At 70.7% G+C, this 52267-nt stretch carries 36 protein-coding genes and 17 pseudogenes (1 of these 53 running past the window's edge); 37 read left to right on the top strand and 16 right to left on the bottom strand.

Features of this window, described 5'->3' with window-relative positions; all coding sequences use genetic code 11:
* The 10 genes and pseudogenes from UK82_RS36420 to UK82_RS07560 form a co-directional block, all read left to right on the top strand.
* On the top strand, positions 1 to 26 hold part of the coding region annotated (locus UK82_RS36420) for an SDR family NAD(P)-dependent oxidoreductase (protein ID WP_236705618.1) (this coding region is incomplete at its 3' end). 460 nt of the annotated region lie to the left of the window's left edge; 26 of 486 annotated nt are visible.
* Between the two features lies 1 nt (position 27).
* Positions 28 to 347, top strand: a pseudogene (locus tag UK82_RS36425) (SDR family oxidoreductase); the annotation flags it as partial.
* 27 nt (positions 348 to 374) lie between these two features.
* Positions 375 to 1268, top strand: coding sequence for a helix-turn-helix transcriptional regulator (locus UK82_RS07530; protein ID WP_055406766.1), 894 nt, complete (start codon positions 375 to 377; stop codon positions 1266 to 1268).
* A gap of 116 nt (positions 1269 to 1384) precedes the next feature.
* A pseudogene (locus tag UK82_RS42420) lies at positions 1385 to 1613 on the top strand (hypothetical protein); the annotation flags it as partial.
* A gap of 1 nt (position 1614) precedes the next feature.
* A pseudogene (locus UK82_RS42425) lies at positions 1615 to 1675 on the top strand (nucleotidyltransferase); the annotation flags it as partial.
* The coding region (locus UK82_RS07540) for a DUF86 domain-containing protein (protein WP_236705619.1) at positions 1665 to 2000 on the top strand (336 nt) is incomplete at its 3' end. The pseudogene UK82_RS42425 and the gene UK82_RS07540, both read left to right, overlap by 11 nt.
* 615 nt (positions 2001 to 2615) lie before the next feature.
* Entirely contained in the window at positions 2616 to 2903 is a 288-nt protein-coding gene (locus tag UK82_RS07545) for a hypothetical protein (protein ID WP_044887715.1), read from the top strand.
* Positions 2904 to 3872: 969 nt separating this feature from the next.
* Positions 3873 to 5078 carry a hypothetical protein gene (locus UK82_RS07550; RefSeq protein WP_055406712.1) on the top strand — a complete coding sequence of 402 codons (1206 nt, stop codon included), beginning with the start codon at positions 3873 to 3875 and terminating at the stop codon, positions 5076 to 5078.
* Positions 5079 to 5662: 584 nt separating this feature from the next.
* Complete coding sequence (locus UK82_RS07555; protein WP_044887718.1) at positions 5663 to 5950, top strand: DUF1330 domain-containing protein; 288 nt, start codon at positions 5663 to 5665, stop codon at positions 5948 to 5950.
* A 187-nt stretch (positions 5951 to 6137) separates the two neighbouring features.
* Positions 6138 to 6605, top strand: coding sequence for a nuclear transport factor 2 family protein (locus UK82_RS07560; RefSeq protein WP_044887735.1), 468 nt, complete (start codon positions 6138 to 6140; stop codon positions 6603 to 6605).
* Between the two features lie 28 nt (positions 6606 to 6633).
* On the opposite strand, the gene UK82_RS33555 is transcribed toward UK82_RS07560, so the two are convergent.
* Both UK82_RS33555 and UK82_RS07565 read right to left on the bottom strand, forming a co-directional pair.
* The gene (locus tag UK82_RS33555; RefSeq protein ID WP_157866983.1) at positions 6634 to 6789 is read right to left on the bottom strand and encodes a hypothetical protein; all 156 of its coding nucleotides are present in this window, start codon (positions 6787 to 6789) and stop codon (positions 6634 to 6636) included.
* Between the two features lie 333 nt (positions 6790 to 7122).
* A complete protein-coding gene (locus UK82_RS07565) occupies positions 7123 to 8262 on the bottom strand; it encodes a hypothetical protein (RefSeq protein ID WP_055406713.1) in 1140 nt (379 codons plus the stop codon).
* Positions 8263 to 8495: 233 nt separating this feature from the next.
* On the opposite strand from UK82_RS07565, the gene UK82_RS32505 reads away from it, so the two are divergent.
* From UK82_RS32505 to UK82_RS07685, 27 genes and pseudogenes are all read left to right on the top strand, one after another.
* The gene (locus UK82_RS32505) at positions 8496 to 8717 is read left to right on the top strand and encodes a hypothetical protein (RefSeq protein ID WP_152989826.1); all 222 of its coding nucleotides are present in this window, start codon (positions 8496 to 8498) and stop codon (positions 8715 to 8717) included.
* Entirely contained in the window at positions 8704 to 10380 is a 1677-nt protein-coding gene (locus tag UK82_RS07575) for a dynamin family protein (RefSeq protein WP_044887721.1), read from the top strand. The genes UK82_RS32505 and UK82_RS07575 overlap by 14 nt, the downstream gene beginning before the upstream one ends.
* Positions 10377 to 10946: a nucleotide exchange factor GrpE gene (gene grpE / locus UK82_RS07580; RefSeq protein WP_082122221.1), complete on the top strand. Its 570-nt coding sequence runs from the start codon at positions 10377 to 10379 to the stop codon at positions 10944 to 10946. Before UK82_RS07575 ends, grpE begins: the two co-directional genes overlap by 4 nt.
* A 98-nt stretch (positions 10947 to 11044) precedes the next feature.
* A partial coding sequence (locus UK82_RS42430; RefSeq protein WP_396230481.1) for a dynamin family protein occupies positions 11045 to 12120 on the top strand: 1076 nt, incomplete at its 3' end.
* Between the two features lie 763 nt (positions 12121 to 12883).
* Positions 12884 to 14353 (top strand): Hsp70 family protein, encoded by a 1470-nt coding sequence (locus UK82_RS07590; RefSeq protein ID WP_055406716.1) that lies wholly within the window; start codon positions 12884 to 12886, stop codon positions 14351 to 14353.
* Between the two features lie 482 nt (positions 14354 to 14835).
* Positions 14836 to 15204: pseudogene (locus UK82_RS41380) on the top strand (DUF4157 domain-containing protein); the annotation flags it as partial.
* Positions 15205 to 15414: 210 nt separating this feature from the next.
* Entirely contained in the window at positions 15415 to 16686 is a 1272-nt protein-coding gene (locus tag UK82_RS33970; RefSeq protein ID WP_173667247.1) for a hypothetical protein, read from the top strand.
* Positions 16687 to 17001: 315 nt separating this feature from the next.
* The gene (locus tag UK82_RS07600) at positions 17002 to 19947 is read left to right on the top strand and encodes a LuxR family transcriptional regulator (RefSeq protein WP_055406718.1); all 2946 of its coding nucleotides are present in this window, start codon (positions 17002 to 17004) and stop codon (positions 19945 to 19947) included.
* A gap of 1619 nt (positions 19948 to 21566) precedes the next feature.
* A partial coding sequence (locus UK82_RS42435; RefSeq protein ID WP_396230482.1) for a phage tail sheath family protein occupies positions 21567 to 22323 on the top strand: 757 nt, incomplete at its 3' end.
* A gap of 1 nt (position 22324) precedes the next feature.
* Positions 22325 to 22544: pseudogene (locus UK82_RS42440) on the top strand (phage tail sheath family protein); the annotation flags it as partial.
* A gap of 140 nt (positions 22545 to 22684) precedes the next feature.
* Positions 22685 to 23197 (top strand): phage tail protein, encoded by a 513-nt coding sequence (locus UK82_RS07610; RefSeq protein WP_055406720.1) that lies wholly within the window; start codon positions 22685 to 22687, stop codon positions 23195 to 23197.
* A gap of 91 nt (positions 23198 to 23288) precedes the next feature.
* Positions 23289 to 24041 (top strand): hypothetical protein, encoded by a 753-nt coding sequence (locus tag UK82_RS07615; RefSeq protein WP_063897447.1) that lies wholly within the window; start codon positions 23289 to 23291, stop codon positions 24039 to 24041.
* Positions 24042 to 25035: 994 nt separating this feature from the next.
* Complete coding sequence (locus UK82_RS07625) at positions 25036 to 26259, top strand: DUF4255 domain-containing protein (protein WP_055406723.1); 1224 nt, start codon at positions 25036 to 25038, stop codon at positions 26257 to 26259.
* Positions 26256 to 26832: pseudogene (locus tag UK82_RS42445) on the top strand (ATP-binding protein); the annotation flags it as partial. The gene UK82_RS07625 and the pseudogene UK82_RS42445, both read left to right, overlap by 4 nt.
* A 1-nt stretch (position 26833) precedes the next feature.
* A pseudogene (locus UK82_RS42450) lies at positions 26834 to 28553 on the top strand (ATP-binding protein); the annotation flags it as partial.
* Positions 28550 to 28903 carry a hypothetical protein gene (locus UK82_RS32515; protein WP_152989827.1) on the top strand — a complete coding sequence of 118 codons (354 nt, stop codon included), beginning with the start codon at positions 28550 to 28552 and terminating at the stop codon, positions 28901 to 28903. The pseudogene UK82_RS42450 and the gene UK82_RS32515, both read left to right, overlap by 4 nt.
* Positions 28904 to 29343: 440 nt before the next feature.
* Positions 29344 to 29583 (top strand): annotated as a pseudogene (locus UK82_RS42455) (hypothetical protein); the annotation flags it as partial.
* Entirely contained in the window at positions 29583 to 30032 is a 450-nt protein-coding gene (locus UK82_RS07640) for a LysM peptidoglycan-binding domain-containing protein (RefSeq protein ID WP_201784162.1), read from the top strand. The pseudogene UK82_RS42455 and the gene UK82_RS07640, both read left to right, overlap by 1 nt.
* A complete protein-coding gene (locus tag UK82_RS07645) occupies positions 30025 to 31167 on the top strand; it encodes a hypothetical protein (protein WP_055406726.1) in 1143 nt (380 codons plus the stop codon). Before UK82_RS07640 ends, UK82_RS07645 begins: the two co-directional genes overlap by 8 nt.
* A gap of 19 nt (positions 31168 to 31186) precedes the next feature.
* Positions 31187 to 31747 carry a phage baseplate assembly protein V gene (locus UK82_RS07650; protein ID WP_055406727.1) on the top strand — a complete coding sequence of 187 codons (561 nt, stop codon included), beginning with the start codon at positions 31187 to 31189 and terminating at the stop codon, positions 31745 to 31747.
* A 4-nt stretch (positions 31748 to 31751) separates the two neighbouring features.
* Positions 31752 to 32069, top strand: a complete 318-nt coding sequence (locus UK82_RS07655; RefSeq protein ID WP_055406728.1) for a hypothetical protein — start codon at positions 31752 to 31754, stop codon at positions 32067 to 32069.
* 71 nt (positions 32070 to 32140) lie between these two features.
* Complete coding sequence (locus tag UK82_RS07660) at positions 32141 to 32539, top strand: GPW/gp25 family protein (RefSeq protein ID WP_055406729.1); 399 nt, start codon at positions 32141 to 32143, stop codon at positions 32537 to 32539.
* Between the two features lie 1535 nt (positions 32540 to 34074).
* Positions 34075 to 34744, top strand: a pseudogene (locus UK82_RS42460) (putative baseplate assembly protein); the annotation flags it as partial.
* Between the two features lies 1 nt (position 34745).
* Positions 34746 to 35169: pseudogene (locus tag UK82_RS42465) on the top strand (putative baseplate assembly protein); the annotation flags it as partial.
* Complete coding sequence (locus UK82_RS07670; protein ID WP_055406731.1) at positions 35166 to 38225, top strand: putative baseplate assembly protein; 3060 nt, start codon at positions 35166 to 35168, stop codon at positions 38223 to 38225. The pseudogene UK82_RS42465 and the gene UK82_RS07670, both read left to right, overlap by 4 nt.
* 2315 nt (positions 38226 to 40540) lie before the next feature.
* Entirely contained in the window at positions 40541 to 41983 is a 1443-nt protein-coding gene (locus UK82_RS07680) for a DUF6519 domain-containing protein (RefSeq protein ID WP_055406733.1), read from the top strand.
* 82 nt (positions 41984 to 42065) lie between these two features.
* Positions 42066 to 42305 (top strand): hypothetical protein, encoded by a 240-nt coding sequence (locus tag UK82_RS07685; protein ID WP_055406734.1) that lies wholly within the window; start codon positions 42066 to 42068, stop codon positions 42303 to 42305.
* 115 nt (positions 42306 to 42420) lie between these two features.
* Here UK82_RS07685 and UK82_RS07690 read toward each other — a convergent pair.
* The 14 genes and pseudogenes from UK82_RS07690 to UK82_RS07740 form a co-directional block, all read right to left on the bottom strand.
* A pseudogene (locus UK82_RS07690) lies at positions 42421 to 43061 on the bottom strand (TetR/AcrR family transcriptional regulator); the annotation flags it as partial.
* Between the two features lie 77 nt (positions 43062 to 43138).
* A partial coding sequence (locus UK82_RS07695; RefSeq protein ID WP_255354256.1) for a nuclear transport factor 2 family protein occupies positions 43139 to 43626 on the bottom strand: 488 nt, incomplete at its 5' end.
* 121 nt (positions 43627 to 43747) lie between these two features.
* Positions 43748 to 43928, bottom strand: a pseudogene (locus UK82_RS36435) (hypothetical protein); the annotation flags it as partial.
* A gap of 1 nt (position 43929) precedes the next feature.
* A pseudogene (locus UK82_RS07700) lies at positions 43930 to 44446 on the bottom strand (nuclear transport factor 2 family protein); the annotation flags it as partial.
* A complete protein-coding gene (locus UK82_RS07705) occupies positions 44331 to 46022 on the bottom strand; it encodes an ABC transporter ATP-binding protein (RefSeq protein WP_055406737.1) in 1692 nt (563 codons plus the stop codon). The gene UK82_RS07705 and the pseudogene UK82_RS07700, both read right to left, overlap by 116 nt.
* Positions 46019 to 46260, bottom strand: a pseudogene (locus UK82_RS36440) (ABC transporter permease); the annotation flags it as partial. The gene UK82_RS07705 and the pseudogene UK82_RS36440, both read right to left, overlap by 4 nt.
* 1 nt (position 46261) lies before the next feature.
* A pseudogene (locus tag UK82_RS41385) lies at positions 46262 to 46810 on the bottom strand (ABC transporter permease); the annotation flags it as partial.
* Positions 46811 to 46812: 2 nt separating this feature from the next.
* Entirely contained in the window at positions 46813 to 47745 is a 933-nt protein-coding gene (locus UK82_RS07715; RefSeq protein ID WP_055406770.1) for an ABC transporter permease, read from the bottom strand.
* A 110-nt stretch (positions 47746 to 47855) separates the two neighbouring features.
* A partial coding sequence (locus UK82_RS07720; protein ID WP_236705620.1) for an ABC transporter substrate-binding protein occupies positions 47856 to 49045 on the bottom strand: 1190 nt, incomplete at its 5' end.
* A gap of 1 nt (position 49046) precedes the next feature.
* Positions 49047 to 49484: pseudogene (locus tag UK82_RS36450) on the bottom strand (ABC transporter substrate-binding protein); the annotation flags it as partial.
* A gap of 123 nt (positions 49485 to 49607) precedes the next feature.
* Positions 49608 to 50429, bottom strand: coding sequence for a mycofactocin-coupled SDR family oxidoreductase (locus tag UK82_RS07725; protein ID WP_055406739.1), 822 nt, complete (start codon positions 50427 to 50429; stop codon positions 49608 to 49610).
* Positions 50430 to 50491: 62 nt separating this feature from the next.
* The gene (locus UK82_RS07730; RefSeq protein ID WP_055406740.1) at positions 50492 to 50833 is read right to left on the bottom strand and encodes an aldehyde dehydrogenase family protein; all 342 of its coding nucleotides are present in this window, start codon (positions 50831 to 50833) and stop codon (positions 50492 to 50494) included.
* 141 nt (positions 50834 to 50974) lie between these two features.
* Positions 50975 to 51673, bottom strand: a complete 699-nt coding sequence (locus tag UK82_RS07735) for a response regulator (protein WP_055406741.1) — start codon at positions 51671 to 51673, stop codon at positions 50975 to 50977.
* Between the two features lie 397 nt (positions 51674 to 52070).
* A pseudogene (locus UK82_RS07740) lies at positions 52071 to 52267 on the bottom strand (IS4 family transposase); the annotation flags it as partial.

The following is a 52267-nucleotide window of genomic DNA, read 5'->3' on the forward strand; positions in this document are numbered from 1 at the left end:
TCGGCAGTATCGCCGCCATCCACGTCNCCCAGTCGCCCAACTACTCGTACGCCAGCAGCAAAGCGGCACTCCATCAACTCACCAGAGTGCTTGCCAGAGAGCTGGGCCCACAGCACGTCACGGTGAACGCGGTAGCACCGGGAGTGTTCCCGTCGCAGATGATGGCGTCCACGCTCGATGCCATCGGCGACACGATCGCGGCGGCGGCCCCTTTGCGCCGGCTCGGCCGCGACGACGACATGGCGGGTATCGCCGTGTTTCTCGCTAGCCGGGCTGGGTCCTACCTCACGGGCACCATCATCCCGGTAGACGGCGGCATCGCGACGACCGCATCGGGTACCCCTTAAACTGTGGGACGGGCTTACGGCGAGGGGATGGCCACGATGGATCTGCGCACCGAGATCCGGGAGTTTCTCAGCTCGCGTCGCGCCCACATCGCACCCGAGCAGGCGGGCCTGCCCGCATACGGCAGTAACCGTCGGGTCAAAGGTCTGCGCCGCGAGGAGGTAGCGCTACTGGCGGGGGTATCGGTCGACTACTACGTGCGCATGGAACGCGGCAGCCTCGCCGGTGCCTCCGATGGCGTGCTCGACGCGTTGGCCTCTGCCTTGCAACTCGACGAGGCCGAGCGCGACCACCTGTTCCACCTCGCGCGCCAATCCAGGGCGCCCAGCGGCCCACGCCGGCGTAGGCATGCCGTGACGGTGCGCTCGACGCTGCAGCAGGTGCTCGACGCGATCTCCGATGCGCCGGCCTGGATCGGTAACGGCCGTTATGACGTGCTCGCCATGAATCAACTCGCTCGCGCGCTGTATTCACCGGTGCTGGCCGACCCGCGACGGCCCGCGAACACAGCGCGGTTCGTCTATCTAAACCCCGAGGCGGCCAGAGATTTCTTTGTCGACTACGACCAAATTGCCGGTGACGTGGCCGCGAAGCTACGCATGGAAGCCGGTCGCAATCCGCACGACGAGGAGCTGATCGCCCTGGTCGGCGAACTGTCAACGTGCAGTGAGCTATTTCGGCAGCGGTGGGCATCTCAGGACGTGCGGCTGCACCGGTCCGGCCGCAAGCGTGTGCGCCATCCGATCGTGGGCCAGCTCGACTTGGACGTCGAGTCCCTGGAACTGCCCGCCGAACCCGGCCTGCACCTCAACGTCTACACCGCACCCGCGGGCACACCGACCGCTGACAATTTAGCGCTCCTGGCGTCGTGGGCGGCCACCCAACAGACGCTGGCGACCGAGCTTGAAGCACACAACGGATAGTCCAACCCCTTCAGCCGTACTGGTCAGCGGACCATGACGTGGGGCAACAATCTGCCGGAAGGTAAACACGGGAGTGAGACAAAAATCNGTGTGGACACGCGCATGAACCGTTGAAGATGGCGCTGTGGCGGCGCGATGACGCCCGACGCCGTGTCGATGACGGGCTGATCCATCACAGCGATGCCGGGCCAAGACAACTCGAACGCGATTGCGGAACCGAATCCTCGGACGTCGACCTGCTGTACGTGCTGGCGCCTGACTCGACGCTTGGCTTCGAGATCGTTGATCTCCGAGACGAGCTCGAAATGATCGTCAGTCGCCGCGTCGACCTGGTGCCCAAGTCCCNGCTGAAGTGGGTTATCCGCGATCGGGTGCTCGCGGAGGCTCGGGTCCTCTATGCGGCGTGATGAGCTGTACCTCGTCGACATGATCGAAGCCGCGGCCGCCGCGACGACGTTCGTCCGGGACGTCGACGAGACCGCGTTCGCAGCGAGCGACCTGATCCAGAGCGCCGTTCTACAGAAGCTCCTGGTGATCGGTGAGGCGGCGGGGCGAGTCTCGCCCGAGATCCGCGCGCGCTGGCCGGGCGTGCCGGGGCGGTCCGTCACGGACTTTCGTAACATCGCCGTGCATACATACTTCGAGGTCGACTGGTCCATTGTGTGGCGCATCGCCACGACCGCGCTGCGCGAACTTCAGGAGCAACTGACCATGCTCCTCAAGGCGGAGTTCNCGCTCGTCGCCAGCCAACTCGACCAGCCGCACTGACCACGATCACGGTCACCTGGCGGCCCGGAAGTGCCCGGACCGCCAGGCGTTCGGAACGCTTGCTCTCCTCCGTGGACAATGTTCTGATCGGCACGATCACCGAGCATCGTCCCCGTTCGGGGCCCGCGTAGGCCTTGCTGGGCGACGACGCACGCATAGTCCGCCGGTGTCTACCGCGGTGCTCCCCTCGCCCGTGGCGCCGCTGAAGGCACTGATTGCCCGCCAGCGTCCCCCATCCCCATCGCGACCCAGCGAAGACGGCGTGTTTGACCTCCGCTGGGCGCGCGACGGCCGAGCACTTCGGAAGTACGGCATGGGAGTCCCCAACCGCGCTGACCCACACATCATCTGGCTGCGGATCGGCACCTATGGCATCTACCGCTGAACGTATCCGCAACTGCGGCGAGACCCGGATTTGGCCACCATCGGTTTGGAGTTGGCCTCGCGAGATGACCGCGAGAGGCCGTATGCCCCCGAGGCCTAACACCTCGGGGGGCGCGTGGCACGGGTCTACGTCGCTGCGCAAGGCTGACTCCTGCACGAACCGAACCGATCTCTGCCACCCCCAAGGAGGCACCCTTGACCGACACGAACACCTACGTGCATGTCGACGCTGACACCCGCGAGGTCCGCATCGTCCGCGGTGAGGCCGACAAGGTAGGCGCCATCATCGGCCACCTCGACGCGATCTACCTCACGCCGGGCAGCTACGCCGCCGATCAGGCGGCTGGCTTCCCCGCTCTCGGCGAGGCCACCGACAACCTACTCTCGACCCTTGAAGTCCGCCACGTCAGCGACTGGAGCCCTGTCGGCCAGGGCCTGTACGCCGTGGTCGTTGAGACCGTGCCGGTGCCGACGGCCGGCTGACCCGCCCGAGACCACGAGCGCCCCGGCCTGGATACCAGGTCGGGGACGTCCGCTCGCCCGGAACCCGCGGCCAGTCTGGCCCGATTGGCGCTCGGATGGTCCTATGGCCGATGTCCGGCCTTGCCGGTGCGCCCAGGACGGGGAACGATGCATCCCGAAAAGCCAGACCGACCGGATGGCCCGCTGCCATGCTGCACTCACACCCTCCAGGCGCGAAATCATTGCAGCGCCGACGGCCTGCGATCCAGCGAATCGAGGCAGCGCATCCGCGAATGTCGAATCGCGTGCCGATCAGAAGCGCCACGACCGAGAGGTCGACCGCCGGGGTTACGAGGGACGCGACGTAGGTTGGCATCCCGAGACGGATACCGAGCGTCGCCGCGTTCCCGAACGCGAACAGGAACGTCAGCCCGACCAGATATTCTCGGCCGCGGCCCTCGCGGCGGCCCGATCAGCATCAGCAAAGACCGAGGTGCAGACGTCACCGGTGAAGTGGACGGAGGCGTGGCCAAGGAGCTCGGAGACAATCTTGAGGTCGCAGGTGACGCGGTAGGGGATCGACGGCGGGACGGTCGGAGCCCGGAGGCTTCGGCCTGACTGTGCCCACGCATGGTCCGCCGCACAGAGCGGATGGCCTCTGATCTGGGTAAACAGTGCCGATACCGAGCATCTCGGCCTCTGGGACGTCAGCCCCGACGAGTCCCAGGCGGCGCTGGAAGCCGCCCGCCAGAAGGCTGATGGCTGATGGCTGAACAAGATGTCTCCCCGCTGCTCGATACGTGCCTACTCGTGCCCAGCAGGGCCTGCGACGTGCCGCTCGGTTCGTGCGCGTTGAGGAATAGCGGGCGCTGATTCCATACCAGACCGGAGCATCCCATCACCTAGATGGACATAAGGTCTCGAACGCCCATCGCCGAGCCGCTTGCTCTCCTACTCTTTGGCCGACGGGTCCTGACAGGAGGAGTCACCTTGCTGCTTCCCCCTCAACCGGCTGGCGGAACGCTCACGCACCGCTCGCACACCGGGGCGACCAACATCGGCAAGGCCGACATCAGCGGAGACGTCTACTGCGAAGTGAGTGGCCTCTATTATGCCATTCATCTGAGCAAGCAGGCGGTTGTCTGGATCGGCGGCATGGACAAGCTCTTCGATCAGTTCCTGAAAGCGGCCATGGAGGGGCTCGAGGAGCTCGCGCCGCTCTTCGAGGCGGTTAAGGCGTATATTGATGTCGAGGTGGAGTCGATCAAGGCGGTTTCGGACCAGGTGTCGGACGGAAGGGTCAAACTGGAGGGGTGGATTCCCGATCCTGCCGTGATGCCGGTGCCGGACGAGGGCTACGTCCCGCCGGGAGGATGGAACCCTCCGGACCCCGTGAACGGCCTGCGGTGGTGGACCGTGAACTCCATCAACCTCTACAAGAACCGTTGGACTTTCACTGCCACCAATTCGAATCCGGACGAGTCCGTGTCGTCGGTCTACTTCTCCACGGGGTATGACGGGAACTCCATGCACACCAACCCGGAGGATTTCAGGGGCACCTATGGATGGTCCTGCCTCAAGGACTACAAGCAGTTTGACAGTGGGCTGGATACCTGCACCTTCGTCCCCCGCACCGGGATGTGGTGGCTGTTCAACGACACCTACTGTGTGCGAACGGACGGTAACGAAACCTCGGTCACCTGGTCGCCGTCGAAATTGACGGATACCTGGAGGGGGCTCAGCCGGATCGACAGCGGAGAGTTCGGCGAGGAAGAGAAAGAGCAGTGGGCCAACGGCATCTCCTGTGCCACGGCCTTCGGCGACTCCTACCTGTTCATCGCGGGAAACCGGGTCGTCCTGCTCGATGCGAGCAGCGGAGATATGCTGCCCATGGGGCCCTGGGCCAGTCCTCTGGGTGTGACTGACATATGGCCGGCTCTCGCGGACCTGCCAGATGCCGGCATCATGGACGGCCAAGGGCCGAAAGCCGTGTACTGGGACGTCAGCGGCGACGTGACGATGGTGTTCTTGGTCTTCCATAGCACACTCTTCACCAATCGCTCCGACTACAGTGACCCGAGTGGTTTCATGTACAGCTACATAGCGTGCCCATCCGACACGGCGAGCTCGTACTACAGCTGGAACGCCATGTTTGACTACCTGAACGGCCCATGGCCGTACCCCAGGTGCGATTGACCGGCGTCGCCCCGGGGTGACGCCACCTCCGGCCGGCGCGGCGCGCAGGACGCCGGCTGTCGATCCATACTCGCCGACTGGCTCTCCGGAGTCACGCTGACGTCGGCGTCAAGCGGCTTCAGCCCGACGACGATCTCACGATCGTGGTCACTCGGCGGACCGGATCCTCCGGACCCGCCAGGCGTGCGGAACGTGTGTTCGACTCTCTGGATGATGTTGCCGGCTGAGCGATCACCGGGCATCGCCCCTGGTCGGAAGTCGCGTGGAGACCGGGCGGATGATGATCTCGGGACCCTGAACTAAGATCAAACGGTTCTTATTGTGGTGCGTTAGGTCCACCACGACAGCCTTACTCGAACCTTGGCCCGCCAGGGCAGTGCTCGGTGAGGCAGCCGAATTAGCAAGATCAGCAGAAGCGGCGTCGCCCTTCAGGGCGGTGCCGCTTTCTCCTGCCGGGGCATCGGGCGTTCCCCGGTGCGTCAGCGCATCATCGACGGCCTCACCCAGGCTCCAGGGCCTGTCCTTGGCCCGATCGTCCTGGGGCTGAGACCCGTCTGTGCGCCGTCCTCGGGCACGATGGTGTCATGACTGCCTATTGGATCAGTATCTACAAGGAGATCGTCGATGAGAGCAAGGTCGCGGCGTACGCCGAGCTGGCCGGCCCGGCGCTGCGTGCGGCCGGCGGCACCTTCGTAGCCCGGGGTCTTCCCGAGCAGACGTACGAGGCCGGGGAGAAGACCCGCACCGTGCTTATCGAGTTCGATTCGGTCGAGGCTGCCCGGACCGCACACGACAGCCCCGCCTACCAGAAGGCCCTGGCCGTCCTCGACGGCGGCGCCGTTCGTGACATGCGCATCGTGCCGGGCGTGTGACGAGTCGGGACGCTCTGGTCCGAGGGCCGGCGCAGCCGGGAGACGAAGACCGGCACCGTGGCCGCCGCCCGGGCCGGGGGCTGCTCCGGACACAGGTCGTCGATGAGCTGCTCGACCGAAACCACCCGGCGGTGCGACGCTGATGATGGTCAGCGCTGCTCAGACGTTTCGACAGTGCGAGGTGACCATGGAAAGTCTTGAGGACCGTCTTCAACGGCTCGAGGACCGCGATGCGATCCATCAATTATTCGTCGATTACGGCCGGCATCTTGATCAGGGCAACTGGGAGCGGTTGGCGGCCCTGTTCGCCGAGGACGGTGAGGTCCTCCTGGGACCGATGGGGCGGGCCAAGGGACCCGAGGCCATCCAGGAACTCATGGCCCGGACCCTCACGGCCGGGCTCGGCACCTCGTTCCACATCATTTCCAGCCCCGACGTGATCCTCGCCGGTGATACCGCGACGGCGGAGGTCATGTGGACGGTGGTGGAACGGCGCCCCGACGGCGGACTGGGGATATCTCTACTCGGGCGGCACCTGGACCGACTGTCCCGGACGCCCGAGGGCTGGCGCATCCAGCGTCGGAAGGGCGATCTCCACCTGGTCGCGAAGCCACCGGCAGCGGGGGCCGCCCCATCCTCGTCGAGCGGGCCATGAGCGGGCCGAAATCCCGCCCGCGGTAAGATCAGATCGCCGCGCCGGCGTCGCGGAGCAGCTCCAGCGCGGCGTCGAGCGCGCCAGCGATCGCCGGGTCGGCAACCTCGCCCGAGATCCGGGTGAGCCGGTCGACGTCGATGCGCACCCCGGCCAGTCCGCTGGAGAGGCCCTGCGTGTGTGTCACCGCTTGCCGAGACGGCTGGGTCCGCAGACGGGTAGGAAGAGTAACCATCCAGTCCGGGGTGGACCTTGCGGGCAGCCGCACGCAGAGTAACCTCCGTCCGCCCCCAGTGATCAAGCGGGAAGGCCCTCCGGGTACCCGGTCGGTACCCGGAGCGGTTCCACTTCTGGGCGATTTCGACCGATTTCCGGCGATCATTTCTCGCTTGAGAACCATTGTGAGACAGCGGTTTCAGCTATTTTCGATCTTCGTCCGCGGGGCAGGGTGCCACTTACCAGCAGGAGGCGGCAGTCAGGGGCCGGGCCAGCGTGGCTCGGTGTGGGCCCGGCCGGCGGATCAGCTGTCCGGCGGCGTCATCGGCGCCGACGGGACGTCGAAGTAGCCGATGATGTCGGCCCCGCGGATAGCCAGGTCGCGGTCGGTGAATCCGTCGAGCCGTTCGGCGTCGCGGGCCAGCACCGTCGCCCCGCCCTTGTCGACCAGCATCACGGAGATCCGGGTCGTGATCCCGGGATAGCCGGGGTAGCCCACGACGCCGCGCGGCCCGCGAAAGCAGAGCTGGTCGGAGACCGTGAGCACGTCCCCGGGGTAGTAGCGGCCGTTGCCCGGGTTGTGCCGGGGCGTCGAGTCGGTCGTGCCGGGATCGGCCCAGCCGGCGCCGACGAGTTCCTTGCCGGCCGGCACCGGTGCCGACAGCCGGCCGCCTACCTCCAACGACGGGTTCCAGGAGGCGTAGTAGGTGTAGGAGGCATCGGAGACCCGCACGCCGTACTGGTCGGAGCCCCGCTGGTCGACAACGGTCGCTGTCGTCTTGAGTGGCAGGTTGTAGCAGCCGTGTGGGCCAGCCGCGGTGGGCGGGGCCGGCGTGGCGGTCGGGGCGGTGCCGCCGCCGAACAGCAGCGCGCCCAGGCCGATGCCGGCGCCGAGACCCACCCCGAGCAGGCCGATCGCCGCGCCGATCAGCGTCCGGGTCGGTCGCGCCGGCCGCCCCTCTCCGGGCCGCCTCTCGCCGGGCTGCCTCTCGCCAGGTCGCCTCTCTCCGGGCTGCCTCTCGCCAGGCCACGCCGGGTCGGGCTCGGCCGGATCGGCGGGTGACGGGTCCGCGACGACCGTCGCCGGCGTCTCGTCCGGGCTCCGGCCGGTCTCGCGTTCGGGTGCGGTTCCCGTTTCGGCTCCGGCCGGCCCGGCTGCGGGCTCCGGTCCCAGCCCGGCCGTGCGCTGTAGCCGGTGCCAGGCGGCCAACCAGGCCGTGCGTCGGGCCGGGTCGAAGGCCTCGACGATGCGGGTCACCGAGTGTTCGGTGAGCCGACGGCGCCGGTTGCGCAGGTCGTTGATGGTGGTCTTGGACAGGCCGGTCCGTGACTCGACCGACCGGTCGTTGGACCGCCCCCACAGGCCGGTGATCGCTTCGTGCAGATCCTGGTAGCTGGAGACCCCGTCCGGGTCCTCCGGCGATGTTTCCCCCGTGTGCGACATCGCTTCCGTTCCTCGGTGGGCTGCGGACTTCCCCCAGCGTCGTCCGTCCGCTCAGTGACGTCGGCGATTCCTCCCGTTCCGGCTGTCCTGGAAGGACAGGACGGGACAACCGGTACTCATCATGCCGATGAACTGCGGCTCCGGGAACCGCTGTCCTGGTTACGGTCTTGCCCGGCCCGGCTGACCGGGGGGTGGTCGGGCCACACGACATCAAGGGCGCGGAGGGCGGCCACATGAGCGATCTGGACGACGTCGAGTTCGACGACGGGGTGACGGTCACCGACCCCGACCAGGACGCGCTGGGCTATGTGTACGAGACACACGACGACTACCTGCACGGCGAGGACCCGGCCGAGCTCGAGCCGGACCACGACGACGACGCCCACAACGACGACGCCCACAACGACGACGCGTACGACGACCACTTTGACGGCCTGGGCGATGAAGACTTCTGACGGTGACGCCAGCAGCCCGGGCGGCGGCCGATTCTTCGCAGACAACGCGGACCGGCTGGCCGGGCTGGACGACGCTGAGCCGGTGGCCCGCTGCCTGCGCCAGGCTCAGGAGCGGCTGGACCAGCCGATGCGGGTCGCTGTCGCAGGCCAGCTCAAACGCGGGAAGTCGACCCTGGTCAACGCGCTGCTCGGAGAGACGGTCGCGGCGACCGGCCAGCTCGAGCTGACCTTCAACGTGAATGAGCTGGTCTACTCGGACGAGCCGGCGGCCGTCGTTCGGTACCAGGACGGCCGCTCGGTCGAGGTCGACCCGGCCGACCTGCACCGGTGGACGGTGCGTGACCCGGAGCGGCTGGCCGATCTGAGGGCGATCCGGTCGGTCGAACTCGGGCTCCCGCACCGGCTGCTGCGGACCTTCCGCCTGGTCGACACGCCCGGCCTGGGCAGTGTCGACGGGGTCGACGCTGCGAACACCCACGACGCGCTGGGCACGTACGGAGACCCCGAGGCGCAGCGGCGGGCCGAGACGCTGGCCACGATCGGCCGGACCGAGGCCGGCATGCACGCCGACAGCGCGGCCGAGGTGAACCGGGCGGACGCCGTGCTTTTCCTGTTCGCGCGCAGCCCGCACGAACGGGACCTGCGGGTCGTCACCGAGTTCGTCGGGTCCGGTTCGGCGGCGACGGTCACTGCGCTCAAGGCGTTCGGCGTGCTGTCGCGGTGCGACGAGTACTGGCCACCGCAGCCGGACCTGCCGGGTGACCACAACCCGATGACCTACGACCCGATGGCGGCGGCCAGCCAGATCGCCGCCCGGCTGGGCCAGCGCTCGGCGCTGGCCCGGTTGTTCTTCGCGATCGTGCCGGTGGCCGGGCTGGTGGCCGAGGGGGCGCAGACCCTGCCGGCCGCATCGTTCGACGTGCTGGCCGACCTGGCCGCCGCTGACCCGAAAAGGCTGGCCCTGCGGCTCGGCGACACCGCGTTCTTCGCCACCCGCGAATCCCTGCCCGGCATCCGGGTGCCGGTGGAGCAGCGGCGGGACCTGATCCTGCGGCTCGGTGCCTGGGGGATCCACCGGGCCTGCGGCTACCTGCGGGACGGGCTGGGCGAGGCCGAGGTGCGGCAACGGCTGTTGGCCGACAGCGGCGTCGAGCGGCTGCGTTCCCTGATCGTCGACCATTTCGGTAACCGGGCAACCTTGATCAAGATGGACGGCGGCCTGCGGGACCTGGAGAACGCGATCGTGCGGCTGCGCCGCGAGGCGCGCCAGGCTGGGCGCCCGGTGCCGGCTGCGGTCGATGCCCTGGCCGGGCGAGTGGAGAACCTGCGATCCAACGACCACAGTTTCGCCGAGCTCTCGGTCCTGTCCGCGCTCTACGCCCAGGAACTGGATCTTTCGTCGGTCGAGCGCGACGAGCTGCTGCGGGTCACCGGCGAGTACGGGCAGGAGCCGACCGCCCGGCTGGGTCTGGACCCGGCCGCGTCTGCGGCCGACCAACTCGCTGCGGCCACGGCCCGGATCCGGTGGTGGGCGGGCCGCAGCGCCGATCCGTTGCTGGACCGGGAGACGGTCCGGGCGGCGCGGACCGTCCTGCGCAGCTACGAACGGCTGGCCCACGGCGCAGCCCGGCCGAGGTCCGATGGTGAGGTGGTGGTCGGGTGAGTACCCGTCGAGTGCTGTCACCGTGGCACGAGCTGCGGGACCTGCGGAGCCGGGCCGACGGGTTGGTGGCCGACCTGACTGCGGCCCGGGCCGAGTCGAAAGCCGGTGCCGCCGCCTACGCGGAGCTGGCCGCCGACCGCGACCGTCTGGCCGCCGACCGCGACCGCTTGGCCGCCGACCGCGACCGCCTGGCAGACCTGCTGGCCGCGATCGACGACGCCGGGCCGCCGGTCGTCGTCCACGACCTGATTGCCGTGGCCGACAACCTGGTCGACCTGACCGATGACGAGGCGATCGCCGACCCCGCGGCCGCGGCCGCGTTCGCCCGCTGGATCACCCAGCGGGTCGGCACCATGATCAGCCACTGCGAGGTGACCTGGGTCGCCGACGAGGGACCGTTTGATCCGGCCCGGCACGAGGCCGTCGCGTCCCGGCCGGCGCCGGATGCCGGACACCAGGGCCGCATCGCCGAGACCGTTCGACCCGGCTACCTGTGGCGCGACCAGATCGTCCGCCCCCAGCAGGTGGTCGTCTACGCCGCGCCTGAGGGGAACGAGCCCGCGTGACCGACAGCGATTTCGACCAGCTCCGGGACCGGGTGCTGGCCTTCTTCCCGGAACTGCTGGACGTGGTCGGCGGTGACCTGTCCGCGGCGGCCAGGGAGATGCTCACCGCTGGGCGGGACCGGCTGGCCGCCGGGCGTTACCGGGTCGTCGTCTGCGGCGAGTTCCGGCGGGGGAAGTCCAGCCTGCTCAATGCTCTGCTGGAGCGACCGCGACTGTTCCCGGTCGACGTCGACGTGACGACCTGTGCCGTGATGACCCTGGCCTGGGGGGAGCGGGAGTCCGCCGTCGCCTGGCTACGGGACGCGACCAAGCCGGACCGGCCTTCGCGGCGGGTTGACCTGACCTTGGCCGAGGTGCGGGAGTTCGTCACCGAGCAGGCGAACCCGGGCAACCAGCGGCAGGTCGAGCTGGTCGAGATCACGGCTCCGATCCCGTCCCTGGAGACCGGGCTGGTGCTGGTCGACACGCCCGGCATAGGCAGCATGAACGCCGAGCACACCGCCGCCACCTACGCGTTCCTCCCCAACGCCGACGCCATCCTGTTCGTGACCTCGGCCATGGCGCCGCTGTCCAGCCGGGAGCTCGACTTTCTGTCTGACGCACTGGAGCGGTCGCCGGTGGTCGTCGTTGCCGTGACCATGATCGACAAAGTGGTGTCGGCCACGGCGATCGTCGACGAGGCGCGTAGGCGGGTCGCGGGCCGGACCGGGCTCGACGCGGACGAGCTGCTGGTGGTCGCGCTGTCGTCGGCCCGCCGGCAGCAGGCCACCGCCGAGCCGGACGAGGAGCTGACGGCCGAGCTGGTCGCCGAGTCCGGCTTCCCCGAGCTGGAAGCCGAGCTCTGGGGCGGTCTGGCGGCGGGCTGTGGGGCGGCCCAGCTCGGCTGGGCCCTGGACGCCCTCGACAGCGCGCTGGCGCTGGGTGCGGCTCCGGTCGCCAACGAGCTGGCCGCGCTGGCTGCCGGTGGTGAGCCCAAGAAGATCGAGGCAGAGCTGGTCGCGGCGACCGAGCAGGCCCGGCGACTCCAGTCGGACACCGCCGGCTGGCGGGAGGAGCTCGCCCACGCGTTGCGCACCGAGTCCCGGCCGGTGCGCCGCCGGCTCGACGAGGACTTCGAGGCGATCCGGACCCAGATCCACGATGCGGTCAAGGCCGACGCCGACCCGGACGCGCTNGTCGGCAGCGTCAGCGCGACGATGGTCGACGCGGTGAACGCGGCCAACGGCGACCTGATGCGGCTGGCTGAGTATGTCTGCGCCGATTTCGCCACGCGGACGGCGCTGACCCTGACCGCGCCGGCGGCGTCCGGCAGCGGGTTCACGGCCCGGGTGTCGGCCCCGCACCTGACCGTGTCGGCCGGTTCGACCGGGCTGCGGAAGGCGTCGCGGGCCGTCCAGGCCGGGCGGATGTTCTACACCGGCGGCGCGGTGGGCGGAGCGCTTGTCGGCACGGCCGTGATGCCGGGCATCGGCACCGTCATCGGAGGAGCCCTCGGCGCGCTGTTCGGCCTGATCTCCGGCTCGGTCGCCGGCTACCGGGAGACCGTGCAGGCCGACGATGAGCGGGCGGCGCAGGAGCGGCGTTCCCAGCTCCGGTCTCACCTCGACCAGACCGTCCGGACCAACCGCGAGCGGGCCCTGCGCACGTTCGACGAGGCCCTGACCGACATCACCCATGTGGTCCGCCAGGAGCTCAACCAGCAGGTCACGCTCGCCCGGGAGTCGCTGAACCAGTCGGTCGGGCGGCTACGCGAGAACAAGAAGCGGTCCGAACGCGACCTGGTCCGGCGACAGGCCGAACTCGAGCAACGCCAAGCCGGCTACGAGACGCTCCGGGCCCGGCTGGACGGCCTGCGCGCGGCGGCCGGACACCTGCGCCGACCGTCGCGGCCGGCGCCAACGGACGACAAGAACACGGCGCACGACGGGGGATGAGCTGTGGCACTGGTGTACGGGATCGACTTCGGGATGTCGACTTCGGCGATCATGGTTGGTCGGCCGGGCGGCGATGTGGTGACCATCCAGGACCCGGCCGACCGCAGCCGCGTCTCCATGCCGACGGCGGTCTTCCTTGGCCCGGACGGCACGATAGCGGTCGGCGAGCGGGCCCGGCGGATGCGCCACACCCGTATCGAGGCCTACCGGGACGGGTTCAAGGGCGACATCGCGGACCGCACGCCGAAGCGGCTCGGCGACCAGGAGCTGACCAACGTCGAGCTGGTCAGCGAGGTGCTGCGGCATCTGCGTCACCTGGCCGCGGAGAAGGTACCGGGCAAGGTGAAGCGGGTCTGCATCACCGTGCCGGTGTCGTGGGAGCACCAGCGGCGGCGGCTGATGTTGGACGCGGCGGGCGCGGCCGGCTTCGACCCCGCCGTCCTGCGACTGGTTCCCGAGCCGGTGGCCGGGGCCGAGCACGCCTTCGGTACCGACGACTTCAGCGGGCCGGGAAGGATCCTCGTCTACGACTTCGGCGGTGGGACGTTCGACTGCGCGGTCGTCGAGCAGCAGGCGGACGGCACCCGGGAGGCGCTGGGGACCAGGGGCCTCGACGTCGGCGGGAGCGACATCGACCGTGACCTGCTCGCCCACCTCGCCGTCACCTACCCGCCGATCAAGGAGCTCCTCGCGTCGGACGCGTTGGATGTCCTACGGCAACGGCTCGACCTGCGGGACCGGGCCGAACGGCTGAAGCGGGAGCTGTCCACCCGGAAGTCGGTCACGGAACTGGTCGGGCAGACAAAGCCGCCGACCATGGTTGAGCTGACGCGCTACCGCGTGGACGAAATCGCCGGCCGGTACGTCCGGGAGACGATCGACACCTGCGAGGGCCTGCTGGCCGACCTGGGTCTGGGCTGGCGCGACGTCGACGCGGTAGCGCCGGTCGGCGGCAGTTCGATGAGCCCGCTGGTCGGGCGGGAACTGGCCCGACGGTCCGGGCGCCGGGTGCTCAAGGTCGACGAGCCCGACCTGGCGGTGGTGCGGGGCGCGACGTTGACCGCCCGTCGGATGATCGCTCCCAAGCCTGTGATCACGTCCAAGCCGGGCGCGGCCAGCGCCGACGCGGCCCCGTCGGCGACCACTGGTCCGGCGGTCAAGCCGACGCCGCCGGAGCCGTTCCGGGCCGGAACCCACGAGCGGCCGAAGATCTCCACCCCGCCGGTGTCCCGGCCGAAACCCCCCTCCCCGTCGGTACCCAGTTCCCCGTCGGTACCCGGTTCCCCGTCAGGTTCGTCGTCCTTCGACCGCCTCAAGACCGTCCTCGGCTTTGTCGTGGGTGCTGTGCTCGCCGTGGTGGCGCTGACCATCCTCGGCGGTCTGATCGGCGTCACGCCGCCCGGCGCGCTGTACGTCATCGCGGCAATCGGAGTCGGGACCTTCTTCGGCGAGAACTTCGGCCGACGCGGCTGACGGTGAGCTTCATGCCCGCTACGTGAAGACGAGAGCGGGCCGATCGCCCGTATCGCGTCGCCTGCTTCCACCGGCGTCCCCCCACCCTGCCNGCGCGTCTCGAACCGGGGCAAAAACGACTTCGCCAGCTCCCACAGATCACTCGGGACCAGCCGGCCGGCGAGGCTGCTCGCCAACACATCCATGATCGAATCTATATCCGGAGGTCCACGCAAGACACGCTCTTACCCCAGGATTGGTGTGTCGACCCGTGGCGCGGCGGCGCTGTTCGCGATGCAGAACGCCCTGCTCTGAATGGGAACCACCCGAGAGTCGACCCGGCTATGTCGTCGACCCGACTGCGGCGTCGGTGAGAAATGGCCGGCGCTGGATTTGCGGCGGGAGTACGGTTGCCGCATTCCGCCGCGTGGACTGTGGTCTGTCACCCGGGTTTGACCGGTGGCCGGGCACCGCGATGACGCCATCGGTAGGGGAGGCCCCTGATGACTCGTGAGCGGGCACCATCGGTGCCGCGGACCGCGACCGCTGGGCGGCCTCGTCCAGCCCTGGCGCGTGTCCACGCGCGGCGCTCCTTCACCCTCGACCAGGCCGCGGCCACCGACCTGGCCGTGGCGACACCGTCGTCCGGCAACGCGTTGGACGAGGCAACCCGACGTCGAATGGAAGCGGGCTTCGCTACGGATCTCAGCGGCGTGCGGGTGCACACTGACGCCGCGGCCGCGCGAACGGCGAGCGCGCTCGGCGCGGCCGCCTTCACCCACGGCGAGCAGATTTCCTTCGCCGCCGGTCGCTACGTTCCGGGAACCGTGGCGGGCGACCACCTGATCGCGCACGAGCTCGCCCACGTCGTTCAGCAACGGCTCGGCGGGCCGGCGCCGGCGCTGGACGCCGCCGCGTCTCACGAGACGGCGGCGGATCTCCAGGCCGACCGGGTCAGCAAGGGCCAGGCGGCCAGCCATCCGGCCGACCGGGCCCAGGGAACAGCCCGTGGGGTCGCGCTCGCGCCCGGCGGCCCGAGCGGTCCGACTGGTGGCCTTCCGCCCCTCACTCCTGACGAGCTGATGGACACCATGCTCGCGCAGCGCGGATTCGGCACCAGCACGACGGGGCCGGTGTCGATCGATCCGAACCTGGTCGGCAAGCCGACGGGCTATGGCTATCGGACCTATGCGGCGATCCAGATTGTCGACGCCAGGGGAAACCAGGTCGCCGTCGGCCTTGGTGCCTACACGAGCAGGTCGACGCCGCACGGCGAGCAGGGCGCGATCGGGGCGCTCAGGGGCAGCGTCAAGCCCGGCGCCCAGACAGCGGGCGGGACCATGATGGTCGCCGTCGACCAGGTTCCCTGTCCTGAGTGCGACACAGCGCTGACGAAGGCGGCCCACGAGTTCGGGGTCGAACGCCTGGAAATCTACGTTCCCGCACGCGAGTCGATGACGGTGCCGGGCACCACGGCCAGCCCGAAGACATCCTCCACCAGCGCGTTCCAGGGCAATCGGCCGGCGACCTCCGCGCGGCTCGTGCGCGGTGTGACCCTGGGCCCGACCCCCGCGGCGGGCTCTCCCGCCGTCGGCGAACCGTCGGCCGCCCCCTCGGCGGCCGAGTCCGGCCCCGCGCCCGAGCCCAGTCCGGCAACGAAATCCGGTCCCGCGGCCAGGCCCGCGGCCAAGCCCGTGGCCGAGCCGGCGCCCGCCGCCGCTCCGAAGTCGGCGGCCCTCGAACCCACACCCACACCCACACCCACACCCACGCCGAAACCGGCGGTGGCCCCGGAGCCCGCGCTCGCCCCCGAAGCCTCGCCCACGCCGACGCCCAAGAGAGGCGGCGGCGGCATCGGCGGCCTTGTCGGCGGCGTGCTGAGTATTGCGCTTCCCATCGTCGGGTGGGCACACGGCCGCGCCGTCGAAAAGCGGATCAAGGACCAGGCGGCCAAGGAGGGCTACGTGCCGTTCGACAGCCCGAGCGGACACGGAATCCTCTACGACCTCGGAGCGTGGTTCCTCGACCCGGGCAATTCGGCCGACAAGGCGGTCGGCCTTGATGGCCGGTTCAACTTCGGTGTCTGGCGCAAGAAGATCCGCGACGTCGCCGCCGCAAAGAAGCCGGGCGAGACGCTGACGATGCGGTGGGACGTCGGCCGTTGTGAACGCGACATACTCGGCAACCAGAAGATTGATCAACGAGATGTCGTCTACCGCAAGCAGGCGGACGGCCGGTGGGAGGTCGAGTCGGGCAGTGCGGCCGGAACACCCGACCTCAACGACCTCGTCTCGACCGACGTCCCTGACAGCGTGATTCGGTCAATCATCATGGCGGACCCCTGTCTGGCCTGACCAGTCGGGCCGCCGTCCGGTCAACGGCCCGGCTCAGTGACCGGTATCGGCGCGGGGGGTGCTTCGGCCGAGGTGGGATGTGCCTGAAAATCGGTGGCCGGCGGCGCGTGGACGGATACGATCGATTCGTTGGCGGCCATGTCCACGGTCGAATTCCACGGGTGGACCGCGCGTGGCGCGGAATGCCCCGAGTATCTTTGTTTCCGGCGTCACCGCGCGCATTCTGAAGGGGGTGTTCGTTGAGTACTTCACCAATTTTTGGAACTATTTACCGAAGTGACCCTCGTCGTGCCGGAAAACAGGGGTTGTGACGGGATGAATCACCTCGTCGGCAGGGACCGTGAACTGGCGGTTCTGGCCGCCCTGCTTGCCGAGACACGAACAGGTCGGCTGGGTCTGGTCGTTATCGACGGCGATGCCGGCATCGGTAAGACCGCCCTGGCACGCCGGTTCGTCGCGGGCCTGAGCGAGGAGGTCACGCTGCTGGCGGGCGCTGACGAGGCCGAGAGATCGGTCCCCTTCGGCGTCATCGAGCAGTTCGTCGCCGGGATACCGCCCGAGCGCGTGCCGCCGTCTCTCGCGGGGCTCGCTGGCCTGTCCCGCGGCGCGGAGTCGTTCCAGGCTTCGGCCAGGGTCGGTGCCGCGCTTGCCGCCGCGCTCGCGGACGGTGGGGCCGCGCTCGCGAACGGTGGCGCTGCCGATCGGGTGTTGGTCCTTGTCGTTGATGACGTCGCGTGGGCCGACGTCGCGTCGCAGCGGGCGCTGGCTTTCGCGTTACGCCGCCTGCGGCGCGAGAAGGTCCTGTGTCTGTTGACAATGCGGAGTGGTCAGAGCGCCGCGCTCGCCGACGGACTGCGTCGGGTGCTGGTGGACAGCGCTGTCTGGTTGCGTCTGTCCGGACTGCCCGCGGTGGATCTTGGTCACCTCTGTCGGGCTGTTCGGGCGGTTCCGCTGTCGGCGCGCGCGGCCGAGCGGCTGCAGGAGGCCACGGTCGGCAACCCGCTGCACGCCCGGGCGTTGCTCGAGGAGTTGCCAGAGGACGTGCTGCGCGCCGACGACGACGGACCGCTACCGGCGCCCCGATCATTCGGGCTGGTGGTGCTCGCGCGCCTTACCTCCTGCCCCGAGCCGACGCGGCGGCTCGTCGTCGCCGCTTCCGTGTTGGGACAGGTCTGCTCGTTGGCCGCGGCGCTCAGGCTCGCCGAGATCGACGACGTCAGCGGGGACGGCGCCGATGGCCTGGCCGCGCTCGAACCGGCGGTCGCCTCCGGGCTGCTCGCCGAACGCCACGGCCCGCTCGGCCGACGTATCGCCTTCGCGCACCCACTGATCCGAGCGGCTGTCTACCATGACCTCGGTCCCATCCGTCGCTGTGCCCTGCACCGCGGCGCCGCCGACATTGTTGACGATCCGCGTGACACGCTTCGGCACCGGGTGGCCGCGTCGCCGCTGACCGACGACGCTCTCGCTGGTGACCTGGTGGAGGCCGCTGGGCAGGAAGCCTCCCGAGGGCGGTGGGCGGCCGTCGGCGATCTGCTCCTTGATGCCGCTCGCCTCACGTCTCATCGCCCAACCCGAGAGAGACGCTTCGTCGACGCGCTTGACGCCACGCTCCACGCTGGAGACGCCGCGCGCGCGGTGGCCCAGCTCGAGGACACGGAACCGCTCGCCGACGGCGCCCGATACCACTATCTCCACGGGCGGCTCGCGCTGGTTCGCGGCGACTACGTCGCCGGTGAGGCGAGGCTCCTGCGGGCCTGGGCGGAACTGACCGCGCCTCGAGCCGGGTCCCGGCCCCAGGTCCGATCCCGCTCCTTACCCCAGGCCGAGTCCTCGGACGCCACCGACGTCCGGACCGCGACCGCACGCGACCCCGCCATGGCGAGCGCGGTCTGCGAGGCGTTACTGATCGTCGGTCTGAGCTACGGATCATTCCGGTCGGGCGCGTCGTGGGCCCGCCGGGCCTTGCTCGCTCGACAGTTGGCCGGCGGGTCCAGCGGCGGCCAGCCCAGCAGCCTTCCCTATCTGGCGTTGACCGCCTACCTGTGGTCGGGACGCCTCGCGGACGCGCGGGCCGTTGCCGAGTCCGTCGAACGCGACGCTGCGGCTGGCGAACATCAACGGGAGTTGGCGCTGCTGGTCCGGGGGGTGTACAAGGCGTCCACCGACGAGATGGCCCAGGCCCGGACGATTCTGCGGGCCGCGGCGGAGGCGCACAACGGTGATGACCCGGCGGCGCCGGTCGGACTGGTGGCACTGGCGCATCTGGCCCTGGTCGAGTTCTGCCTGGGTGACTGGGATGACGCGCTTGCGCACGCCGAGACCGCCGCGGCGGCGGCCGTCGAGACCGGCCAGGCGTGGCTGGCGTTGTGGTGCCTGCTCGCCATGATCCAACCGCTCGCGGCGCGCGACCCCGAGGCGGCCGGCGTGCATGTGGCTCGAGTCGAGCACCTGCGTGTCGCGCTGACCGGCGGCCGTGCCGAGGAGTTTGTGCGCATCGCGCGAGCCCGCGTCGCGCATGCCCTCGGCGCGCACACTCGTGTTGTCGACGAGCTGGAATGGTTCGTCGCGCATCCGGCGGACGACCCGGTCCAACCCGTCAGTCTTCCCTGGAGGGTGTTCTACGCCGAGTCGCTGGCCTGTGTCGGTCGCATCGACGAGGCCGAGAAGATACTCGCCCCCCTCGAGCGGTCGGTCTCCCAACGGGGCATGAGCCTGACCGGGTTCGCCGCGGCGCGGGCGCGGGTCGCGATCGAATGGGCGAGTGGGCGGGCCGGAGCCGCCATGGGGGCATACGAACGCGCGGTGGCGACGACTCTCAGCGTGCGCCTGCCGTTCGACCGGGCACTACTCGATCTCACCCATGGTCGTTTTCTGAGCCGGGCGCGTCGGCTCGGCGAGGCGGCACAGGTCCTCGCCTCCGCCCGGGACATTTTCGCCTCGCTGCGCGCCACGCCGTACCTGACCTCCTGCGAGACCGCGCTGGCCGCGTGCATGGACGCCATGCTTCGGGTCAGGTCACCAACCCCAACCCCAACCTCCACACCAACGCCGGTCCTCATGCTGCCGGGCCGGGTGCGTGGTCTGACCCGGCGGGAGTCGGACGTGGCGCGCCTGGCCGGCGACGGGTTGTCGAACCAGAAGATCGCGGACGAACTGGTACTGAGCGTTCGCACGGTCGAATACCACCTGGGAAATGTCTACGCCAAGCTGGGCCTGCGTTCGCGCGCGCAACTGGCGGCTGTCCTGAATTCCCGGTAGCCAGCCGGTGTCTGTACCCGTGGTCCATAACCGCGTGAGCCGGTGGTATCACCGTGGCGACTGGTTCCCTGACGTACTAGCCTCCGTCCGACCGCGGTCTGCCTCCGGCGGAAGGAAGCCGTCATGCGGGTCGTTATCAACCTCTACCGCGACTCCGATGGAGGGGTTCGGGGCGACGTGCGCTCGGACGACGACCCTGCCTCGAGCACGTTCGTGGGTTGGCTTCATCTTTTTGGCCTTCTTGAACGCGTGGCTCCGGATCCACCGCCATCCTCCGCGACAGCGGACACCGGAGGGTATCCAGGTGTTTCGCCCTTGCCTGGCACCAGGTGCCCGTATCCGGTATCGCCGGTTCCTGTGGTACCTGGCTCCCGGTGGTACCGGGTTCCCCGTGGTCGGTACCCAGGTAGTTTCCCCGGGGCGTTCGCGTCAGGCTGGTCCTATTATTCAGGACAACGCTTGTGGAGTCCGGCGCCTGGAAGGATCGTCACGTGCCGATCACACCTACGTATCCCGGCGTCTACGTCCAGGAGATACCGGGCGGCGTCCACACCATCACCGGTGTCGCCACCTCGATCACCGCGTTTGTCGGTCCGGTTGGAAAAGGGCCGACCGACCAGGCGGTCGCCGTTACGAGCTATGCGGACTTCGTGCGCCAGTACGGCGATCTTGACGTTCGATACCCCCTGGGGTACGCCGTCAGAGATTTCTACGCCAACGGTGGCTCCCGAGCCGTCATCGTCCGGGTCTTCAAGACCGAGGAAACCACCGCTCGACTTCGCTTCGGCGCGCTCGTACTTGCCGCCAAAAGCGCCGGATCGTGGGCCAACGCCCTGCTTGCGCGGGTCGAGACCGATCCGGCCGCGACCAACGGCGACGCCCAGGCAATCGATCCGGGCCTGCGGGCGGAGGACCTTTTCACCCTCCGTATCAAGCTTGGCCCCGACGGAGCCGTCGAAACCTATCCTCGGGTCACGACCAAGCCGGTGGCGGACGAGGAGCGGCGGAAGGCCCACCAGCTCGACGAGGTTCTCAAGGGCTCGGACTATGTCCGTGTGGCGAGCGCGCTCGATGGTGCCCGCCCGCCCGACTCGGCATCGCCCGCTGGTCAGGACCCCTGGGCAACCCCGCCAGCGACCAGCGTCGCCGCCGCGGACACCGGGCGCGACGGCACCGGCGTGGCCCACCTTCCCCTGGCCGCTCCGGCTCCGGCTGGCGGCGGTGCTCCATCTGGCGGCGGTGCTCCGGCCGGCGGCGGTGCTCCGGCCGGCGGTGCTCCGGCCGGCGGTGCGCCAGCCCAGGCAAAGCCACCCGTGGTGCTGTGGGCGGCCTCGCCCGGCGCCTGGGGCAACGACCTGCATGTCCGGTTCGACCAGGACGGTGTGCCCGCCGCCCGCGCGGCCGCGGCCGAGAGGCTGCGGGTCGGCAACGCGGACAAGCTGTTCAACCTCGGCGTCTGGGTCGGTGATCCGACGGACCGCCCGGCCGACGAGACGTTTCTCAACATCACGTTCGCCGACAGCCCACGCCGCGTCGACCGGGTGCTGAAATCCGAGTCGAGCCTGGTGCGGGTGGCTCCGACGCCGAGCACGACCGAGGCGGCGTCGCCGCCGCTCGGCGTGACGCTGGAGGTTCCGGCCGGCTCGGGCGACGGCCGCGGCTCCGACGGCGCGCTGTTGGATCTCGCGGCCTACACGGGCAGCCCGCCCGCGAGGACCGGGTTTCACCTGCTGGACGATGTCGATCTTTTCAACATCGTCTGCGTCTACGGCGACAGCCGCGAGGAATCGGTACGCGCCGAGGTGTACGTAGCGGTCCTCACCTACCTCAGGGAGCAGCGCCGGCGCGCATTCGTGATTGTCGACCCCCCGCATGCGTGGGCGCGTAACACCCTGCTGGCCAACCCCGGCACGAGCTTCAGTGATCTTGGAATAACGGGTGTGGACGCCAGGAACGCCGCCGTGTTCTACCCGCGCATCCTCGCGCCCGACCCGTTGCGCGACGGCCAGGTCGACGCCTTTCCCCCCAGCGGCGCCATCGCGGGCCTGTTCGCCAGGACCGACGCCGAGCGCGGTGTCTGGAAGGCCCCCGCGGGGGTGAACGCGTCGATCGCCGGTGTCAGCGGCCTGACGGACCTGCTCACCGACGAGGAGAACGGCGCGCTCAACCAACTCGGCATCAACTGCCTGCGTTCCTTCCCCGTCTACGGTCCGGTGTCCTGGGGCGCGCGCACGCTGCGCGGCGCGGACCTCGTGGGCGACGAGTACAAGTACATTCCCGTGCGGCGGCTGGCGCTCTTCGTGGAAGAAAGCCTCTACCGCGGGCTGAAGTGGGTGGTGTTCGAGCCGAACGACGCCCCGCTGTGGGCGCAGATCCNGCTCAACGTCGGCGTTTTCCTGCAGGACCTTTTCCAGAAGGGTGCCTTTGCGGGATCGACCCCCAAGGATGCCTACTTCGTCCGGTGCGACGCGACGACGACCACAGCGAACGACCAGAACCTCGGCATCGTGAACGTGATCGTCGGTATCGCGCCGGTGAAGCCGGCCGAGTTCGTGATTGTTCAGCTTCAGCAGATGGCCGGTCAGCTCGCGACCTGACAGCACCGATGACGACCGACTGACGGCCGTGCCGGCACCGCCGACCACGATGCCCCTGTCGGCGGTGCCGGCCACAGCGGCATCGCCGGCGACGAGGGGCGGCGGCACGGCACACGGCCTACGACGATGCGGCGGAGGACATGGCCCAGTTCACAGTGAACGCCCAACGCTACGACCCGTACAAGAACTTCAAGTTCCGCGTGAAGTGGGACGGCCGGTACGTCGCCGGGGTGAGCAAGGTCGGTGCCCTCAAGCGCACGACCGAGGTCGTCAAACACCGCGAGGGCGGCGACCCCTCGACCAGCAGGAAGTCACCGGGCCGCACGGAATTCGAGGCCATCACGCTCGAACGCGGGGTCACCCATGATCTTGAGTTCGAGAACTGGGCGAACAAGGTGTGGAACTTCGGCGGCGGGGCGGGCGCCGAGACGTCACTGGCGGATTTTCGCAAGGACATCCTGCTGGACATCTTCAACGAGGCCGGCCAGCTCGTGCTGTCCTACCGGATCTTTCGATGCTGGGTGTCGGAGTACCAGCCCCTTCCCGACTTCGACGCGAACACCAACGCGGTGGCGATCGCCCACCTCAAGCTTGAGAACGAGGGTTTCGAACGTGACATTTCGGTGGTCGAGCCGGCCGAGGTGACGCTGTAGCGCGGTTCGGGTGGACCTGGGTGCCACGCGGGCACTGGTCCGGGCGGCCGGGTGGTCCCGGCCACGGCGGCAGGGGAGGTGGAACGAACAGATGCGCACTCCGTCAGCGCGGGTGCTGCTCGACGTGTGGGAGCACGGCATTGTCCTGCGGCCGGCCGAACGGGCGCTGCTTCTGCTCGCCGTCGCCGTCCCCGACGCCTCGGTAGCCGACCTCAGCGGCTTGTCGTTGGGCGACCGCAACCGGGTCCTGTTCACCGCGCGTCGCCACCTGTTCGGCGCCACCCTCGACGCCGTGGCGACCTGCCCCGACTGCGGCGAGGACCTCGACGTCCAGTGGGCGATTCCCGACGCGATCACGACCGCCGCCGCCGCCAGCCGCGCCGCTGGCGCCGACCGGCTCAGCGCCGAGATCGACGGATTCGTCGTCGAGTTCCGGCTCCCGACAGTGGCTGACCTGTCCGCGACGCCTCCCGGCGAGGCGAGCGGGCCCGCGTCGTCGCAGCGAGCACTGCTGCACCGATGCATCCTCGCGGCCAGTCAGCACACAACGGCGGTCGAGGCCGAGGCTCTCCCGCCGTCCGTCCTCGACGCGGTGGTCAGAACCATGGAGGCGGCCGACCCGGACGGGCTGGTGGAGATTTCGATCGAGTGCCCGGCGTGCCACGCGGTCGCGGACCTTCCCCTCGACCCAGCGGCGTTCCTGTGGGCCGACCTCGACGAATGGGCTCGGCGTGCCTTGCGTGAGGTCGCGGACCTGGCCTTCGCGTACGGCTGGTCGCAGGACGAGGTACTCGCCATGTCGGCGCGGCGGCGCGCGACCTACCTGGAACTGGTGCCCCGATGACGGGCGGGCCGGGCCCGGCCGCCAGCGGCGCGGGCGACGGGAGCAGGGCGGCGCGCCCGCGCTCGGCGGGTGGCTATCTTGCCGCCGCGGCGAACGCGGCGCGGGGCACTGGCGGGTTGCGTCCCCGCCCGCGGGCTCGCTTCGAGCCGCCTCCGGGGTCTGCCGCGCCGGCAGGCTCGGCAGGCTGGGAGGCAGCCGGGCCGGCTGATGCGGCCTGGGGCGCTGGCGAGCCGCCCGCGGGGCGGTGGACGCTCGAGACCGACGCGCCGCGCGGTCTGGGCGTCCGCGTTGACGCGGTCTTCGCGGATTTCCTCGACACGGCCAGCCAAGGGACGCCCCGGCGTGGCACACCAAGCGGAACCGGGCGAGACCTGGCGGCGATGATCGACGACGGTATCCATGCGGACGGCGGGGCCGAAGCCGACGGTTCGCGCGCGCCCCTGTCACCGGTGCCACCATTCGCGAGTCCGGCGGCCGAGCGGTTGGTGGCGGACCGGCGCGACAGTCCCTCGCCGGTCGGTGCCCCGGAGGGGACCTCGGCCGGTGAGGCGGACCGGCCGCGCGGGCGAGCGACCGCCCGCCCGGCGCGTCGCGGGGCGTCCGGCGTGCTCGGTGTCTCCGGCGTGCTCGGTGTCTCCGGCGAGATAGGCGCGGGATCGTCGACCAGGCCAGACGGCCGGTGGCCTGGCCACGAGGCATCCGCCGCCGATCCCCGGCCCGGCACGCGACCCGTGCCATCCACGCTGTCGGCCCTGCCTGGCCCTGCCCTGCCTGGCCCTGCTCTGCCCGGCCCTGCTCTGCCCGGCACGGCTCTGCCGAGCGGCTCGTCCGGTTCGTCTGGCCCGGTCGTGCGGGTCGAGATCGGCCGGATCGAGGTGCGGGCGGTCGCCCCGACGAGAGCGGGACCAGCCGGTGCCGCGGCGGCTCCCCCGGCGGCTCCCCGCGGTGTGATGAGCCTGGACGAGTACCTCGCGGCCCGACGGCGGCGAGGCCGATGAGCAACCCGCTGGCGGTCGCCGCGGTCACGCAGACACTGAAGGTCCTGCTCAGCCGCGCCACCCCGAACGTGACCACCCTGCCGCTGGACAAGGCCCGGCCCAGCGGTGACGGCGACCAACTCAACATCTTCCTGTACCAGACGGTTCTGTCCGCCGCCTGGCGCAACGCCGACCCGGTCGGAGCGCGGCCGGGCGAGCGGTCGTCTCCGCCCCTGGCTCTGTGCCTGCACTACCTCGTCACGGCCTACGGCGGGAACGAGGCCGACGCCCACGTGGTCCTCGGCCGGGCGATGAGCATCCTGCACGATCACACGACCCTCAGTGCCGCCCAGATCCGTGACGCCACGACGACGGACCTGCCCGACAGCGACCTTCACCGCCAGGCGGAGGGGGTTCGGATCACGCCCCTGGTGCTGTCGACGGACGACCTGTTCAAGCTGTGGAGCGGATTCCAGACCGCCTATCGGGTGTCCGCCGCGTACGAGGTGTCCGTCGTTCTCATCGACAGTTCCCGGCCACCATCATCGCCACCGCCGGTGCTCACCCGCGGCGAGGCTGATCGCGGACCGGTCGCGGTGGCCGGCGCCGCGCCGGTCCTGGCGTCGGCGACCCCGGACGGGCTGACGCCGGTGGTGAGCGCCGGCAGCACGGTCCGGCTTCGCGGCACCGGCCTGGCCACGGACGCGGCCACGGCGGCGCGCTTCACCAGCGCCCGCCTTCCCACCCCGATCGATCTTCCGCTCGACGCCGTCATCGGCGGGTCGGGCGAGCGCACGGTGGGCATCCCGGCCGACCCGGCGGCGCTGACGGGCTGGGTACCGGGCCAGTACACCGTCGCTGTCGTCAGCACCGTCGCGGGCGTCGGCACCTGGCTGAGCAACGAGGTGCCGATCGCGATCGGATCAACGATCACGATGGCTCCGCTCCACGCCGTCCCGGGGACGGTCAACCTGACGATCACCTGCCTGCCACGGCCCCGGCCGGAGCAACGCCTGTTGGTGATTTTCGGGAATCGCCAGATACCGATCGCGGCCGACGCGGTCGTCCAGCCCGCGGACCCCGCCCTGCCGAGCACGATCACGGTGGCTGTCGCCGGGGTGACGGCCGGGACCTACGTCGTGCGCCTGCGGGTCGACGGGGCCGACAGCGACCCGACAACGCTCGCCGGCAGGCCACCGGTAGCCGTCTTCGCGGACGCGGCCACGGTCGTGGTCGCATGATCACTATCCCGGGAGTTGGTTCCTCGGATGGTGGCTCGGTCGCCGTCGAGGACTGGCAGGAGACCAATGACCGGTTGGTCGCCGAGGCCGTAGCGACCCTGCGCGCGTGCCTGTCGAGGGCGGCGCGGCGGGTCGAGGCCGCCAGGGTCGAGGTCGCCAGGGACGAGGTCGCCAGGGACCAGACCGGTACCGCCCAGGCCGTCCCCCAGCCGCCGCCACGGTCACGACGACGTTGGTGGTGGCCCCTCGCGTTCGGGCGGTCGCGGTCCGGCGATACCGCTGTGGCCGGCCCCGCCGACAGGGGCAGCGTGGCCGCCGCTTGCGCCGTCACGACCTCGCCGACCGGTGTCCCGGTCGCGTCTGCGCTGCTTCCGACGCCACCGGCGCTGGCGGCAATCGCCCGGGCCTTCGGGTTGTCCGTGTTCGAGCGGGACGTTCTTCTGCTCTGCGCCGCGGTCGAGATCGACACTCGTCTGCCCGCCCTGTGCGCCGCCGCGTCCGGCCAGCCCGCCGTCACCTTCGCGCTCGCGATGAGCCTGCTGGACGCGCCGAGCTGGGACGTCCTGTCGCCGGNCAGGCCGCTGCTCTACTGGGGGCTGGTCGAACCGGACCGTTCGGCCGGATGCGGGCTTGTGGTCAGCCCGCTGCGGGCCGACCAGCGGATCGTCAACGCGATACGCGGGCTGGACCATCTCGACGAGCGGCTGTTGCCCGTCGTCGAGGTGGTCACGCCGGTCGCGGTGCCGCTACCGGCCTCGCAGGACGCGGTCGCCGCCGCCGCGGTCGAGTCCCTGTCGCGAGCCGGCAGCCCGGCGGCCGATGTCTCACGGCCCCTCCCCGTCGTCGCGGACGGCCGTCCTGGTCACGAATCTTCCGCGCCGATCCAGCTCGTCGGGCGAGACGCCGACACCCGCGAGCTGGTGGCCTCGCGCATCGCCGATGGTCTTGGCCGGGTGCTGTACCGGATGAAGGGCGACGCCGTGCCCACATCGGCCACCGAGCGTGACGCGATCGCCCGGGTGTGGCGGCGCGAGACCGTTCTGTCCCCGGTCGCGCTGTACATCGACGTCTCCGACGAGGAACGGCCTGACGCCGCCGGCGCCACGGCCCCGGCGGGCGACGCCGTGGCGGCGCTCGCGCGACGAGCCGGCGGAGTCGTTGTCATCGGCTCGCGCGACGCCGTGCCCGGGCTTCCCGCCGCAGCGGCGACCCTGGAGATCCCGCGCCCGACCCGCCGCGAACAGCGGGAGGCGTGGACGCGGGCGCTCGGCCTCGACGCGCGCGTGGACCCGCCCACGGTCGACGTCGGCACCCTGGTCGAGCAGTTCGACCTGGAGACGTCGGCGATCGGTGACATCGTCGTGACGACCACGGTATCGACCACGGTATCGACCGCGAGCGGCCCGGCCGATACCGCCGCCGGTGGGGACCTCACGGCACGGCTGTGGGACGCCTGCCGCGCCCGAACACGTCCCCGCATGGAGAACCTGGCCCAGCGGGTCGCGGCGGTGGCCACCTGGGATCGCCTCGTCCTGCCCGAGGCGCAGACCGCGCTGCTGCGCCAGGTCGCCGCGCAGGTCGGCAGGCGTTCGGTGGTGTACGGCGACTGGGGTTTCGGCGACCGGATGAACCGCGGCCTGGGCATCAGCGCGCTGTTCTCCGGCGAGAGCGGCACGGGAAAGAGCATGGCCGCCGAGGTACTGGCCAACGAACTGCGGCTCGACCTGTACCGCATCGATCTGTCGAGCGTGGTCAGTAAGTACATCGGGGAGACGGAGAAGAACCTGCGCCGCCTGTTCGACGCGGCCGAGACCGGCGGCGCGCTGCTGTTCTTTGACGAGGCCGACGCCCTGTTCGGCAAGCGAAGCGAGGTCAGGGACGCCCACGATCGTTACGCCAACATAGAGGTCAACTACCTGTTGCAGCGGATGGAGGCGTACGCGGGTCTGGCGGTTCTGGCGACGAACATGAAAAGCGCCATCGACCAGGCTTTCATGCGCCGGCTGCGGTTCGTCGTCACCTTTCCCTTTCCGGGCCGGCTCGAGCGCACGCGCATGTGGGAACGCGCGTTTCCGGACTCCACTCCGGTGGGGCCACTTGACGTCGATCGACTCGCCGGGCTGAGCCTCACCGGCGCCGGAATCGCCAATGTCGCCATCAACGCGGCGTTCCTGGCCGCGGCGGCTGGCCGGCCGGTGGGCATGCGCGACGTGCTCGACGCAACCCGTGACGAGCTGCGCAAGCTGGATCTGCCCTTTGCGGAGGCCGACTTGAGGTTGGAGGTGCCGGCGTGACCATGGAGATAGTGATCGATCGCGTCGTCCTGGATGGAATCGCGCTCGGTCCTGCCGGCCGCGAGCGGTTGCGCCTGGCGCTCACCGCCGAGCTGACCAGGTCGTTGGAGACGTTGCTGGCATCGGCGGATGGCGCCATGGGCGGCGCCCTTGATGGCGCGTCGGCCGCCGCGCTGGTCACCGCCGCGGTACCCCCTGTCGTTCAGGAGGTCGTCGGGCGTCCCGGGGCGGTCACAGCCAGAGCCGCGACCACGGCCACAGCCGCGCTGCCCGCGCCGTCGAGCCCTGCCCGCGGGCGCCGCTCGTCTGGACCACCCCGTGCGTCCGGTCAGCCGGGAGGCCGGCCATGACCATCTCACCTCGTCTGCTCAAGGGTGGACTGATCACCATGGACCCGGGGTCTGGGGCCATCCAGCGCGTGATCTCGCTGCAGTACAACCCAGATACGCTCACCCGCACGCTCACGGCCAAGGCGACAGGCGGGGGGAGCGGGACAGGCGGCGCGTCGGGCGAACGTTCGCAGGCACTGCGCCTGACGGGCCCAGCCGTGGAGACGTACACGGTGGAGGCGGAGCTCGACCTCGCCGACCAGTTGGAGCATTCCGGCAGCAACCGCGACGCGACGACGCTCGGCCTGCATCCCCAGCTCGCCGCGTTGGAACTGCTGGTGCAGCCGAGCGCCGCGTCGTTGGTCGCGTCCGACGCCCTGTCCCGCGCGGGACGCCTGGAGATCATCCCGGTGATGGCGCCGCTGACGTTGTTCGTGTGGAGCCCGAGCCGGACGGTCCCNGTGCGGCTGACCGAGTTCAGGATCACGGAGGAGGCGTTCGACCCGGCGCTGAACCCGATCAGGGCCAAGGTCAACCTCGGCATGCGGGTGCTGACCGTCGATGACCTCGGGTTCGACGATCGAGGGGGGACCCTGTTCCTGTCCTATCTGCGGTCGCGGGAGAGCCTGGCCGCGCGCGCCCGGGGGGCGCTGGACCAGGTGGGCGGTCTCGGAGGTCGCGGGTTCGGGGGAGGCGGCTGATGGCCGGCCTCGGTGCCGGACCGCTCCCCGGCGGGCTGGGGCAGGTCCCCGGCGGGTGGGGGCAGGTCCCCGGCGGGCCCGGATCGGCTCTCGGCGGGGTGGGAGCGATCCCCGGGGCGATCGTCCCCAGCTCCCGGTTTCCCGTCACCAGCCGATACGCCACGACCCCGATCGCAGGGTTCGTCGACGCCGCCGGCGTCACCCACCCCTACCTGCGACGGCGTCTCGTCCCCCCGCCCGAGCAGTTCGCCGCGATCGGCGAGCACACGGTGACGCAGTCCGACCGGCTCGACCGCCTCGCCGCGACCTACCTCGGCGATCCCGAGCAGTACTGGCTGTTGTGCGACGCCAACCGGGCGACCACGCCGGACACCCTGACGGCCGCTCCGGGGCGGCGACTGCGGATCACCCTGCCCGCCGGAGTGCCTGGACCGGCGCCGTATGCGTGACGGCATCCAGCTCTCGTTGATGATCGGGCCGATCGTCCCGCTGCCGGCGCCCAAGGCCGTGATGGACGCGCTGACCAGCGTCGAGGTGACAACGGACGACGACAACCCGACCGGGTTCCAGCTGACGTTCGGGCTGCCCAACCGCTCGCCGTTGCACACACTGTTCCTGCTGACCGGGGGCGCTCCGGCGCTTTTCATGCGAGTGATCGTCGTGGTGACGGTCGGCGGGGTGCCCACGGTCCTGGTCGACGGTGTGATCACGAATCATCAGGTGGCGCCGGGCAGCGACGCTTCCCACTCCAGTTTGGTGATCATGGGGGAGGACCTCACGGTCCTGATGAACCAGCAGGACTTCAGCGGGTTTCCGTTTCCCGCCGCTCCGGCCGAGGGCCGGGTCGCGCTGCTGCTGGCCAAGTACTCGGTTCTCGGGCTGGTGCCCCTGATCGTCCCGAGTGTCCTGGTCGACGTGCCGATCCCCACTGGCGGGATTCCCCATCAGCAGGGCACGGACCTGGCCTATATCCGGGACCTGGCGGACAAGGTCGGCTACGTCTTCTACCTGGAGCCCGGCCCGAAGCCCGGGGTCAACATCGCCTACTGGGGCCCACGGGTGAAGGTCGGCGTGCCGCAGCCCGCGCTCAACGTCGACTTCGACGCTCACACCAACGTCGAGAGCCTGACGTTCGCCTTCGACGCGCAGCGCAACAGGATTCCCACGGTCTTCCTCTACAACGAGCAGACCAAGGCGGTGATCATGATTCCGATTCCGCCGATCACGCCATTGAACCCGCCGCTGGGACTGATTCCGCCGCCGCCGACGAGTCTCGGAGATTTCACCCCGGTGTCGTCGGAGCTGTCGAAGTACTCGCCGGCGCGCGCCATCATGATCGGCCTGGCGAAGGCGTCGGGCTGGGTGGACGCGGTGACCGGTCAGGGCACCCTGGACGTCGTCCGCTACGGACGGGTGCTGCGGCCGCGTCAGCTCGTGGGCGTGCGCGGTGTCGGGCCGGCCTACGACGGGCTGCACTACGTCACGAAGGTCACCCACAAGATCACGTTGGATTCGTACACGCAGACGTTCGGCCTGAGCCGCAACGGCCTGCTGTCCACCGTCCCTGCGGTGATGCCGTCATGACCTCCGACAGGAGAGCCCCATGAACCACGGTGGTGCGACCGGCGGTGCTGACGCGCCCGGCGCCCGTCGCTACTACGGCAAGTACCGGGGCACGGTCGTCATCAACGTCGACCCCGAGCAGCGGGGTCGGATCATGGCGCTGGTGCCCGACGTGCTGGGCCTGACCCCGTCGAGTTGGGCGATGCCCTGCGTGCCGTTCGCCGGCAAGGGTTCGGGTGCCTACCTGGTGCCCGAGGTCGGTTCCGGGGTCTGGATCGAGTTCGAACAGGGCGACCCGGACTTCCCGATCTGGGTGGGTGGCTTCTGGGGAGCGGCGCTGGAGGTACCCCCGACCGCGCTCGCGCCGCCGCCGATTCCACCCGGCCAGAACGTCGTGATCTCCACGACCGGGCGGGCCTCGATAACGCTGAGCGACTCGGCGCCGACCCCGGCCACGGGCGGCATCGTGCTGCGCAGCGTTGGCGGCTCGATGATCGTGGTGAACGACAGCGGGATCTACCTGCGATCCGCCGGCGGGGCGACGATCACGATGATCGGCCCGACGGTCGACGTCAACAACACGGCCCTGACGGTGACGTGACGCGATGCCCGGATTCCTGCTGCACCCAGGCGCCCAGGTGACGTGTTCCCACGGCGGCCAGGCCGCGCCGACCGCCACCAATCCTCGGGTGAGCGTCACCTTGGTACCGACCACGGTCGTCGGCTCGCCGTGGTCGGTGGCCGGCTGCGCCAACCCACCGAACAGCGGCGGGCCGTGCACCGTCGTCCAGTGGGTGGTCGGGACAACCCGGGTCACCTCCGCCGGCCAGCCGCTATTGATCATGGGTGGCCAGGCGATCTGCTCGCCGACGCCGGCCCCCGCGCTGACCCTGTCCGCCCAGACCCGTGTGATCGCGACCTGACATGCGGGTGGGCAGATGACAGCGGGTAAGCGGACGGCCGCGGGTGAGCAGATAACGGAGGGGGTGGCCAGATGACGGATGGACCGGGAACGGCGGCGCGGGCTCAGACGCAGGTCGGTTTTCCCTTCCGGTTCGACTCGCTCGGCCGGACGGCCGGCGCCTCGCCGGACGAGCACGTTCGCTACCTGATCATTCAGTTGTTGCTGACCAACCCCGGTGAACGGGTCAACCGCCCGGAGCTTGGTGGCGGTCTGGCGAGTCTCGTGTTCGCCCCGGCGCGCGATGAGATCGTCCCCGCGCTCGAGTTCGCGCTGTCCGCGGCGCTCGCGCGCTGGCTCGGTGACGTCGTCGACGTCGAACGCCTGACCGTCGGCACCCGGGACTCCCGGATCGAGATCAACGTGGACTACGTCGTACGCCAGACCGGGCAACGGCGCTCGGACACGATCGACGCGGGGCAGGCGCCATGACTCCCGAGGGCGGTGACGCCGCCGGGGCCGGCGGGGCCTCGGCACGCGCGGACGCCTCGGCACGCGCGGACGCCGTGGCCTGCGCGGGCGCCGAGCGGCGCCGTCGGGTGCGCGCGGCGCGTGCGCTCACCGGCCTGGACTACCTGGAGGTGTCCGACGACGGCCGGGAACTGACGGTCCATCTGCTTGGTCCCGTCCCGGGAGACCTGCCGAAGGAGTCCATCCAGGTCACCGGCGGCCGCCGGGTCACCGGCCTGCGGGTGCTGGCGGCCGAGTCACGACCGTCCGGCTCGCCCGACCGGGACGATCAGCTCCTCGTCCGCCTTGACCGGCCAGGAGACCCGTCCACCTACCGGCTTGGCGTTGTCGCGCTCGACGCGGACGGTCGGCCCACCGACCGGCCCGCCCCAGGCTTCGATCCGCGCTATGCCTCGCTCGCGTTCACCTTCGCGGCGGGATGCGTTGGCGTTGGGGTTGCCGCCGGCGGCACCCACGGGTGTGGGGGCGGCGGCGGGTGCGGATGCGGGTGCTCGCCCGGGGCCGGGACCGGATCGGACACCGTCGAGCCCGGTGTACCGCCCCTGACCGCGAACTACCTTGCCAAGGACTACGCCAGCTTCCGGGAACTGCTGCTCGACCGGATGGCGCTCGTCGTCCCGGGCTGGCGGGAGCGTCACGCGCCCGACCTCGGCGTCGCGCTGGTCGAGATCCTGGCCTACGTCGGCGACCACCTTAGCTACTACCAGGACGCGGTGGGGACCGAGGCGTACCTCGACACCGCCCGCCTGCGCACCTCGGTGCGCCGGCACGCGCGCCTGGTCGACTACCGGATGCACGAGGGCCACAACTCCAGGACCTGGGTCTGCCTGACCACCGACGGCGATCACACCTTCGCCGCGGCCGAGATCGCCTTCATCACCACCCCGGCGGGCGTGCTGTCGCGGCCGCCGCCCATGATCACGCCCGCCGACCTTGAGCGCGTCCCCGACAGCGCCTACCTGTGGTTCGAACCGGTCGGCTCTGCCCCGGTCCGCATGCTCCCCGCCCACAACGAAATATCGATCTATACGTGGGGGGACACGGAGTGTTACCTGCCCGCCGGGGCCACCCGCGCGACCCTCGTCGAGAGACCGGCGCGAGCGCTCGATCTTCGCTCCGGTGACGCCGTGCTGTTCGAGCAGGCACGCGGCCCGGTGAGCGGACAGCGCGAGGACGCGGACCCGACCCGTCGCCAGGTCGTCCGGCTCACCGCCGTCACCCGGTCCGTCGACCCGCTGACCGGTCAGCAACTGCTGGAGATCGAGTGGGACACCCGCGACAGGTTGCGCTTCCCGTTCCCGCTGTCCGCGGTCGGGCCGGCGCCGGCCTGTGCGCGTATCGACGAGATCAGTGTCGTCAGGGCGAANCTCGTCCTTGTCGACCATGGCCGTAGCCTGGGGGAGGATCTGCCGGCGGTGCGCGCGATCGAGGAACATTCGGCCTGCATCGAGGGATGCCCGGACGTCTCGGTCCGGGTCGCGGAGAGGTACCGCGCCGTGCTGTCCCGAGCGCCGCTGACCCGCTGGTCGCCGTTGCCGGTCGACCTGCCCGCCTCGGCGGTGCTTGTCGACCCGGACCCGCGCGCGGCCCTGCCCGCCCTGGAGCTGACCAGCGTCGAGGGCGGCGCCCGACCGAGATCGTCGCGGCGCTGGACGGTCCGGCCCGACCTGCTCGCCAGCGGTCCCGATGATCGCCACGTCGTCGTCGAAACCGATGACGACGGCGTCGCCCACCTGCGGTTCGGTGACGGTGTGCTCGGCCGGGCGCCCGCGGCCGGCGAGGCGTTCACGGCGCGCTGTCGCATCGGCAACGGAACCGTCGGCAATATCGGCGCCGGCTCGCTCGCGCACCTTGTCTGCCTGGCCGGCCGGCCGCCCAGCGGCCTGGCCATCACCGTGACCAACCCGGTGCCGGCAACAGGCGGCCTCGCGCCCGAGAGCGTCGCCGAGGCGAAGGCGCACGCGCCGGTCGCCTTCCACCGCGGCCGTGAGCGGGCGGTGACCGCCGCCGACTATGCCGAGCTCGCCGCGCGGGACTTCCCGGATCGGGTCCAACGGGCCGATGCCGAGCTGCGCTGGACCGGCTCCTGGTACGAGGCCCGGGTCGCCGTCGACCTGTTCGGCCAGGCTGGTCCCGACCTTTCGTCCCTGCCCGGGATACGCGACCNCCTCGAGCTCTACCGGCGCGTCGGCCACGACGTGGCCGTGCGTCCGGCGGTCGAGGTCGGCATCGACGTGACGATCGCGATCGAGATCGCGGCTCACCACCGGTTCGCCGACGCCCGCGCCGAGATCCTCGCGCTGCTGGGGGCCGGCACGCTCCCGGCCGGCCGGCGGGGTCTGTTGCACCGGGACGCGCTCACCTTCGGGGACGGGGTCCACGCCAGCCGGCTGGTCGCCGTCGCCGCGTCCGTGCCGGGCGTGCTCAACGCCGTCGTCACGACACTGCGCCGGCATGGCGACCCGGATTCGGCCGACGTCGCGGCCAGCGGCACCCTGACACTCGGTCCGGCCGAGATCCCGCGTCTGGACAACGACCCCGCCTATCCCGAGCACGGCGTCCTGCGCATCGAACAGGGCTGCGGGTCATGACCGGCTCCGGCCGCGGGGGCGGCGCGGCGGAACGCCCGACCATCCACAACCGCGCTGGCCTCGACGCGATCGGTTACCGGGCCGGGACGCACGCGACGTTCCTGCGCGCGATGCTCGCGCGGCTGTCCGACCCCGACCTGAAGGGCCTTCGGAGACCCGGCCCGGCCGACCACGATTCCCCTGTCGGCGGGGCCGGTCCCAGCGGTATCGCGGGCGCGCGCACCGGCGACGACTTCGCGATCGCGCTGCTCGACGGGTGGGCGACGGTAGCCGACGTCCTGACCTTCTACCAGGAGCGCATCGCCACCGAGGGCTACCTTCGCACCGCCACGGAGCGTTTCTCCCTCGTCGAGCTGGCCCGCCTGATCGGATATCGCCCGCGCCCGGGCCTGGCCGCGACGACCTATCTCGCGTACACCGTCGACGCCGGACAGACCGCCGTGATCCCGGCGGGAAGCAAGGTCCAGAGCGTTCCTGGGCCGGCCGAGCTGCCAAGGACCTTCGAGACGGCACTGACGCTTCAGGCTCGCGCCGGCTACAACAGCCTGCCCGTCCGTCGGTCACGTCCGGAGCCGCTGACCGCCGGGGAGCTGGCCGACCCCACCCGCCCGTTCACCCTCGCGGGCGTCACCGACCTGAGGGTCGGCGACCATGTCCTGGTCACCGCCGCTCTTGCGGGGGCGGGCGCGGGGTCAGGCCCGGCGCACCGGCTGTTCACGGTCGCCACCGCGGTGCCGGATCTGACGACGGCGACGACCGTCGTCACGCTGTCACCCGGCCCATCCGACGCGGTGTTCCCCGCTCTTATGGGCGTCGCGGGACTGGTCGTGAGGACTGCCGAGCGGCGGACAGCGGGTCTCCTCGAGCGGGCGCCGGACTCCCCGGAAAGGGGCGACCTGGGCCGCTTCGCGCTCGACGGCCTCGTGCGGGACCTGACCAAGCCGGCGTCGATTCCGCCGCCCAGCCCGCTCGAGCTGCGTCGGGACGTGACCGCGATCTACGGCCGGCGGTCGGCCGCCGTCACGCAGCTGCTCGGCGTGCTCGTCCCAGCCCTGTCCGACAGCCTGTCCGTCGCGGTCGGCGGCCTCACCGTCGAGCGGGACAGGGCGACCACAGCGGACAGGCTGCGCGTCAGCGCCGGGCTTTTCGGCAACGTGGTGCCCGTGGCGACCCGGGTGAACGACGGAACGGTCCGCTACGTCGACCCGCTGGACGTCAACGAGATCATGTCCTCGCCGGAGGAGGTTTTCGGGATCGGCCAGCCCGGCGCGTATCTGCCGTCCGGGCACCTCTACCTCGACGGTGAGTATCCGGGAATCCAGGCCGGCGGGACTATCGCGATCGCGTTCGAGGACACCCTGGCGGTCACGACCGTTGCCCAGGCCGACACGGTTCTGGTGAGCGCACTCGGGATGACCATGAAGGTCACGAAGGTGACCCTTCCGGACGGCGTCACGTGGCCGCGCCGCCTGGACGACGACGACCCGAACTCGCCGAGCGCGCACATGCCGCAACGGTCGATGCGCTTCGTGGAGGTGATCCGCTCGGCACGGGTGTACGCGGTGCCGACACCACTGGCGCTCGCGGACGCCTCACTTGACGACGTCGACGTGGCCGACGACCTGATCGAGCTGGCCGAGCTTCGGCCCGATCTGGAGCCCGGCCGCTGGGTGATCGTCGCGGGGGAGCGGACGGACCTCTCCGTCCCGGTTCCCGGCGCCGAGCTCGCCATGGTCGCTTCCGTCGAGCAGCGGGTCGCCACGATCGGCGAGTACGCCCCGAAACCCGTGCCCACCGGCAAGGAGGATGGGCAGACGCCCGTCAACCCTGACCCTGAGCTGCCAGGCGACACCGTCCACACCTTCCTGCGGCTGTCGACCCCGCTCGCCTACCGCTACCGCCGCGCCAGCGTGGTGGTGCATGGCAACGTCACGCCCGCCAGCGACGGTGACAGCAGGACCGAGGTCCTGGGCGCCGGTGACGCGCGCACCCCGTTCCAGACGTTTCCCCTCCGGCAACCGCCGGTCACCCACCTGCCCGCGCCGACGGTGACGGGCGCGGCGAGCACGCTGAACGTGTACGTCAACGACGTCGCCTGGAGCGAGGTCGACGACTTCCTCGACGCCGGTCCGACCGATCGGTGCTATGTCGTGCGCGCCGAGGACGACGGCCAGACGTCGGTCGTGTTCGGCGACGGCGCGCGGGGTGCCCGGCCACCGACCGGCGTGGAGAATATCCGCGCGACCTACCGTAGTGGCCTGGGAGCGGCAGGCAACGTCGGCGCGGGCAGGATCACGGTCGCGACCTCGCGCCCGCTCGGAGTCCGCGAGGTCACCAATCCGCTGCCGGCGACCGGCGGGGTGGACCGCGAGGGCCTCGAGGCGATCCGGAGCAACGCGCCACTGACCGTCCGGGCGTTGGACCGTCTCGTCTCGGTCCAGGACTACGAGGACTTCGCCCGGGTCTTCGCCGGTGTCGGCAGCGCGAGCGCCGCACTGGTGTCCGACGGCCGGCGCCAGGTCGTGCACGTCACCATCGCGGGGATCGATGACGCGCCCATCGCCCCCGACTCGGCACTGACCCGCAACCTGCTCCGGGCGCTGGTGGAGCTTGGCGACGCCGATCTACCGGTCAAGGTCGGCGCACGCGCCCTGCGCGCCCTCGTGATCGTCGCCGGGGTGCGGGTCGGCGCCGGCCGCCGCTGGGAGGTCGTCGAGGCCACGCTGCGTAACAGGCTTGCCGAGGGGTTCGGTCCGGATCGCCGCGTCATCGGCCAGGGCGTTGCCCAGGCCGAGGTCCTGCGCGTCATGCACTCGGTCGCCGGCGTCGACCACGTCACGCTGACCGGCTTCGACGGGTACGGCGAGAGCGAGCTGGTCGCGGCCACGGTGCCCACCCCCGCGCTGCGCGCGGTCGTGCGCGCCGCGCCCGCGTCGATGCCGCCGCCGACGAGACGACAGCCCAGCGGCGAGTCCGCGCCGCCGATCCAGCCCGCGGAGTTCGTGATCCTGCGTCCTGCCGTGGCCGACACGCTGATCCTCCAGGAGCTGACATGACCGGCGACCAGCGGATCGATCGCCTCTACGAGCTGCTGCCCGCCGTCTACCGGGTCCGGGACTCCGCGATCGGCCATCCCCTGCGCGACCTGCTCCGGGTTGTCGCCGAGCAGGTCAACATCGTCGAGGACGACATCGCGGGGCTCTACGACAACTGGTTCATCGAGACCTGCCAGGACTGGGTCGTGCCGTATCTCGGTGAGCTGATCGGCTGGCGGCCGGTGGGGGGCGCCGGTGATCTCGCCGGCGCGACGGGAGCGTTGGCACGGGCGCTCGCGCCGCGCCGCGAGGTCGCGGCGACGATGGGCGCGCACCGACGCAAGGGCACGCTGTCGTTGCTTGAGGAACTGGCGGGCACGGTCGCGGGGTGGCCCGCCAGGGCGGTGGAGTTCTACCGGTCGCTCGCGGTGTTCCCCAACGTCAACCACTGGCATCCCGAGCGCGGGCGCGCCATCGATGTGCGTCGCGCCGGACTGGCCGAGGCCATCGACGGCCCGTTCGACCCCACCGCACGTGTCGTCGACGTCCGGCGGATCTCGTCCGCCCATCAGCCGGGCCGGTACAACATCCCCAACGTTGGTGTGTTCGTCTGGCGGGTGCCCGCCTATGCGGTGACCGCCGCGCCGGCTGTCTGCCTGGAGGAGGTCAGCGCCGGCTCGTTCATGTTCAGTGTCATCGGCGCGGACACCGCCCTGTTCACCGGGGACGGGCCGCCGACCCCGATCCGGCGGTGGGCGCTGGCGCGTGGGCTGGACGCCTTCTACGGTCCGGGACGCGCGTTCGAGATCGAGGTGGAGACGGGGGAGGGCCCCACGGCGCGCCGCCGCGCCCTGAGCGCCGCCGAGGTGGCGGTCGCCGACCTGAGCGGATGGTCCTACGGCCCGGGCGAGCATGCCGTGGTCGCGGTGGACCCGGAGCTGGGGCGGATGGCGTTCGCGCCCGGGTCGCCACCCAGCCGGGTCTGGGTGACCTACCACTACGGCTTCTCCGCCGACCTCGGTGGCGGCGAGTATCCCCGGGACGTGCCGCAACCGGGCACGGACACCTTCTACAGGGTGGTGCGCAAGCCGTACCCGTTGCCTGACCTGCGCGTCACGGCGCCCGGCGATCCCCGTCCACCGGCCGGGCCGGCGCAGCGGGAAGCGCGGGTGGAGCAGAACGAGCGGGAGGGCGCGTTCGGCCAGCCGGNCGCGAGCGTGGCCGAGGCGCTGAAGGAGTGGGAAGCCGTGCGAGGCCGTTACCCTCGCGCGGTCATCGAGATCGCCGACAACGAGGTCTACACCGACGTCCTCGACATCCGGCTGCGCGTCGGCGAGAGCTTGGAGATCCGGGCCGCCGAGGGACGACGTCCCGTGCTGTACCCGATCGACCGGGCCCCCGGCGCCGCGGACGCGCCGAGGGTGCGCGCCGAGGCCGGCCGTTCGGGCGGAGCCGACGGGGGCTGCTTCCGGCTCGACGGTGTGATCGTCGCCGGCCGCCCGTTGCGGGTCGAGGGTTCGCTGACGCGCGTCGAACTGCGCCACTGCACCTTCGTCCCCGGCTGGGACCTGCGTTCTGACCGCGAGCCCCGCCGTCCGGCGGCGCCCAGCCTCGAGCTGTACCTGACCGACGCGGCGGTCAGCATCGAGCGCTGCGTGGTCGGATCGATCCAGGTCTACGAGCGCGCCGCGACCAGCGATCCCGTCGAGATCACCATCACCGGCAGCGTGATCGATGCAACCAGCTCGACGCGGGAGGCCATCGGCGCCCCCAACTGGCCGCTCGCGCACGCGACCGTGTGCCTGCGCGACACCACGGTGTTCGGAACCGTGCTCACGCACGCGATAAGGCTCGCGAGCAACTGCGTGTTCACCGGTCAGGTGCGGGTGGCGCGCTCACAGTTCGGCGCCATCGACAACAGCTATGTCCCGCCGGGCTCCCGGACCCCGCCCCGCCGCGACTGCCAGCCGGACCTTGTCGAGGCGTCACTACGGTCGCGGGCGGACTTCGCGGCTCTGGGGTCTTCGGCGGCGAAGGCGGCCGCGCTCGCGGCCGAACGCGCCCGGGTCCTGCCTCGCTTCGTCGATGAGCGCTACGGGTCCTACGGCTATGCCCGTCTCGCCGACGGCTGCCCAACCGAGATCACCCAGGGCGCGGACGACGAGGCCGAGGTGGGCGCGTTCCACGACCTGTACCAGCCCCAGCGACTGGCCAACCTGCGGGCGCGGCTGAGCGAGTTCAGCCCGGCCCGTGTCGACGTCGCCGTAGTAGCGGTGACCTGACCACATCAGACGAGTGAGCGTCAGGCGAGTGAGCGTCAGGCGAGGGAGACAGTGATGCGCGGCGACTTCTCGGCATTCTGGGCGGCCGACGACGTCTACAGCCAGGTGTTCATGCAGCAGGGCAGGGTGCTGCTCGACCGTGACTGGAACGACAGCGTCACCGCCCTCGTCGCCGGCCAGCGGCGGATGATGGCCGACCTCATCGGGCCGCACGGCGGCCCCGCCGACACGCCGGACGCGGTGGGACGGTGGCCCGAGGCGACCAGGCTCGGCTTCGGCGTCGCGGTGGGCGACGACGGCGCGGTCACGATCGGCGCCGGCGTGTACTACGTCGACGGCATCCGGTGCGTGAACCCGGCGCCGGGTTGGAACGCGGCCGCCGGCGCCGTCCCCGATCCGGCCGTCGGGGTGCGCATGGAGGACCAGCCGTTCTCCCCGTGGCTGCTGGACTCCTCCCCGCCGGCACCGAAGCCGCCGTACCTCGTGTACCTCGATGTCTGGGAGCAGCACGTCACCGCGTTGGACGACCCGCGCGTGCGGGAGGTCGCCCTCGGGGGAGCCGACACCGCCACCCGCGCCCGCGTGATCTGGCAGGTCCAGACCAGGCAGATTCGCGACGACGACCGCTGGCTCGGCCTTCCTGACGACAGGTCGTTCCAGGCACTGAACGCGTGGAAGCCCGCCTTCCCGCTGCGCGAGCTGCGGTATCGGCTCGCCGGCCGCGCTCCCGCGCTCAAAGTCAGGACCGCCGAACCCGACCCCCGCTCCGACGCTCCGTGCCTGGCACCTCCCGACGCGGGGTACCGGCGGACGGAGAACCAGCTTTACCGGGTCGAGATCCATTCGGTCAACCCGCAGGATCGCGGCAAGGCGACCTTCGTGTGGTCGAGGGAGAACGGCTCGGTGGTGGCCGACTGGCTCGGGCTGGAAGGACAGGCGCTCGTCGTCACCGGCGTGCGGGACAAGGTCCACGGTTTCGCTCCCGGCGACTGGGTCGAGCTGACCGATGACCGTTACGAGTGGGCCGGACGTCCGGGACCGTTGGTGAGACTGGCGTCCATCGAGCCGGACCGGCTGCTGATCGATCCCACAACGGCGAAGAGCCCGCTGGTCGAGCCTGAGGACACCTGGCATCCCAAGGTCCGACGTTGGGATCAGCGCCTCGGCGTGGCGCCGGCCGGACCGGGCGACCTCGCCGTGCTCGAGGGATCGGGAGACTCCGGATGGCTGCGGGTGGAGGACGGCATCGAGATCCAGTTCCAGGAGCCCAGCCCCGATCCTCCCGAGCCGAACGCCTACCACGTCGGCGACTACTGGGTCTTCCCAGCCCGCGCGGAGACCGGCTCCGTTATCTGGCCGACGGACAACGACGACCCGATCGCTCTGCCCGCGCGCGGTGTCGAGCACCACTACGCGCCCCTGGCCATCGTGACGAACGACAACGGGGCCGTCGACCTGCGCAAGGTGTTCGGACCGCTGGTCAAGGACCTGCCGTGAGCGTGGCGCGTCAGCCCGCCGCGCCCCGGCCCGGGAGTCCTCGCCCAGCCGCGAGGACGAGCGGTACGAGGCGCAGGACTGGGTGGCGTCCGCGTTCGCTGACCATTTTCGCACCGACGCCTTCGCCTCGGGCCACCTTGTCTCCGGCGACGCCGGGCGGCGACATTGCGAGGAGTTCTACGCGGCCAACCGTGGGAAAATCATCGCCGCGCTCAGCTCCTGCGTTCTGCTGGACCGACTGCCGAAAGAGCTGGCGCTCGCCCTCGCAGGTGTTCTGAACTCCGCACAGGGGTGGGCGATGGGCCGCGGACAGCGCCACTGATGGCGTCGAGGGAACCCGGCGGTGGTTCGGGGACCAGGAGGAGGGTGTTCGTCGCCTTTACGGACTTCCGTGAGTCGACGGCACGGGCCCGAGTCAGGCCGCTGGGCTGGGGCCNAATGCTCGCAGGAAGGTGGCGACCGCGCTGCGCGCCACCCGGCGCAGTTCGGCGTCGGGCACATGGCGGGTGCCCATCCGTGAGCGCCCCTCCATCGGCCCCACCAGCAACGCCTTGAGCTGCTCGGCCGCCTCGCCCGGATCGCTCACGCTCAACTGTCCCGCCACCGTCAGCCGCGCCAGCCGATCCGCGAGGGCGTCGGTCACCGCGTCCACCGCCCGGCCCTGGATCAGGTCCAGCAGCTCCGGAGCCTGGCTGACCTCCGCATACGCCAACCTCCGCAGCGCCGCCGATCGGTCGTCGTTGAAGCACTGCAGCAGCCGGAACCCCGCCGCCTCCAACGCCGCGCGCACGTCGCGCACCGGTTCGCGCAGGCCGCTCAGAGCGGTCATGTTCCGGGCGAACGTGCGTTCCGCCTCTGCTGCGATCACCTCGCGCAGCAACCCGAGCTTGTCGCCGAAGTGGTTGTAGACCGTGTGCTTGGCCGCGCCGGCCTGCGCGGCGATCGTTTCGACACTCGCCGGTGCGTAACCTTCCCGCGCGAACACGTCGAAGGCCGCGTCGAGAATCGCCTGCCGCTTGTCCAGCCGGCCCCGCGGCACTGCGGCCTTCGTGACCTGCTCCGGCCCTCGACGCGTCACGCGCCCACCGTAGCAATGCCTCGATCGTCAGGCCCGACAACGGCTGCGGCGGCCAGGGTCACCGACCGGTGGGGGTCTCATCGGAGTGTGGGCCGGCCGAGGCCCGGGGCGGTGCCGGTGGCGACGAGGCCGGCGGCGGGGGTGATGAGGCGGCGGGCGATGAGCCACTCGCCGTCGTGGCGGCGGTAGGTGTCGTCGACGAGCCCGATGGTGGTCCAGTCCGCCGGCCGCTGCTGCCCGCCGGGGGTCTGGGTCGCGGCCCAGTGCCAGACGGTGGCGTAGCCGGTGAGTCGGGGTTGGCCGGTGCTCCAGTCGATGTCGGGCGGCGCGCTGGTGTGGGCGGCGGCGGGCCCGATGATCCGGTGGTGCGCGGTGGCGGGTGGCCGGCCGGCCAGCATGAAGTCGACGAACTCGGCGCGCCCGGCGAAGCGCTGCGGCGGGCCGGGCATGATCCGGTATTCGATGTCGGCGTCGGGGGTGAAGCAGCGCTGGCCGAGCAGGTCGTACCGGCCGGCGTCGGCAAGCAGGAAGAAGCGGAAGTGGGTGTGCCGGATGGCGCGCTCGGNGTCGAGGCGGTCGAGGGCGGTCGTCATGGTGCTCGACTCCCTGGTCTGGTGTCGCTGGCGACGGCGGGTCGGCGAGATCGATGGGGAAGGTGGGTCGGCGGCCGATCGGGGTCGGCGCAGTCAGCGGGTGTGGGCGGGGTCAGCGGGTGGCGGTGGGGGCGAGCCGGCGGCGACCAGCCCGGCCACGGCCGTGACGCGTCGGCGGGCGATGAGCCAGCGACCGTCGCGGTGGCGGTAGACGTCCTCGACCAGGCCGACGGTGGTCCAGTCGGCGGGGCGCAGGTCGCCGAGGTGGGCGTGGNCGGTGTACCAGTGCCAGCCGGTGGCGTAGGCCGACAGGTGGGGCTGACCGCTGCTGTCCCAGTCGACGACGGCGAGTCCGGGTACGTGCGCGGCCATCTGGAACTGCGGCGCGACGGCGGTGAGCAGGTGCCGGGTGAACTCGTCGTGGCCGCGCAGCCGATGCGGCGCCGGTAGGTGGAAGTCGAGATCGGCGTCGGAGGTGAGGCATTCGGCGGCGATGCGTTCGTACCGGCGGGTGTCGACGAGCCGGAAGAAGCGGACGAAGGTGCGCTGGATGTCCCGTTCGGCCTCCAGCCGGGCGAGGCGGGCGGCCGCGCCGCCGGCTGGTGCTGTGCCGGCGTCGGCTGTGGCGGCGTCGGCTGTGGCGGTGTCGGCTGTGACGGTGTCGGGTGTGGCGGCGTCAGGGCTTGTCACGAGTGTGCGGTCCTTTGGTTCCTCTGAGAGCGGTGCTCGCGCCGGGAACGGCGGCGAGCAGGTCGCGGGTGTGGTCGTGGCGGGGACGGGTGAACACCGCACCGGTGGGGCCGGTTTCGACGATGCGTCCTGCCTGCATGACGGCGACGCGGTGGGCGAGCTGGCTGACGACGGCGAGGTCGTGGGAGATGAACAGGTACGCCACACCGGTCTCGTCCTGGACGCGGGCGAGCAGGTCCAGGACCTGGGCCTGGACGGAGACGTCGAGAGCCGAAACCGGCTCGTCGCAGACGATCAGTTCCGGTTCGAGGGCGAGGGCGCGGGCGATCGCCACGCGTTGCCGTTGGCCGCCGGAGAGTTCGGCCGGCTTCCGGTCCAGCAGTGCGGCGGGAAGGGCTACCCGGTCGAGCAGCTCCTCGACCCGGGTCCGGCGCGTGGCGCGGGTGCCGATGCGGTAGGCGCGCAGCGGCTCGGAGATCACCTGGGCGATGGTGTTCCTGGGGTCGAGGGAGGCGTAGGGGTTCTGGTAGACGAGTTGGACGCGGCGCCGCAGAGCCCGTAGCGCCGCGCCGCGGGCGGTGGTGACGTCCTGGCCGTGCAGACTGATCCGTCCGCTGCTGGCGGGCAGCAGCCGAACGATCATGCGCGCCGTGGTGGTCTTGCCGGAGCCGGATTCCCCGACGAGGGCAAGCGTCTCGCCGGGCTGGATGGTGAGGGCGACGCCGTCGACGGCCGGGCCGCCACCGGCTGCGCCGCCCGGGAAGTATTTGGTGAGGCGCTCGACGGTCAGGAGCGGGACGGCGGCCGGTCCGGTCGGGGGCGGCGGTGCGGCGTGGGGCAGTGACCTCGGCGGTGTGAGCAGGCTTGGTGCGCTGGACAGGAGCTCGCGGGTGTAGGGATGGCACGGGCGGGTGAGGATCTCGCGGGCTGGACCGGCTTCCACGATGCGCCCGGCGGTCATGACGGCGACGCGGTCGGCGCGCTCGGCGGCCACGGCGAGGTCGTGGGTGACCAGCAGGATGGCCGTCCCGGTGGTGCTCGCGAGGTGCTGAAGGTGGTCGAGGATGCGCCGCTGGACGGTGACGTCCAGCGCGCTGGTGGGTTCGTCGGCGATCAGCAGCCGCGGTCCGGCGGCCAGCGCGATGGCGATCAGGACTCGTTGACGCAGCCCTCCGGACAGCTCGTGCGGGTACTGCCGCGCCCGGTGCTCGGCGTCGGGCACCCCGGCCTGGTCAAGCAGTGCGACGGCGCGGACGGCGGCGTCGTGGCGGTGGGCGAGCTGGTGGATGCGCAGCACCTCGGCCACCTGAGCGCCGACGCGCCGGATCGGATTGAGCGCCACGCCCGGGTCCTGCGGCACCACGCCGATGTGCCGACCGCGCAGCGCCCGAAGCTGCCGGTCGGGCAGGCTGGTGAGGTCGTGGCGGCCGAAGAGCACCTGCCCGGCATCGATGCGGCCGGCGGGTGGCAGAAGTCCGGCGATCGCGTGCGCGGTGGTCGTCTTACCCGACCCCGATTCACCGATCAGGGCGAGCGTCTGCCCCGGGGACAGGTCGATGTTCACGTCGTGGACCGCCCGCAGCGGCCCGGTGGGGGTGCGGTAGGACACCGACAGCGACCGCACCACCAGCAGCAGATCTTCCTGCGGGCTGGTCGGCCCGTTTCTGTCCGTGTTCATCGGGTTGCGCCGTCGATGGCCCGGGAGATTCGGCCGGTGGCCAGGACGAGCGCGGCGACGGTCGCGCCGGGCAGGGTGGACAGCCACCAGGCGCCGGCGAGGTAGGTGCGGCCGTCGGAGATCAGGCTGCCCCACTCCGGTGCGGGTGGGGCGGCGCCGTAGCCGAGGAAGCTCAAGGCCGAGACCGACAGCACCGCACTGCCGACATCCAGGGCGGCCAGGGCGAGGACCGGGCCGGNGGCGTGCGGCAGGACGTGGCGGGCCAGCACGCTGGACCAGCCCGACCCTGAGGCACGAGAGGCCTCGACGAACACGGACTGCCGCACTTTCAGCACCTCGGCCCGAGCGACGCGGGCGAACCCGGCGACGCTGGCCAGGCCGACTGCGAACGCGATCTTCGTGGTGCCATAACCCAGGGCGGTGACCAGCGCCAACGACAGAAGCAGCGCGGGAATGGCCAGCAGCACGTCGACGATGCGCATGAGCAGGCCCTCGACCCGACCGCCGGCGAAACCGGCGATCAGTCCGATCCCGCCACCGACGACGAAGGCGACTGTGACGGCGATCAGGGTGGCCCGCAGCGACAACGCCGCACCGTGCACGACGCGGGAGAACTGGTCGCGGCCCAGTTGGTCGGTGCCGAACCAGTTCCGTCCGTTCGGCGGGCGCAGCAGCGCGGTGGGGTCGGCGTGCAGCGGGTCCGACGCGGTGAGCAGGCTCGGCCAGCAGGCCGCGACCGCGACCAGCACGACGACGGCGATCGAGATCGCCAGCCCCGGCCGGCGGGCGCTCATCGCGCCGCCAGCGGGACGGTCATGTCGCGACGGCCGAGCGTGATGCGCTGGTCGAGCAGCGGGTACGCCAGGTCGACCAGCAGGTTGGTGACCACGACGACCGCCGCGCTGAGCACCACGATGCCCTGGACCACGGGGATGTCCTGCATGGTCACCGCCTCGGCGGTGATCCGTCCCAGTCCGTCGCGGGAGAAGACGGTCTCGATGACGACCGCGCTGGCCAGGAGCTGTCCGACGAGTAGTCCGGTGACGGTCAGGGTGGACAGGCAGGCGTTCGGCAGCGCGTGGCGCACCTGCAGCCGGAGCCGGCTGGCTCCCTTGCCGCGCGCGGTCTGGATGTAGGGCTCGTCCAGGGCGGTCAGCAGGCTGGTGGCCAGTACCTGCGCGATCAGTGCCGCGGTCGGGATTGCGAGCGTGACCGCGGGCAGGACCAGCCCGCGCAGCCCGTGGTTACCGAAGGCGGGGAAGATCCGGGCCCGGAACGACAGCAGTTCGACCAGCATCAGTCCGACCCAGAAGGTCGGCAGCGAGATGCCGACCGAAGGCAGGGACAACAGCACCTGCCGGAGCCAGCGCCGGCGGGTGTACGTGGCCGCCAGCGCCAGGCCACCCCCACCGGCCACCGCAAGCACCAGCGCCGCGGCAGCCAGCGTGAGCGTCGACGGCAGGGCTGTGGCGATCATCGAGGTCACCGGATGGCCGGTGGCGGCCGAGTCGCCGAAGTCGCCGCGCACTGCGTTGCTCAGATAGTCGAGGTACTGCGCCGGCACGGACTTGTCGAAGCCGTACTCGTGACGCAGCTGCGCCAACCGGGTCGCGGAGATCGGTTGCAGCTGCAGCCCGGCGCCCGCCATCGCGGCGACCGGATCACCTGGCAGCATCTCCATGATCAGGAATGAGACCGTGTAGGCCGCCCACACCACGCCCATGGCGTGCAGGACCCGACTCGCCAGGTATCGGCGTGCAGGGTGCCCCGTCTTCGCCGGCAGGGGTTCCGTGACGTCCGGCGGCCGCGGCGGCCGCGGCCGGGACGCAGTGGTCAGCTCTTCCACGTGTCATGCAGTCGAATGTCACCGGGCGCCCCGAACTGCAGCCCGTGCACGTCCTTGGCCACGCCGAAGATCGCCCCGTTGTCCACGACGGGGATGACATAGGCGTTGTTCACGATCAGCTGCTGGGCCTGCTTGACCAGCGCGGCGCGCCGATCCGGGTCGACGGCGGCCGCCTGCTGGTCGAGGATCGGGTCGAGTTCGGTGGCCGGGATCCGGTAGGAGTTGACCAGCTTCGTCGAGTACAGCGTCCGTAGGGCGTCCGGATCGGCGCTGCTGTAGTCGCCACCCCAGAACAGGTCGAAGTCGCCGGTCTTCAGCAGCTGCGAGAACTGGGAGACCTGCAGCTCCTTGAGCACCAGCTCGACGCCGACGTCCTTCAGTTCCTGCTGGATGAGTTCGAGGGCCGGCAGGTAGGTCGCGGCATTGGCGAACCAGACCGTGTTCAGCCGCAGCGCGGTGCCGTTCCTGGCTCGGATTCCATCCTTGCCGGCCGTCCACCCGTTCTGGTCCAGCAACCGCCTGGCCCTGGCCGGGTCGTAGGTCACCGCCGAGCTCAGATCCTCGAAGTCCGGCGTGGTCGCGGCCAGGACGCTCGTCGAGGCGCGGGTTCCGGTGGGAAACAGGCTGGCGGCGATCTGCGACCGGTTGATCGCGACCATCAGCGCCTGGCGGACGGTCACGTCCGAAACGATCGAATGGCTGTTGTTGAACCCGAGGTTCAAGCCGACACCAGGCCTGGTGTAGGTGGCGAGCGTCGCCCCGCTGGCCCTGACGGCGGCCTCGTCCGCCCGGCCGACGCCGTGGACGATGTCGACCTGTCGGGAGGCCAGGCTGCCGGTCCGCACGCCCTCCTCGGGAACCACCCTGTAAACGATCTTATCCAGGTAGGCGGCGCCGGACTTGGTCCACAGCGGCGATCCCCAGGCATAGTCCGCCCGCCGGGCCAGCGTGATCGACGTGTTCTGCACGTACGACGACAGCGTGAACGGCCCCGTCCCGATCGCCCCGTTCCGGCAGCGCTGCGCCGCGGTCTTCTTCGCGGTCGCCCCGGACACCAGCCCGAGGGTGGAGGTGGACGCCGCCCGCAGGAAAGCCACATCCGGTTGCTTGAACGTGACCTCGGCGGTGAGGTTGTCGACCACCGTGGTGCCCGCGTAGCCGCTCAGGTACGACTCGGNCTGGACCGCCAAGGCACCCAACCCGCCGACCGCGTCGAAGTTGTCCTTGACCACCTGAGCCGTCAGCGGCGTGCCATCGCTGAACGTGACCCCGGACCGCAGGTGGAAGGTGAATGACGTCGCGTCCGGGCTGACCGTCCAGCTCTCGGCCAGCCACGGCACGATCCTGCCGGTCTTCGGATCCTGATCGACCAGCGAATCGACCACCTGGCGCAGCGCGGCCACCGTGGCGCTGGTGCCGGTCTGCTGCGGATCGACGCACCCGGAGTCCGTGGCCACCGCGAACATCAACGTGCCGCCGGCTGCCGGCTTCCCGGCGCCGTTTGTGGTGGCGCTGGCCCTGCTCTCGCCGGAGTCACACGCGCTCACCAGCAATGCCAGCGCGACAGCGGCGGCCGCCGTCCCCACGAGTCGTCGGCGCCCAGACACCCAGACCATCCAGATCCCCCCGGCGGTGCACTTGGATGCACCATGAGTGCAAAACGGTGAACCTGATGGTAGAGATGGCGCGTCAGGGCTGTCAATCGACGTCCCTGCGCGGGCCGCCGGACCGCGCCCCGGTCAGGGGCGGGCCATCGAGCCGGCGTCGACGGCGATGGTCGAGCCGGTGATCATGCGGGCCTCGTCGGACACGAGGAAGGCGATGACCTCGCTGACGTCGCGCGGTTCGATCAGCTCGACGGGAAGCGCGTTCTGCATCGCGGCAGCGAGGTGCGGCAGGCTTCCGATGCTCTCGAACAGCGCGGGGTTCGCCACCACCATCGCGGTGTTCACCCCGGTCGGGGCGACGGCGTTGACACGGACGTTGTCCGGGCCCAGCAGGGCGGCGTACGCCTTGACCAGGGCCACCACGGCGGTCTTGGCCGCCGTGTAGGCGTCGGCGCCGGCGGTGCCATCGGTGAACGCCTTCAGCCCCGCCACGGAACTCGTCACGATGATGTTGCCGGTCTGGCGTTCGCGCATGTGGGTGGCGGCGAGCTGAAGGGTGTGCCAGGCGCCGGTGAGCATCGTCCCGAGCGCGTCGTCCCACACCTGCTGTATGTCCGGGTGATCACTGCCGGAGATGATCACGCCGGCATTGGCGATCGCGATGTCGACGTGCCCGAGCTGGGCGACCCCGGCGTCGAAGGCGATCTGCTGGTCGGCCCGGGAGCGCACGTCACCCTTGCGCAGGACCGCGGTTCGGCCGAGCTGTTCGATGAGCCGGCCGGTCTCGGTGAGATCCTCCTCCGTCGCCATCGGGTAGGGCACCGTGTCGAGCGGCGCGCACAGATCGAGACCGACGATGTCGGCCCCCTCCTCGGCCAGCCGTAACGCGTGCGAGCGGCCCTGGCCACGCGCGACCCCGGTGATGTAGGCGACCCTGCCGTCGAACTTACCCACGTCGCTACCTGCGCCTTCTCATCACGAGTGAACTGGACGTCGGCCCCGGCAGGCGGCTCGCATCAGGCCGGCGGGTACCCGATCGTCTTGATCTCCAGGAAGGACTCGAAGCCGGGGATGCCGTTCTCCCGGCCGAGACCGCTCTGCTTGTAGCCGCCGAACGGCGAGTCCGGGGCGAGCCAGTGGGCGTTGGCGATCGCGATCGCGACCGCGTCGTCGTCATCGTCGAACGGGAGCACCGTCACCACCGGGCCGAAGATCTCCTCCTGGGCGATGCGGGCATCGGGATCGACGTCGACGAACAGCGTCGGCTCGACGTAGAAACCGCGGTCGTGATGCGGCGAGCGGTTGCCGTCGCAGACGAGCTTCGTCGGCCGGTCCCGCGTCGGCGACGAGCTCACCATCGATGATCAGCTGCGATTGGTCGATCATCGACCCTCCTGTCGTCGGGGGCGGCGATGATCCCGCATCTCCGTGACATTGGTAACAATCCCGGGGATTAATATCAACCCGAGGGTCGATTAAATTGGAGTGGCAGGGAGCCCCTAGGCCCCCTGCCAGCGGTACAGGTTCCCGGGACGGCCGCACCGGCCGTAGCGATGGGAGCGGATCGCCAGCCGATGGACGGCCAGATGCTCCAGGTAGCGGCGGGCCGTGGCGCGAGACACTCCGATCGCGGCGGCGATGTCCTCGGCGGAGGCCGGCACGGTCTTGGCCCGTAACTGGGCCACGACGGAGTCGAGGGTCGTGGCGGACACGCCCTTGGGCTGGTCCGCGACCGGGGTGGCCGGCGGCCGGAGCGCGGCCAGCGCGCGATCGACCTCCCCCTGGCTGAGATGACGTGGGGGAGTGGCCGCCATCTCGCGGTGCGCCGTCGCGAACCGGTGGAGACGGTCGCGCAGAGTCGCGGCGCTGAGCGGTTTCACCAGGTACTGGACGACCCCGTACGACAGCGCTGCCCGGACCGTCGCGAGGTCGCTGGCCGAGGTCACGGCGATGATGTCGAGCGCGGCGCCCCGGGAGCGCAGCGTGCGGCACACCTCCACGCCCGTCGTGTCGGGCAGGAGGAGATCGAGCAGTACGAGATGCGGACGACCGCGGGAGACGAAGTCCAGGGCCTCGGCGCCGCTGTGGACGATGCCGATGACGGCGAATCCGGGAATCTGATCGACATAGCTGCCCTGCTTCTCGGCCAGCCGCGTGTCACCGTCGACGATCAGGGTGCGGATCGGCTCGTCAGGCATGCGTCGCGGCTCCGGACGGTCTGGTGGGCGAAACGGCAGGGGGTGGCATCGGGCTAATAGTCCGTCGGATTTTCCCGTCTNGAGTGGTGCGTATTTTCACAGAGTAAGCCCTGGAATGCATCCGCCGGTTGTCGGAAATGCGTCAAAGTTCGACCGACGATTGTGCGGAACCGGCGGTCGAAGTCCCGGTGTCGCGGCCGTGTCCGCACCCTCCATCCGCGGAGCACGGGCACAATACCAGGAACTTTAGGTTCGGATCAGGACTGTGACCACGGTGGGCGGCGGTCCTGCGAGGTGCTTGTCGATCGGCTTCTTGGCGGGGAACGGGGTGCGTTTGGTGCGTCGGACGACGCGGGGGTGGGAGCGGAGCCGTTTCGGTAGGACGTGTTCGGCGATCTCAGCGGTCACCGCGGCCAGGATCCGGGCCGTCCGGCGGAGGGGGGAAAAGCGCCCGGCGCACGACTTGGCGGCGGACGACTTTGACGGTGTGGGTGAAGGAGAGCCGGTCGGGGTCGATCCCTTCGACCAGCGCGGTGTCGTGGATCAGTTTCCGTAACGCCCGGTGCAGCAGCAGGACGCCCCAGACCTCCTGCT

It is taken from the genome of Frankia sp. ACN1ag, assembly GCF_001414035.1.
Classification (GTDB): domain Bacteria; phylum Actinomycetota; class Actinomycetes; order Frankiales; family Frankiaceae; genus Frankia; species Frankia torreyi.

Bases quoted from the DNA above. Each gene is read 5' to 3' on its own strand.
- UK82_RS07735 (WP_055406741.1), bottom strand. From the start codon at position 51,673: ATGCCTGACGAGCCGATCCGCACCCTGATCGTCGACGGTGACACGCGG.
- UK82_RS07705 (WP_055406737.1), bottom strand. From the start codon at position 46,022: ATGAACACGGACAGAAACGGGCCGACCAGCCCGCAGGAAGATCTGCTG.
- UK82_RS07680 (WP_055406733.1), top strand. From the start codon at position 40,541: ATGCGCGGCGACTTCTCGGCATTCTGGGCGGCCGACGACGTCTACAGC.
- UK82_RS07640 (WP_201784162.1), top strand. From the start codon at position 29,583: ATGGCCGGCCTCGGTGCCGGACCGCTCCCCGGCGGGCTGGGGCAGGTC.
- UK82_RS32505 (WP_152989826.1), top strand. From the start codon at position 8,496: ATGAGCGATCTGGACGACGTCGAGTTCGACGACGGGGTGACGGTCACC.
- UK82_RS07625 (WP_055406723.1), top strand. From the start codon at position 25,036: ATGAGCAACCCGCTGGCGGTCGCCGCGGTCACGCAGACACTGAAGGTC.
- UK82_RS07645 (WP_055406726.1), top strand. From the start codon at position 30,025: ATGCGTGACGGCATCCAGCTCTCGTTGATGATCGGGCCGATCGTCCCG.
- UK82_RS07715 (WP_055406770.1), bottom strand. From the start codon at position 47,745: ATGGGCGTGGTGTGGGCGGCCTACACGGTCTCATTCCTGATCATGGAG.
- UK82_RS07600 (WP_055406718.1), top strand. From the start codon at position 17,002: ATGAATCACCTCGTCGGCAGGGACCGTGAACTGGCGGTTCTGGCCGCC.
- UK82_RS07560 (WP_044887735.1), top strand. From the start codon at position 6,138: ATGGAAAGTCTTGAGGACCGTCTTCAACGGCTCGAGGACCGCGATGCG.
- UK82_RS07555 (WP_044887718.1), top strand. From the start codon at position 5,663: ATGACTGCCTATTGGATCAGTATCTACAAGGAGATCGTCGATGAGAGC.
- UK82_RS07730 (WP_055406740.1), bottom strand. From the start codon at position 50,833: ATGGTGAGCTCGTCGCCGACGCGGGACCGGCCGACGAAGCTCGTCTGC.
- UK82_RS07615 (WP_063897447.1), top strand. From the start codon at position 23,289: ATGCGCACTCCGTCAGCGCGGGTGCTGCTCGACGTGTGGGAGCACGGC.
- UK82_RS07660 (WP_055406729.1), top strand. From the start codon at position 32,141: ATGACGGATGGACCGGGAACGGCGGCGCGGGCTCAGACGCAGGTCGGT.
- UK82_RS07610 (WP_055406720.1), top strand. From the start codon at position 22,685: ATGGCCCAGTTCACAGTGAACGCCCAACGCTACGACCCGTACAAGAAC.
- UK82_RS07565 (WP_055406713.1), bottom strand. From the start codon at position 8,262: ATGTCGCACACGGGGGAAACATCGCCGGAGGACCCGGACGGGGTCTCC.
- UK82_RS07655 (WP_055406728.1), top strand. From the start codon at position 31,752: ATGCCCGGATTCCTGCTGCACCCAGGCGCCCAGGTGACGTGTTCCCAC.
- UK82_RS07530 (WP_055406766.1), top strand. From the start codon at position 375: ATGGCCACGATGGATCTGCGCACCGAGATCCGGGAGTTTCTCAGCTCG.
- UK82_RS07575 (WP_044887721.1), top strand. From the start codon at position 8,704: ATGAAGACTTCTGACGGTGACGCCAGCAGCCCGGGCGGCGGCCGATTC.
- UK82_RS07650 (WP_055406727.1), top strand. From the start codon at position 31,187: ATGAACCACGGTGGTGCGACCGGCGGTGCTGACGCGCCCGGCGCCCGT.
- UK82_RS07670 (WP_055406731.1), top strand. From the start codon at position 35,166: ATGACCGGCTCCGGCCGCGGGGGCGGCGCGGCGGAACGCCCGACCATC.
- UK82_RS33970 (WP_173667247.1), top strand. From the start codon at position 15,415: ATGGACACCATGCTCGCGCAGCGCGGATTCGGCACCAGCACGACGGGG.